Below are 57,671 nucleotides of genomic sequence, written 5' to 3'. Positions count from 1 at the left end.
CGACAGCCAACATACCTGCCATTGCAACGAACCAAAGTACAGGATATAAGGCCGCTAAACCTACCATTAATATTGGTGTTGCAGCATAAGCTGCTAGCTCAAGCGCTTGGGTGAAATTAGGAGTAGCATCAAAAGTCTTTGCCATCCATTGAATTAAATATGCTAACGCAAATACACCCGCGATAATTGCTGCGTACATACCTGCTGCTAATACCATAGCACTGCTTTCAGTAACTTTAACTGGATCACCAGCACCTATGCTCCAACCAATATGAGCGGCAGCGTAATAGCCACAAATAGACGGTATTAAAGCAACTAGCATTATGTGTGATAATCCATACATTATACTTTCGTGGCGATTATCGATATCTGCCCATTCGTCTTTTGGATGTGTATATAGTCCCCAAATATGATTTAGTATCATTTTAACTTCCTCGATTGATCCCCATAAAACAATCTTTCCAAAACTCTATTTTAAATTTAAGTTTTAAAAAAATTGTACATCTTTTAAGCAATAGATTTGTTTTTTATTATTATTTTTATAATTGCTTACATCTAGTTATGTAATATGTTGGTCAATTCGTCAAGAGATGATTGAAATATAATCAAAAAAAGTCTAAAAATTTAGCAGTTTGGCGCGAATCGAAATATTAATGCTTATTACAATGCTAATGATTATCAATAAATGCTTATTTTCAGTTAAGCAATTTCAAAAGAAAAGTGAATACAAAAACCAATAAAGTGGGATATGAAAAAGCCCCGATATCGAGAAGTTAAGGATAAAAGCAGCGCTTAATAGGGGGGATTAACACACTTTCAGTCGAACCACTTTCATTGTCTCAAAATCCATTCCGGCAAGTTGTTTAATGTCTCGGTAATAGGTGATATTAACTCTAGCGCCTTTTAGTGATTGGTAAGGCTTCTTACGCTTATAAATAAATGGTACTTGATGATTATCTATCATCAAAGTATTGATATACCAATCATCATCTTGACGTTGTACGTGAGATGTCACTTTAACCGCATCACTATGAATGAGCTCTTGGTGATTGCTAAGAAGCTTTTTAACGTCTTTATTAGTCATATGATTAGTTTATCAGAGCTGTTCGCTGTTGTTTGAATGCACGCCAATGATAGCAATTATTTTAAACTAGCGAAAATAGAAAAGGTGATCATTGATCACCTTTTTATTTGTACATATTGCTAATAGCCTTAGCGAATCATGCGTAGTAGTTTAAACTTCAAACTAGTATAAGGCGCGAATCTAACCGGCAAGTCTTTTAAAAATGGACGCTTAAGTACCGATTTTAAATGGCTAAAATTATCAAAGCCTATTTTGCCGCTGTATTGACCCATACCACTTGGTCCAACACCACCAAATGGCAATTCTGGTACCGCGTTAAACATGATCACATCGTTAATACATTGGCTACCCGAAGAAATGTTAGCGACCCAATCGTTTTGCTTGGCACTGTCTTTAGTAAAGATGTAAGACGCTAGTGGTTTGTCTCGGGCGACAATAAATTCTTTCGCCGCTTGATAATTATCAATAGTAATAATTGGGAAAATTGCGCCGAATATTTCATCGGTCATTAGTTTAGAATCCAGAGCTGGATCTTTAATGATGGTTGGTGAAAAATATTTTGCTGCAATATCAAACTCACCACCACAAACAATGTCACCGCTATCAAGGTAGGTACTAAGACGTTCTGTGTGACGTTCATTGACGATACGACCATAGCTATCGCTAGTCTTTGGGTTATCGCCGAACATTAAAGTGATTTGTTGTTTTAAAGCGTTGATTAATGGTTCAACCATGTCTTTGGTCGTTAGAATGTAATCAGGGGCAATACATGTTTGTCCTGAATTAATCCATTTTCCCCAAGCCAAACGTTGCGCCGCGATGTTGATGTCGATATTGCTATCAACAAATACAGGGCTCTTACCACCTAACTCAAGTGTTACAGGAGTTAAATGTTTTGCCGCGGCAGTCATTACAATCTTAGCGACCATGCCATTACCGGTATACATAATATGGTCGAAAGGTAGCTCTAATAGAGCAGTAGTTTCGGGTACAGCACCTTCAACAACATTGACAGCATTTTCATCTAAGTATTTAGGCACTAATTCTGCAATAAGTGAAGAAACAGCAGGTGCTAATTCTGATGGTTTTATTACTGCACAGTTACCCGCAGCGATTACTGCCACTAATGGTGCAAACACCAATTGCACAGGGTAATTCCATGCGCTCATGATTAACACTGAACCTTTTGGTTCAGGTTTAATATAAGATGAACCAGGTTGTGCGACGATAGGTGTTGAAACCCTACGTTTTTTGCTCCACTTATTCAGTTTTTTAATGACGTGATCAACATCGCCGGTAATATAAGAAAGCTCAGTTACCCATGACTCTAATGCGGGTTTACCTAAATCTGAATCTAAGGCCTCTAACCAACGAGATTCATTGTCAGCAATCATAGCTTTGATTTGTTTTAATTGCTGTTTCCGCCAAGTTAGATCTCGAGTGATACCTTGGTTAAAGTATTTTTTCTGATTTTCAATTAACGACTGATATTGCATTGTTTGTCCATTTTTACTGACGTTTAAGCCCCATAACCCAACTTAACTGACGTTTAACTAATACTAAAATATCACTTAAGTTAATATCCGTATTATCCATAGATAAGTATTTATATTGGGTCCGAGTCAATGCAATCATAGTTAATTCTGCATCGACCTCTGGGTCTACTTTATTAAAATATCGAGCAAACATTATAAATTGATTTAGCATAATATCGATATGTTTATTTGCTAAATCTTTTAGTTCTGCAGAATATACCATTTCAGTGAAAAATATTTGTTCTACCGCTAAACCAATTGGACGCTGAAGAATGTTTTCATACATGTGATGGGCAGCTAGGTTGCTCAATTGTTCACATAACTGCTCGCGCACAGATACTTTACGTAAACTTGTTGCATCATAACTATCTAAAAGCTCAAATGCTTGGCGCCATTCTTCGCTGGACGTATATAGCATCTGATCTGAGCTTAATAAAATGGCTTCTCTAACTAACTCTTTTATATCTTTAAAATAATACGTGGTTAATGAAAGTTGCGTGTCTGCTTTTTGGGCAACAGCTCTATGAGTGGTTGCTTTTACCCCTTGAGTTGCGATTACTTCGATTGCCGCTTGCAATATTTTAAGACGAGTTTGTTCGCCTTTTGCTCTGCGATTTACTTTTTGTGTAGACATTATTTTTAAATACCAATGTTGGAGTTAACAACTATGCGGTTAACATAATTGCAACACCCCAAATAAGCAAATCTTTTGCACTGTATTTTGGCAAAATAGAGAATTATTTTTCTTATGTGCAGGTGTTATTAAATATACTATTTAGCTATAACTGAAGTGATTATTACGCAACGATTTTAAGGTCTATTTTGAAGGTGTAGTATTATTGTATATAACTAACACTTAAAGTCTATATTTTGATAATTGGCACTCGATATCGGAATATTATTCCGACGAATGTTTTAAATAGGAAATGTTTAATAACCTGTATTCATATCTAGAGTCATTAGCTTTCTCTGTGTTAAAATGGGTAAAGAATAAACATCAAAGCATCTATTAAGTGTGCTAATCGACCACAACGAAATTAACTATGACAGCCAACGAAAACCTTTTAGCACCTATCTATAAGTTCTTAAAATGCACGACCCCTGACGAATGGGTAGAGCAAGCCAAGAAAAAACAAAATCTTACTATGATTTTAATTGATCACCTCGTCTGTGAGCTAAAAGCGGCGCAATCTGCAATGTTTCTAATTCGTAAATATGCGGTTGATGCAGAAAGTGGTCAGGCGTTATTAGAATGGCTTCGTCCATTTGAGCAGTTTGTATATAAAAAAACAGGTGATTGGAAAGAGTTTCCAAATAAAAATAAGCTCTCAAAATCTGTTATACCAAAATCTAACTCTCCATATGGTCAAGACTTGATTGATAAAATGGTATTGCTGATCAAAGAAGAGTTGCATCATTTTTATCAAGTATTAGAAATAATGGATGAATATGGAATAGCGTATAAACATATAACGCCAGGACGATATGCAAAAGGTATGTTGTCGCATGTGAAAACCCATGAACCTGATACGCTAGTGGATAAATTAATTTGTGGTGCTTATATCGAAGCGCGCTCTTGTGAGCGGTTTGCGAAATTGGCGCCACACGTTGATAAGCGGTTAGGGGACTTTTATATTTCTTTATTACGCTCTGAAGCTCGACACTATCAAGATTACCTGACCCTTGCAGAAGAAATTGCCGGTAAAGACATTACTGAACGAGTGAAGTTTTTCGGTGAAAAAGAAGCTGAGTTAATCTCGTCACCCGATAGTGATTTTAAGTTTCATTCAGGCCTGCCAATTTAACAAAAATAAGTAGGGTCAGATCAAACTTTATTTTTTAAAAGTCGAGAAAGTATGATCTGACCCTACTTATGGAAATTTGACTGGCTAGCACAAACTAAAAAATTCGAAGGCTTTTAGTGAATTTAAGTTGTAACAAACTATTTAATTTCAGTCATTTTGTTGTTATTCATCGACACTCTTACTATTATTTGAGCTTCATGTTTTGTCATAGACAAAGAAATACATAAGGAAAATAATAACATGCGTAAGTCTTTAGTCGCGTTAAGTTTGGTTGCAGCACTATCAGCCTGTCAACAATCTGAACCAACTCAATCTGCTTCACAAGTTACCACTGCGATCACAGCTGAACAGCAACAAGCAGAAACAAAACGTTTAAACGAATGGTTTGCTGCTAAGTATGAAGAACAGTTACAAACTAGTCCTATTATGATGACATTTTTAGGGCGTAAAGACCGATACGATGAAGTTGGAGACTTTAGCGAAGAGGAAGAAAAACGTCAGCTGAAATGGCAAGCAGATTCTGTTGCTGATATGAAGTCTAACTTTAACTATGACTTGCTTACTGATGAAGGCAAAATCTCTTACGATATTTGGATTTACCAATACAACCAAACGGCCGAAGGAGAAAAGTTTAACCACAATGGTTATATCTTTACTCAAATGCAGGGGATTCAGTCATTTGCTGCGCAGTTTATGATTAACTTCCACAAAGTTGATGAACTGAGTGACATGCAGGCTTATAACAAGCGTATCATTGGTTTAAGTGAAGGTATTGGTATATTACTCAAACGAGCTCAAGTGAATGCTGAAATGGGCGTTCGTCCACCTCGTTTTGCTTATGAAGGCGTTATTGACCAAGCTTCCAATTTAATTAACGGCGCACCGTTCACTGATAGTGAGAATGATGCTGCGTTATGGCAGGATGCTAAGCGTAAAGTTGCCGCCTTAGTTGATGCGAAAAAAATCGACCAAGCACAGGCAGATGAATTACTTGCACAGAGTAAGAAGGTGCTGATGGAAAACTTCTTGCCTACGTATCAAGATTTAGTTGCATGGTTTAAAGAAGATATCAAAAATACAGATGAAATTGCTCAAGGTGTAGCTAACCAACCAAATGGTAAAGCCTATTACAATTTCCGTTTAAAAGCCTCTACGACTACCAACTTAACTGCCGATGAAATTCATCAAATCGGTTTGTCGGAAGTTGCAAGATTAACGGCTGAGATGGAAGCTATTAAAGAAAAAGTTGGCTTTGAAGGTGACTTACAAGCGTTCTTTAAATTTATTAAAACTGATCCACAGTTCTATTATCCAAATACCGATGAAGGCCGCCAAGGTTATATCGATGACACCGAAGCATTTTACGCCACTATAGATAAAAAGTTACCTGAGTACTTTGGTATCTTACCGAAAGCAGGTCTAGAGGTTAAACGTGTAGAAGCATTCCGTGAACAACCAGGTGCTGCAGCACATTACTTCCCTGGCACGCCAGATGGAAGTCGCAATGGTATTTATTACTTACATTTATCTGACATGAGTGCAATGCCGAAAACTGAATTAGAGGGTGTGGCATATCATGAAGGTAATCCTGGTCACCATATGCAAATCTCAATTGCGCAAGAGTTAGAGTCTGTTCCACAGTTCAGAACTCAAGCAGGCTTTACCGCTTATAGTGAAGGTTGGGGCTTATACTCTGAAATCTTGGCTAAAGAGATGGGCGGTTACCAAGACCCATATTCTGATTTCGGTCGATTGGTGAATGAAATTTGGCGCGCAGTACGCTTAGTAGTTGATACTGGTATTCATTCAAAAGGTTGGGGCGAAGACAAGGCAATCGAATATTTTGCTGCCAATGTACCAACACCGATGACGACAGTGAAATCTGAAGTTCAACGCTATATGGTTTTACCTGGGCAAGCAACAGCATACAAAATTGGTATGTTGAAGATTCAGGAACTTCGAGCGATGGCTGAAAAAGAACTTGGTGATAAGTTCGATATTCGTGGCTTCCATGACACTATCTTAGGCGGCGGTGCTATGCCTCTAGATATTTTGGAGCGTCGAGTGAAAACTTGGATTGAGACGGTTAAGTCTGCTTAGTCGCTAAAGACCGTTGTTAACACGCGGTCTTAATAAAGAAACAATAAAAAAGGGATTCAATTGAATCCCTTTTTTTATTTAAATGATTGGTTTAATAATTCAAAACCATCTTCAGTGACTTTTAAATAGGAGCCTTGATCGTACCAATCGCCTAACACGATACGCTGAGCGTCTTTACCATTTGCCGTTAAGTTATGCACAAATGGTCGGTGTGTGTGGCCGTGGATCATCAATTGCGAATTGTACTGCTCTAATGTCTTAACGACTTCTATTGGCGTTACATCCATAATCTCTTGCGGCTTATGGTTGTCTGGTCGCATTGCAACTTTTTCACGGTAATTGCGGGCCATATTTTTACGAACAGATAGCGGTAAACAGCGAATGATCGTTTGCCACCACCAAGAGCGAGATTTCTTACGAAACTTCATATACTCAAGATCATTAGTACATAATGAGTCACCGTGCATAATCACTGTCTTCTGACCATATAAATCAATTTCTTGAACGTCAAGTAACAATGTCATACCGGCTTTCTTGGCATATCGTTTGCCGATTAAAAAGTCGCGATTACCAACAATAAAGTAAATTTTTGTGCCTTTATCGCTTAACGCTTTTAGCTCTCGAGCAATATCTAGGACGAAAGGATCGTCATCATCATCGCCTACCCAAAACTCAAAAAAGTCGCCAAGAATATAGAGCTTCTCAGCTTTTGGTGCGTCATGATGCAAAAAACTCAGAAAGCAATCGGTTATATCCGTTCGCTCCTGAGTTAAATGTAAATCAGCGATAAAGTAAGTCAGCAAGGTCTTAAGCTACTTCTACAGACTCAACTAAAATATCGTTAGTTGGTACGTCATCATGGAAACCGTAACGACCAGTTTCAGCAAGCGCCATCTTATCAACAACATCCATACCTTCAACGACGTTACCAAATACACAGTAACCCCAGCCTTGAACATTTTCCGCTTTAAAATCAAGGAAAGTGTTATCAACTAAGTTGATAAAGAATTGCGCCGATGCAGAATGAGGATCTTGAGTACGCGCCATCGCTAAACTACCGCGAGTGTTACTTAAGCCGTTGTTTGCTTCGTTTTCAATTGCTGCACGAGTTGTTTTTTCACCCATGCCAGATTCAAAACCACCACCTTGTGCCATAAAGCCTTTAATTATACGGTGAAATATCGTGCCGTTGTAGAAGCCTTCTTCACAGTATTGCTTAAAGTTAGCGGCTGTTTTAGGGGCATTGTCAAAATCTAATTCGATTTTAATGTCACCTAAATTAGTTTTAAATGTGATCATGTTTTTATCCTTTGTTGTTTGCCGTTAGGCACTTATGCTTGAATTGTAACCTAATCAATGTGTCGGTAAAAGGGCTAAACTGTAGTTGCTTGTTATCATCTTTATAAAAATGATCACAAATGCGTAATTTTTTCCATTTTTAAACAACACAGCGCCGTACTCTATAGCATCAGTCAATCGGTTAATGTACAATTGCGAGCAGTTAAATTATCAATTACGAGAGACACAATGCTACAAATATACAATACCCTAACCCGTCAAAAGGAAGAGTTTAAACCAATTACCCCAGGTAAAGTTGGTATGTATGTTTGTGGTATCACCACTTACGATTTATGTCATATTGGTCATGCTCGTACTTACGTCGCGTTTGATGTGATCTCACGATACATTCGTCATTTAGGTTTTGATTTAACCCACGTCCGTAACATTACTGACGTTGATGACAAAATTATTAAACGTGCGGCAGAAAACAACGAATCATTTGAGCAGTTAACTGAGCGTATGATCGCTGAGATGTATGCTGATTTAGATGCATTGAATGTAGCCCGCCCAGATATCGACCCGCGCGTATCTACTCATATGCCGGAAATTATCGAGATGATTGAAAAGATCATCGACAATGGTCATGCCTATGTTGCCAGTAACGGTGACGTAATGTTTGATGTTCCATCATACGAAGATTACGGCAAACTTAGTATGCAAAATCTTGATATGTTGCAAGCTGGCTCACGTGTCGATGTAGATGATGCAAAGCGTAACCCAATGGATTTTGTATTGTGGAAAACGGCTAAACCAGAAGAGCCTTCTTGGTCATCACCATGGGGTGAGGGCAGACCAGGCTGGCACATTGAGTGTTCGGCAATGAACTCGAAACATTTAGGTGAGCATTTCGATATTCATGGTGGCGGCAGTGATTTACAGTTCCCACATCATGAAAATGAAATTGCCCAATCATGTTGTGCTTCGAAAACCCAGTACGTAAATTACTGGATGCACGGCGGCATGGTACAAATTAATAAAGAGAAGATGTCTAAGTCATTAAACAACTTCTTTACCTTGCGCAGTGTGTTAGAAACCTACGATGCAGAATCTGTACGCTACTTTTTAGTATCGAGTCACTACCGTAGTCAGTTAAATTATTCACAAGATAATTTAGACCAAGCTCGTTCATCTATTGAGCGCATTTATACCTCGTTACGTGGTGTAAGCCCAATTGCGGTTGAACTATCAAGCAATGATTACGTTAAACGCTTTGAGCAAGCAATGAATGATGACTTTAATACCGCAGAAGCATTGCCGGTTATTTTTGAATTATCAAAAGAAGTGAATCGCTTAAAAGCTGAAGACCCGCAAAAAGCTGGTGAGTTAGCATTCGTACTTAAATCACTTGGTGCAATTATTGGTATTGCCCAATCTGAGCCGGAAGAGTTTTTCAAAGCCGGTAGCGATGACGATGCGCAATTAATCGAACAGTTAATCGAGCAACGTAATAGCGCTCGTGCAAACAAAGATTGGGCGATGGCTGATGATGCTCGTGACAAGCTAAAAGCAATGAATGTTATTCTTGAAGATAGCGCAGGTAAAACAACCTGGCGCCGCGGCTAATTGCAGCGCTCAGCGGCTAATCGCAATTGGAAATTAAAAAAGGAGCTAATAAGCTCCTTTTTTTGTATCTAAACCTGCTGGCTCTTTATTGAAAATTAACTCTACAAAGAAATAACTTCTGCACCATTTTCAGTACCTAGCACCAATATATCAGCGCCACGGTCGGCAAATAGTCCGTTTGTTACTACACCAACAAGAGCATTGATTTTAGTTTCCATCTCAATAGGATTTAATATTTCCATATTGTGAACATCTAAAATCACGTTTCCGTTATCGGTAATAACACCAGTGCGGTATTCTGGATCGCCACCAAGTTTTACTAATTCGCGAGCCACATAGCTACGTGCCATTGGGATCACTTCAACCGGTAGTGGAAATGAACCAAGTACGCCAACCTGTTTAGAACTATCGGCAATACAGATGAATTTCTTTGCTACTGCGGCAACAATTTTTTCTCGAGTTAACGCGGCGCCACCACCTTTTATCATGTGACCATGTTCGGTAATCTCATCGGCACCATCAACGTAAACAGATAAATCGTCAACAGAGTTTAAATCAAACACTTCAATTCCGTATGACTCTAATCGCTCTGTAGATGCTTCAGAACTAGAAACAGCGCCAACAATTTTATCTTTCATTGTCGCTAGAGCATCAATAAAGTGATTAACTGTTGAACCTGTACCAACACCAACAATAGTGTCTGCTTCTACAAATTCCAGCGCTTTTATTGCTGCTGCTTTTTTCATTTCATCTTGAGTCATGATAAATCCTGAACCTTGTGCTAAATAGCACCTAAATATTAGTATCTAAATCGAATTGCGCATATTGTAACCTGTTTATAGGCACTCAATAAACGGTTTTCTTAAGCGTTGTGTTAAAAATCTGGGGTAAGAATTTCAGGGATTGCAATATCCCATTGTTCAACGGGAATTTTGTCAACTTGTTGGCAGCTATGAGCAACACCAATGGGGAAAGGCTTACTTGCATGTTGTTGGTGCCACTGTGCTAACGTTCGGTCATAGTAACCACCGCCCATACCCATGCGATTACCTGCTGAGTCGAAGGCGACTAATGGCGTTAACAAAACATCGAGCTGAGATACGGGTAATACCTTTGTCACATCGAGTTTTGGCTCGCTAATACCATATTTGTTTTGCTGCATTTTTGTATCTGCTTGGTAATTTAAAAACAATAAATGCCCAGCACTAAATGGATGTAAAACAGGTAAATAAAGCTGTTTATTTTGTTGCCAACACCAATGAATAAATTCGGCCAAATCTAGCTCACCATCATTGGCTAAATACAAAGCGATGGTTTTGGCTTTAATTATTTGTGGGTGTTTACTTAAAACTAACTTAATTGATTGGCTTGCTTGCAGCTGTTCGGCTGGCGACATTTGTTGACGACGACTGCGCACTAGTTTGCGTAATGCATTTCGCTCAGTAGCGTTTTCTATTTTAGATAATTGTTGTTTATTAAGGTTCGACTCTTTGGTCATCGATTTGTGAACTCGATAATTTAACTATTGTTTATAGTTAATCATATAACGCAGATAATGTGTAATGCGGCGTCTAATTAGAATTAGAATTAGAAAAAGAAATGGGTGCCCCCCAAGATGCCGTAATTAACGTCAGCCATAGAACACAGTTGGGTATAAGTGTTCAGGGCGGTCCGCCTTGAAGGTAAATAATCATAAGTTTTGGGGTATAGAAAAAGAAGTGGGTGCCCCCCAAGATGCCGTAATTAACGTCAGCCGTAGAACACAGTTGGGTATTAGTGTTCAGGGCGGTCCGCCTTGAAGGTAAATAGCATTAAGTATTTGGGAAATAGAAAAAATTTTAAAAGATAAAATATATAGGGTGCCCCCCAAGATGCCGTAATTAACGTCAGCCTTAGAACACAGTTGGGTATTAGTGTTCAGGGCGGTCCGCCTTGAAGGTAAATATGGGATATAGAAAAAGAAGTGGGTGCCCCCCAAGATGCCGTAATTAACGTCAGCCCTAGAACACCGTGTGTTCAGGGCGGAAATCGCACAACTGCCGTAGGCTTCTCGATACTAGCCGAGCTTGCTCAAAAGCAACTGATAAATCTCCTTAGGTAAAACTTATCGGCTCAGGGACGTAGTCAACCACAAACACCCCAGGGAACAAAATATCCAATAGAAATAAATTTCAATTGGTTTAAACAGTATACACCTTGCCAGCGATGAAAGGGTAACTTTTGGTTAAATATTTAACATAAAATATTCGGTCAACGAATACTCATTCAATCGCTAGTTTAACCGCTAGCACTCGTTGACAGGCTTGCACTTTAGTAAGAAGCGTTTGATTATTCAAGTGCTTTATTAGCAAATTAATACCGACTGCTGTTAATGCCATCAATTTGCTAGGTTTTTAACCATATTGAACTACAATAGTTACTAGAGAAAAGCGCCGTACAATGGTACATTAGTCGCTATTGAATGAACTCACACAATACTAAGAACTTTAATTTTATGGCACAGAATAATTTGCTTTCTTTCGCACAAGTACAAGCGGCACTTGGTGGCGATAACCTTGCTGCTCACGCATCTGAAATTCACGGCTTATTAACGGGCATTATTAGTGCCGGATTTGCTTTTGAAGATGAATCTTACTTAACCCTACTCAATGATTTTTTCAACAATGGTGAAGGTTTAAGTAAATCACTTAAAGATGTAATTAAGACGGTTTATGGTGAGATTTGGCAAAGTGTTCTTGATGACAGCTTTACCTTTCAAATGTTATTGCCAGATGACGACGAAGCGATTGTTGAGCGTGGCCAAGCTCTGGGATTGTGGGTGCAAGGTTTTAACTTAGGCTTTGGCTTACAACAAAAAAATAAAGATGCGTTTTCCGAAGACGTGAAAGAAATCATTAAAGACTTTGGTGACATCGCCAACCTTTCTAGTGAACTTGAAGAAGATGAAGAAACCGAACATGCCTATTACGAAATTATGGAATATGTACGTATCTCATCTTTATTATGTTTTGCCGAACTAGGTCAAAAACCGAAAGCAGATGATGCTGCGGCCACTATTCATTAATTATAAGTAGAAATTAATCATGTCGATGAAACACACTCGAATAGACATCAGCGAATTTATAGAGCGCCGTGAAAAATTAATGGCACAAATGCCAGAAAACTCAGTGGCGTTAATTCCTGCCAATAAAGAAGTTACTCGCTCTCGAGATACCGAATTCCTTTTTTGCCAAGATAAAGATTTCTATTATTTAACTGGTTTTCATGAGCCTGATGCATTGCTGGTATTAGTGAAAACCTTTGAATGCGAAACGATTTTATTTTGCCGAGACAAAGATCCACTGCAAGAAGTTTGGCATGGCCGCAGAGTAGGCGCAGAAAAAGCGCAGCAAGATTTTAAAGTTGATCATGCCTATACATTAGATGAGCTTGAGCAAGTATTACCTATGTATATTAATGGTCGAGACGCTATTTTGTTTGCCCAAGGTCTGCAAGAAGAATTCGATCGATTAGTGTTTGCTTGTCTTGATGTATTGCGCAACGGCGCTAAACAAGGTTTTAGTGCGCCGACTACGACTATTGATATACGACCAATGATCAGCGAAATGCGGTTAATTAAATCGGACGCTGAAATCGCGGTAATGCGAGAAGCCAATATTATTTCAGGTAATGCCCATTCCCGTGCTATGCGTTTTACCGAACACGGTACCTTTGAGTATCAAGTGGAAGCAGAAATATTGCATGAGTTTGCCTTTAATGGCGCTAGAGCTGCGGCATATGGTTCAATTATTGGTGGTGGTGAAAATGCCACGATATTGCATTATACCGACAATGATGAAGTGTTGATTGACGAGGAATTGTTATTGATTGATGCTGGCGCAGAGCTAAGTGGTTATGCCGCTGATATTACTCGAACCTTTCCTGTTAACGGTAAGTTTAGCGAAGAACAAGCGGCGCTTTATCAAGTGGTATTAGATGCACAAATTGCAGCGATTGAAACCATCAAGCCAGGCAGTAATTTTTCACTCGCTAATATTGCCGCAGAAAAAGTATTAACTGAAGGTCTACTAAAGCTAGGTATTCTATCCGGTGATATCGATACCTTGATTGAACAGCGAGCTTGTAAAAAGTATTTCATTCATGGTTTAGGTCACTGGTTAGGACTGGATGTTCACGATGTTGGTGATTATCAAATGGACGAGAATAAGCAGCAGTTACGCAGTTTTGAACCGGGCATGGTGATGACTATTGAGCCGGGTCTTTATATCGACGGCGAAGCTGACGTTGAGCATAAATGGCAAGGCTTAGGCATTCGTATTGAAGATAATATATTAGTCACCGCAGACGGTTATGAAAACCTTACAGTCAATGCGCCTAAAACCATTAGCGACATTGAAGCTATGATGGCAAATAAGAAAAACTAATTTATCTATAAGTCTAAGTTTAAAAATCTATGTTTGATGTGATCATTTCCGGTGCCGGACTTGCAGGGGCAAGCATGGCACTAGCGTTAGCTAAACTACAAAAAAAAGACGGCACACCGTTGAGTATTGCTGTGGTTGAAGCATTCGCGATTCGTGATGATTTAGCATTAAATTATGATGCCAGAGTTATCGCTTTATCCCATGGCAGTGCCTGTTACTTAAAGCAACTGGGTTGTTGGCAGCAGTTAAAAGACGATGCGATGGCGATAAAAACCATCCATATCTCTGATCGAGGTCATTATGGTAAAGCGCGAATTAACGCTGAAGATTTTGACATTCAGGGCCTTGGTTATGTCGCTGAAATCCAGGCCATTGGCAATGCCTTAATTAGCACACTAAAACAATTCGATAACGTTACTTTTTTTGCGCCTCAAACTATTGACCACATTCAGTGGCATAAGCAGTACGTTGAAGTTACCTTAGAATCAGGCGAAACCTTATCTGCGCCGCTATTACTTGGTTGTGATGGTGGTCAATCTAAGTGTCGTGAACTTGCTAAAATAGAGTGTGATTATAGTGACTATCAACAATGCGCAATAATCGCTAATGTGAGCACAGAACAAGCCCATCAAAATAAAGCGTTTGAACGTTTTAGTGATTCTGGTCCAATTGCTTTATTGCCGATGACCGATAATCGCAGCTCGTTAGTATGGACCGTTAAACCAGAACAGGTTGCTCACCTACTTGCATTGAGTGATGAAGATTTTGCAGCTGAGTTAGAGCAAGAATTTGGCGCTTGGTTAGGTGGCTTTAGTAATATTGGCAAACGTTTTAGTTTTCCGCTGAAATTGATAAAGGCTAATGATCAGGTAGCTCATCGTATGGCATTAATTGGCAATGCAAGTCATACATTGCACCCTATTGCAGGGCAGGGTTTTAACCTTGGTATGCGAGATGTGCAAGTATTTGCTGAACTGTTTGAACAAACTCTGCAAAGTGGCAACGATTTAGGTGATTTTCATAATTTGCAAAACTATGCAAAATTGCGGGCGCAAGATCATCAACAAGTGATTGCGCTAACAGATTCTCTTGTACATTTGTTTTCTAATCAACATATACCGTTAGTCGTTGGACGTAATATCGGTTTGAAAGTGTTGAACTATATTCCGTCATTGAAAGCCGCATTTGCTGGCAAAACAATGGGACATTTTGACTAATGGAATCTTTGACTAATGGAGCACTTTGATTAGCTATGCAAAAGTTTGATATTACAATTGTCGGTGGTGGTATGGTTGGCTTAGCTTCAGCACTGGCCATTCGCAGTACCACAGATTTATCTATTGCTATTATTGAGCCTCAGCCACTTAACGAATTAGCCAATACTCCGCATTTAAGAGTCAGTGCAATAAACGCCGCCAGTCAGCAATTACTTAAAAACCTAGGTGTGTGGAATACGATTATCAAACAACGCGCCCAAGCGTATGAAAACATGCACGTTTGGGATAAAGACGGATATGGTCATTTAGATTTTGGTGTTGAGCATCTGCCTAAAAATGTTAATAAGAATCAAGGCTTAGGTCATATCATTGAAAACGATGTGATTCGAAATGCGCTGTGGCACAAGGCTCAGCAAGACACAAATATTACCATTATAAGTGAGCAACTTACTTCTATTGCACAAGGCGATTCAGAGGTGTTTTTAAGCTTTGCTGAAAATACGCCAATTATCTCTCGATTGGTGATCGCTGCCGATGGGGCAAATTCTTGGGTGCGCAAGCAGCTCAATATGGAAATGACCTTTAGAGATTATGATCACCATGCGGTTGTCGCCACGGTTGACTGTGAGCAAGGCCATCAACAAACGGCGTGGCAAGTATTTTTAGAAACTGGCCCGTTAGCGTTTCTGCCTTTGTATCAACAAGCAGAGCAAGCTGATCATTGTTCAATCGTCTGGTCATTACCACCAGCGAAAGCTGAACAAGTAAAAGCGCTGAACCAAGCAGAGTTTAATAAATCGATTACTGCGGCAAGTGATGGAAAACTAGGACGTATCCAGCTTAAAAGTGAGCGGGTGAGCTTTCCATTAACTATGCGATTAGCACGGGACTTTGTTCGTGGTCGAGTGGTATTAATTGGCGATGCAGCGCATACAATTCATCCATTGGCAGGACAAGGCGTAAACCTTGGATTTGTTGATGCCGCAGCGATAGCAGATACCTTGCGCGACATGGTAAGCACTAACAAATCTCTTAATGATAGTAAGTTACTTGGTCAATTTGCGCGCTATCGAAAATCAGATGCTGTGGATATGATGGCGGCGATGGAGTCTATTAAACAAGGTTTTTCTTTACAGCAAAAATTGCCGAAAATTGTCAGAGGTGTCGGCATGAGTTTGTTAAATAACGCGCCACTGCTTAAGCCTATTTTGAAACCGATGTTAATTAAACAAGCATTAGGTTTACGAGACGATTTACCTTCCTTATTAAAAGCCAAAGATCCTCTCAGTTTATAACGAAACGTATCCTTCTAAACAGCTTCATAAAAGCCAGTGCAAAAATTTGCTCTGGCGTTTTAGTTTTATCTGGGCGATTTATTCATAACTCTAAAATATTCCGAATTTAATTTTGTAATTTTATTAATATTGAGTCTTTATTCGGTATTTGTTTGCTCCTTGGTTAATTGTTTTGATTATGGTGATTTTGAATTGATCCCTGTGCAACTGAGGCGTATAATCGCGTCAAATTTTTGTAATCAAATGGTTACTTTTTAAACTAGTTCAGTTTTATCTTTGGTTAACTAGCCAAATAGACAAACTGATTTATCATCGATTCAGAGTGAAAACACATCATGACTAACAAAACAGTTCTACATGCCAAGCACCTTGAAGCTGGCGCCAAAATGGTAGATTTCTACGGTTGGGAAATGCCAATCAATTATGGTTCACAAATTGAAGAGCATAATGCAGTGCGTAACGACGCTGGTATGTTCGATGTGTCTCACATGACAATCGTTGATGTTCAAGGCGCAGATGCAAAAGCATTTTTACGCAAATTGGTGATCAATGACGTCGCTAAATTAGAAACTGCTGGTAAAGCGTTATACACCGGTATGTGTAACCTTGAAGGTGGCGTAATCGATGACTTAATCGTTTACTTCTTCACAGATACTGACTACCGCTTAGTGGTAAACTCTGCAACTCGCGTAAAAGATTTAGCGTGGATTGGTGAGCAAGCAAATGGCTTTGAAGTAACGATTACGGAACGCCCTGAATTTGCCATGATCGCCGTTCAAGGCCCACAAGCAAAAGCAAAAGTAGCAACCTTATTGGATGCTGAGCAAACTGCAGCCGTTGATGGTATGAAGCCATTCTTTAGCGCACAAGCTGGCGATTTATTTATCGCAACAACAGGTTACACAGGCGAGAACGGTTACGAAATCGCATTACCTGCTGACCAAGCTAGTGACTTATGGCAACAACTACTAGACGCTGGTGTTAAGCCATGTGGTTTAGGTGCTCGCGATACATTACGTTTAGAAGCTGGTATGAACCTATACGGTTTAGATATGGATGAGTCTGTATCACCACTTGCGGCAAACATGGCATGGACAATTGCATGGGATGATGAATCTCGTAATTTCAATGGTCGTGAAGTATTGGCTGCACAACGCGCTGCTGGCGACCAACCAAAACTTGTTGGTTTAGTAATGGAAGCGAAAGGCGTACTTCGTACTGGCCTTAAAGTTGTTACACCGCACGGTGAAGGTGTTATAACATCAGGTACATTCTCGCCAACTCTTGGTTTCTCAATTGCCATGGCTCGAGTGCCGCGTGCAGTGAAATTAGAAGAGACAGTACAAGTTGAAATGCGTAAGAAAATGGTTGACGTAAAAGTGATCAAACCAAGCTTCGTACGTAACGGCGAAAAAGTATTTTAAGATAAGCGCAAAGCGCTTATATGGAAGGTCTTTAGATTAATTTCAAAAAATAGTAAAAAGACCTTCATTTCTGAAATTAATTGACTAAAATGTAGTCAGTTTGTTTGAGTGAAATTAACGTAGCTAACGTAATTAAGATATTAAAGTAATTAGCGTAAGTGACAAAATCATAAAATTTAATAAATATTTAGGAACAATAAAATGAGCAACATTCCTTCTGAGTTAAAATATGCAACGTCTCACGAGTGGGTTCGTAACGAAGGTGACGGTACGGTAACTATCGGTATTACTGAGCACGCGCAAGGTCTTTTAGGCGATATGGTATTTGTTGAATTACCAGATGTTGGTGATGAAGTAGCGACTGGCGATGATATTGCCGTTGCAGAATCTGTTAAAGCAGCTTCAGATATCTATGCTCCAGTTTCGGGTGAAGTTGTTGCAGTAAACGAAGACCTAGAAGATTCACCAGAGTTGGTTAACTCTGATGCTTTCGGCGACGGTTGGATGTTCAAAATTAAATTAGACGACGCAAGTGAACTAGACGCATTATTAGATGCTGAAGGTTATGCAAACGTTGTTGATGAAGACTAATTCATAATAAACAACCACTTATAAGCCCTGGGCAATAGCTCGGGGTTTATTGTTTTTATAAGAAAGATTCACTTAGTATTTTTTGGGAACTGCAGTTTATGTCTACTCAAACTCTAACACAGTTAGAACAAACTCAAGATTTTATCCGTCGTCATATCGGTCCTGATGCCGAGCAAACAGCAGCAATGCTTAGCGAAATTGGTGCTGACTCAGTCGATGCATTAATTGATGAAATCGTACCGGCGAATATTCGTTTAAACGAATTACCAAACATTAATGAAAGTAAAACTGAAGTTAAAGCGTTAAGCGATTTAAAAGCGGTAGCAAGTAAGAACATTGTAAACCAATCAAACATTGGTTTAGGTTACTACCCAACGCACACGCCTAACGTAATTTTACGTAACGTGTTAGAAAATCCAGGTTGGTACACAGCGTATACGCCTTACCAACCAGAAATCGCTCAAGGTCGTTTAGAGTCATTATTAAACTACCAACAAATGTGTTTAGACTTAACGGGTCTAGACCTTGCTTCTGCATCACTTCTTGATGAAGGTACAGCAGCAGCAGAGGCGATGGCGTTAGCAAAACGTGTTTCTAAAAACAAAAAATCTAACTTATTCTTTATCGCGGATAGCGTATACCCACAAACAATTGACGTTGTTAAACAACGTGCAGAAATGTTTGGTTTTGATCTTGTTATGGGTCCTGCAGAAGACGTTGTTAACCACAATGTATTCGGTGCGTTATTACAATACCCAACGGCGACTGGTGAAGTAAGTGACATTACACCACTTATCGAAGCGGTACATGCAAACAAAGGTATTGTTGCTGTAGCTGCTGATATTATGTCATTAGTACTATTAAAAGCACCGGGCGAACTTGGCGCAGACGTAGTTATTGGTTCAAGCCAACGTTTTGGTGTACCAATGGGCTACGGTGGTCCACACGCGGCATTCTTCACGACTTCAGATAAATACAAGCGTTCACTACCAGGTCGTATTATCGGTGTTTCAAAAGATACACGCGGTAAAGATGCATTGCGCATGGCGATGCAAACTCGTGAACAACATATCCGTCGTGAAAAAGCCAACTCAAATATTTGTACTGCACAAGTATTATTAGCCAACATGGCAGCGTTCTACGCGGTTTACCACGGACCGAAAGGTTTAAAAGTTATTGCTGAGCGTATTCACCGTTTCACTGATATTTTATGTTTAGGTACGGCACAAAATGGTTTAGTTGCTATTCATAACAACTACTTTGATACATTAACGTTTAATGTAGAAAACAAAGCTGAAATTGTTGCACGTAGCCTAGCAAACGGCGTTAACTTACGTACCGACGTTGAAGGGCAAATTAGCGTTTCTCTAGATGAGACTACGACACGTGAAAATATTGCAACATTATTTGATATCTTACTAGGTGAAGGTCATAACTTAGACGTAGCTGAGTTAGATGCATCAGTTATTGCTTCAGGTTGTTCATCAATTCCTGCGGCGCTAGTACGTGAATCTGCAATCTTAACGCACAAAGTATTTAACTCGTACCACTCAGAAACTGAGATGTTACGTTACATCAAAAAACTTGAGAATAAAGATTTAGCATTGAACCACTCAATGATTTCTTTAGGCTCATGTACGATGAAACTGAATGCAACGGCACAAATGATCCCTGTATCATGGCCTGAATTTGCTAACATGCACCCATTTGCTCCAATCGATCAAGCGCAAGGTTACAAGCACATGATTGATGAGTTAGGTGACTGGTTAGTTGAATTAACTGGATACGATAACATCTCAATGCAACCAAACTCGGGTGCACAAGGTGAGTATGCTGGTCTTATCGCGATTCATAAATACCATGAAAGCCGCGGCGATTCACACCGTAACATCTGTCTAATTCCTTCTTCGGCGCACGGTACTAACCCAGCGTCTGCGCAAATGGTTGGTATGAAGATTGTTGTTACTGCTTGTGATAAAGACGGTAACGTTGACATGGATGATTTAAAAGCGAAAGCAGAAGAGCATTCTGAAAACCTAGCTTGTATTATGATCACCTACCCATCGACACACGGTATCTACGAAGCGACGATTAAAGAAATTTGCGAAATCATTCACAGCCATGGTGGCCAAGTATACCTTGATGGTGCCAACATGAATGCACAGGTTGGTATTACTTCACCTGGTTTTATTGGTGCTGATGTATCACACTTAAACCTTCATAAAACATTCGCTATCCCACACGGCGGCGGTGGCCCAGGTATGGGACCAATAGGTGTTAAAGCTCATCTTGCTCCGTTCTTACCAGATCACGCATTGGTCACGGTTAACGAAGACACTAAAGGCAATGGCGCTGTTTCTGCTGCACCATTTGGCTCTGCGGGTATTCTTTGTATTTCTTACCTTTACGTTGCGATGTTAGGTAAAAAAGGTGTGACTGATTCAACTAAGTACGCAATCACCAATGCTAACTACTTAGCGCACAAACTAAGCCAACACTACCCAATTTTGTATACCGGTCAAAATGGCCGTGTTGCGCACGAATGTATCGTTGATTTACGTCCACTTAAAGAAGCGTCTGGCATCACTGAAATGGATGTTGCTAAGCGTTTAATGGACTATGGTTTCCATGCCCCAACAATGTCATTCCCAGTAGCGGGTACATTAATGATTGAGCCAACGGAATCTGAAGCGAAAGTAGAACTTGATCGTTTCGTTGAAGCAATGACAAGCATTCGTAGCGAAATTGCTAAAGTAGAAAGCGGTGAGTGGACACTTGAAGATAACCCTCTTCATAATGCGCCACATACACTAGCTGACATTACTGATGCATCTTGGGATCGTGGTTACACAGTTGCAGAAGCTGTATTCCCGGTGCCTGCGGCAGCAGCGAACAAATTCTGGCCAACAGTGAACCGTATCGATGACGTATATGGCGACCGTAACTTAATTTGTTCGTGTCCTGCGGTATCTACTTACGAAGATTAATTTCCGACATTGATCACGACAATTGAAGTTGGAAACTTTTAAAAAAACTAAAATAAAAGGCGAATCAGAGGTGATTCGCCTTTTATTTATACAAATTTCTATTTCTATACTCGATTGTAATGGTCGTTCAATTTCAGTAAAGGCTCACATCTCACCTGAATATAACAATATTATTTTCGTTTTTTCTGTCGTTTACCTTTGCTCGGTACCTGATCACTCAGACCTGTGAAATTGGGACGGTCGAGACCATCGGGTGCTTTTGTGATCTTACGGCGAAATAGTACTATATTATCGAGTTCCAAATCATCGCTCCAGATAAAACTGGCACCCTTGAAATCATAGTCGAAGAACGGAGCTTTTGGCCTGACGTGTTGTTGTGTAAATTCCGTGGCCTGTACCCAACCTCTGTCATCAAAGTTACTCGTAAACCATTTCTCGGGCACTGTCATATGCTTGGTTCGTGGTTTTTTGATGTCTCTGTCGATGGGACCCCAGGAGATTTTTTTAACTTTCCACCTGCTGTTTGTGACAGTACCGTCACCTAGTTTTAGAATAAATCCCCCATCACCGATTGAAGTGTTGCCATATTCCAACCCTGTCACTGGATCTGCATTATCCATAGCCATTACAGCGATAGTCATGGGGTAGGACGGCAGAATATCAACGGATATTACATTGTGGGGCATAAAGGCAATGCTATCTACTGCAATCAAGGTACCATTGATATAAAGTTTGAAGCTATTGTCTGCATAGATATTGGCCTTGATTGTGTCGGTAATACGGGGTTTTCGGATTTGTTCTGCCCCTGCTAGAACACCAAAAGATGCAACAAAAACGAATAACAAAAATTGCAGGATTTTCATGTCATAACACCTCTTTTGAACCGGCGATATAGTAGGAGTGGGCTATGTCACCGGAGGATTTTACATAATCTACTTTTACCTCGTCCTCGGAAACGTTAATTTGTACATGACCTGAACTTCCGAGCAATTTTCCACTCTTGTAGCCATACTCCAAAGCACTCCGTGTATTACCTCGTCCTCCGTGTCCTGGTTGAGGTACTTCCTGATAGATAATGCCATCAAGTTCCTGTTTAACGTATAAATGGTCATGACCATGAAAGACCATGGTGACCTTATTTTCAACCAATAAGTCATGGATAGGCTTTTCCCAGTCTGGACGGTGTTTTTTGAATTCATTATCCCCATTCAGTGAGTCTCCACCCCATTCAAAATATTGCGCTGCCTCGCGCCCACCACGCGCTGACTTGTCTAAGCCACCGACAAGGTGATGGATAAAGATAAATTTATACTTAGCCTGACTTTCACGTAATGTTTTTTTCAGCCAGTCATATTGTTGCTTGCCCAGACTGCGTGACCACATGTCGCGTCGACCTTGATCACTTGTGAACCAAAAAGGATCGAGTGTCACGAATAAGGCGTCGCCCCATTGCCAGGAATAATAATTTTCTAACTGACCCGCATAGGGATGCTCGGTGGTATTACCTGAATAAAAATCATTTGGATACGGGTTGGGAAAATAACGTTTTCGCATTTTCGCCGACCAAACTGCCATGTTGTCGGCAGTGCCATCATCCCATCGGCCAGATTCGCCATCATGGTTGCCAAGTACAAAAAACAGCGGTGATGAATGACTTACTGAACCAAGAAAATAGCGTTGCGCTAAGTATTGGGCTTTCGAGTCTCGGTAATCATCATATTTATCCACCATGAAAGTATCACCTAGGGCCATATGAAAGTCAGGACGTTTGGCTCGAATGTTGGCTAAAGTACTTGCATAGACGTCTGCCTTAGTTCCCGAGTCTAAATGAGAATCTGACTGTACGGTAAAGCTGAAAGCCTTACTTGGTGCCCTAGCAGTATGGAAACTATAGGTTTGTTCAGACAAAGTACCATTGTGTACAAATCGATAATAGTAACGGGTATCAGCCTGTAACTTATTGATGACAATATCAAAAGGATTGCCAGCAATAAAATTAATTGTCTTGGTTCTGACCTGTAAATTGGCTTCTTCCGGGCCAAATATAATATGTCCACTGCCATCACTTTTCGGTAAAATCCGAGCTGTTACATTCTCGTCAGAGGGGCGACCGAGAATAATATCATAGGCTTGTTCAGCAGCCATTGGGCTTGATAGAATTTCTTGCATAGCAGCAGCAGATTGAGTTTGGCTTGATCCTCCACCCTTAGAACCTTTTACTTTCTTATTTTTTTTTGTTTTTTTGTTTTTTTTATCTTTATCCTTGCGTCCCTGACCATTTGATTTCTCAAACATCTTTATTGCCAAGCCAACCAATTCATTACGGGAAATTTTTTGGTCAACATCAATATCTATCTCTTCAAAATGGCCACGAACAAATCCAGCCATCGCTTGGCGAACCCGGGCTGATTTACTTTCTTCAGTTTCTATGTAGCCACTACCATCAAGATCATAACCTGCGAATGTTGCCTCAGCCTCTGAGAGCATTTCTTTTCTTGAAACAACACCATTTTTGTCCTGATCTAATTCTGTCAGGTGGGCGACAACCCAAGGTTTGCGTTGGCCGTCTTGAGGTTCGTTATGTTGAGTTTTCTTATTTTTACCTGGCTTGTTCTTTCGCTGTTTATTTTTTTGTTGGCTGCCACGTAGTCGCCGTTGGTACTTTTCTTCACGCAGAACACCATCGCCATCATCAAATTTGAATGTGAAGGTGCCATCTTCATTATCGGTATATTCGATGTGCCGAATTGTGTCATTGTAACTATAAGTTAATTGGTATTTATTGCCCTGCCTTTTGAAATCCGTTATTTCAGCGCCGCGCAATGGTCTTGTATAGGGCCGAATACTTTGGGCACGCGGTTGTACTTTAACCTCTCCCCCCTCTAAGGCGACTGTGCCTTTGAAACCACCATTTAAATAGGGATAACTTTTAGAACCATGATAATGATATTCCTCGTCACTGGATTTTTCGTGACCGGAGTCGCCATTTTCATGAAAATGCACACGATTGCTAACTAAACCATTTGGGTAAGTATGGCCGTTTAACCAATCAACCTCTTTTGCAGGTTTGCCATCAGGCTCGATGCTGGTGTGAATGGGAAAACCATCAAGGGCGACGGCAACAGGAACACCTTTGCCAACCGTCTTCTCAAGATGCCAAGGTGTGATGTGGTAATGATAATCATCAGCACGACCGGCATGGCCACCAAATTCATCCAGCTCTCCATTGAGAAATGTATCTGTACGGCCATCTTGTTTAATAGGGTTAAAAATAGGTATGCCGTTTGCTGCAACAGCGATAGAACCCTTGAACAGAGTATTCTTTGCAGAAATGGCTGTCTCTGCGATTTTGGGATCCAGAGGAATGCGCCAAGCATTTCCACCTTTATAGGGTTGTGGGATTGGTACTTGACGATTCCATGCAGTAATACCTACCATCATTTGATGATCGGCCATGGAATCGGCCTCAACGTATAGATAGTTTTCATCCCAGGCGATGTTCACCTTGTCTGCAAAAGGTTCAAAAACCTTAGCGAGAGCCGGTTTGGGGCCAAGGTTGATCTTAGGAAAGTCAACTTCTGTTGGTGCGGTTCGACCACCACGGCGATCTGTTTTGCTTTTGTCGTTGCTATTATTACTGTCGGAATTAGAGACACTATAGGCATTGAACGTTAGCAAAGAGAAAGCTAAAACAAGGGATGTATTGATTATTTTATGAGGTAATTTAATCATTGGTTTTTCCCTCCATTGTTATCTTTATTCTTGCGCTTGTTTTTATTTTTGTCTTTTCCTTTGTTCTTACCTTTACCCTTATCGCCTTTTCCTTTTTTACGTCCCTTGGGATCATACTGAGTCACACCATCATAATCAGGATTCATTTCAGGTAGCTGGGCATTAATGCTGGCCAATTGACTTTTTAGTCTGGTTAATAAATTTGCACTTAACTTAGAATTATTTAACGACAAATCTTGAGATTCAGATATATCCTTGTCTAGATCAAACAATTTGGAGCTATCTGTTTCATAAAAATAGATCAGCTTGAAGTTATCCTGATAAATAACACTATGGGGAGTAGTTCCTTGATAATGGGGAAAATGAAATACCAGATCTTCCGAAGGTCTTTTTACAGGTCCTGACTCGCCAGTTAACAGTGATGAAATATCACCTCCTTCAACACCATTGGGCAAAGGTTTATTACCTCCTGCCAAATGATAAAAAGTAGGAAATAAGTCATAACCAACAATAGATTCATCGCTTATTTGACCTGCTTTAATACCAGGTCCACGAATAATTAACGGTACTCTGATACCTCCTTCCCATAAGGATCCTTTGCCACCTTTTAGTAGTTTATTGCCTCCTGAACCGTTATCTGACATATACACAACATAGGTATTATTGCTAATACCCAATGCCTCTAGTTTTGCAAGTAGAATACCCACGCCACGATCGAGATCTTCAGCCAGGGCAGCACGACCACTTTGTTTGGCACTGGTCTTTTTCATTAAACCTTCGTACTTCTTCACCAGTTTGGGATCAGCATTCTCAGGATGATGCAATGCATGATAGGACATCTGAATAAAAAAAGGTTTTCCTTTGCTAATATTACGGTCCATAAAATCTATAGCACGCTCTCCCATGCCAAAAATATCGACAGGGTTGGGAGGCGTGTGTGGAATTGCATCGTTATTGCCGGTATCACCGTCGGATTCATCATAACCATGGTTTTTGGGGCCACCCCCCCCGATATGCCATTTACCGTAGTGTGCTGTAGCGTACCCTCGTTGTCGCAATAACTCGGCAATGGTGATTTCACTTTGGGCAATGTTTTTGTTGATAGAGGGGGGGAATAGTTTCAATCCATCACGTGCTGTCATCACAGGTGCAGCCTTGGTCCAGTGTAACTGTGCTGGACTTTTACCCGTTTGCAAACTTATTCGTGTCGGTGAACATACCGGGGCAGGAGCATAAGCACGGCTAAAGAGCATTCCCTGAGCTGCCAGTTGGGTAATATTGGGTGTTGCAATCACCTTACTTTTGGAGTCTGGGTGATTAGGGTCCATTGTTACAGATAAGCCTGACCAGCTTTGATCGTCTGACAATAGAAACAGAATGTTCGGTTTGTCTATAGGCTGCTTTGCCATGGTCATGCTTGAGAAGATCAAGGCTATTAATCCGCTAGCGGTCTTCATTAAATTTATGCTCATTTATCACCTCAGGAGTATGTCATTACCTAGTATTGTCACCAACATCCAAAAAGGGGACAAAATAGTTAAGAATAATTCTGTTTATTGACTTAACGATCATTTACTTGTCAATATAAGCAGCTGTCATAATTTTTTTCAATAAATGTCCCCTTTTTAGTGATTAACGACAATATTAAATGAAAGCTTAATGAAAAGAGCAGACTAAATGAAATCTGAACAAGTATTCGAAATTCTAATGCGTGAACAAACGGGCATGTTATTAACCTATCTTCGTGCCATTGTTGGTTCTCCTGCTGCCGTTGATGACATTTATCAAGAAACGATGCTTACGGCATGGAAAAAACTAGATAGTTTTGATAAAACTCGTAGTTTTGGACCTTGGTTAAGAGGCATTGCTAAAAATCATGCTTTGGCACATTTTCGTTGTGCTAAACGCGACATGTTAATGTGTAACGACGCTATTCTTGAATACTTAGATCAACAGCTACTTCAAATCGAATTATCTTCTGGAGATAGTTGGCAAGAAAAAACCAAGGTGTTACATCAATGCATTGAACAGTTACCTGAAAAGTATCAACAAGTCGTTCGCTTACGTTATCTTGAGGAGCGCAAAACAGCAGAAGTTCAACAGCATGTTGATATCTCCAGAGAGGCTTTGAAAAAAAGATTACGGCGTGCGAAAAAACAGTTGTTTCAATGTTTACAACAAAAAAACATCTTAATGGCGATGAGTTAGGAATTTCCATGAAAGATATCCATTCAGAAAAGAAGTCAGAGACTAAATCCGAAAATGAGTCAGCAAGTCATAAAGTTTCACCTCTCCAAGACAAAGCTGAGGTTGAGTATTGGCTTTATGGCGAACAAATGTGTAATACAGCAACAGAATTGTCACAGAACAATGAGGGTGTTACAGATGAAAAGGAGAAGTTAGTTGCAACTGAGTTATCCTCAAATGAACTATCTTCAACAGAGCATGCTCAACAGCAGTTAGTACATGCTTTATTGCTTCAGCAAAAAGACAGGGATGCTGAAACAAGTGTTCGCATTGAAAAAGTTATGTCACAACTTTCTAGGCAAGAAGAACTATCCACTACCAACAGCACCAGTAAAAATAATAATGTCATCCCTTTATTTAGGCGCTGGGTTAGTATCGCAGCATCTGTTTTGATACTTATTGGTTTGAGTTTTACTTTGATGCTACCCAGTAATGAAGCCATTGCAGCAATGGATAAAGTTATTGAGACATTCTCTGAAATGGCGGGGCGTGTTTATGACGTTAAAGTAGAAATAGCTAAACAAGGTAAAAAGGGTTCAAAGCATAAGCAGAAAAGTAATGGACCTGAACGTCAAGATGACAACCGTAAAAATAAAAAGTCCAGTTTCTCGGGAGGAAAATTGTATCTAAGTGGCAGGGAACAATTTGTATTGATTGCCAATAACCAACTTAGAAAAGGCAAAATCACTGGCAGTAATGGTGTTGAAAGTTGGTCTATCGGTGGAAAGGGTAAGGTTAAAATCGAGACTCAAGCCAATAGCCAGGCAAAGGTTAACTTGCCCCTCGCTGCGAAAAGTGCAGAGTTAACCTTCATGAATATTTCTGAGATGTTAAATGCATTGAAACAAAGCTACCATTTAACGATTGAGTATGATCAACAAGCGAATAATATTGCTGGTTTATGGTCTAAAATCACCCTAAAAAAAATAGATAATAAAACCAAAGGAGTTAAGGAATTAGTGTTGTTTTTTAATCCTGATACTCACGTTATTCAACAAATGATTTTTGATAAGGTCCATTTGCAAGGAGATCCAAGTCTTAAAAAGGTAACCATGACTTTACTCTCTACAGCGCCTATAGAAAATCATTGGTTTAACTATCAAACCCATTTATAAAGCCCTTTATCTTTTTGCTAGCCAACGACAAGACGATTTTTTTGTTGTTGGCAATTCCATATGAACGCTGAGTAAAATCAATTATTCAAATATTCGTCCCTTTTTCAATCCCCATGAAAGTTTACGCTTAGGGAACCTTGCATCTCAACCAGGAGAATTACAGAATAAAATGTGTGATAGTTGCACTGCGGTAGAGGGGATGCTAAAGCATACTTATAATACAAAACATGAAGCTGAGATCCAAACTGATACTGAAGAATAAGAGTTGTAGCTTGTTTCCAACTAGAATTGTCGTGATCACATTAGTAGGTGAGCAGGTAGGCTATCAAGGTTTACCGTTGATAAATTAAAGAGCGAGTATTACCAAGTAGTACTCGCTTTTTCTTTGATTTTAGGAATCTAAATTTAAGCTAATTTGGTCAACGTTTGAAAATCGTAAATTCAACAGCTGCAGCATTAAATAACAGGGTAAAATAATGCAGAAATGAGGATGAATAATTTAAAATGAACATACCGAGCTTGATTGAAACCCGGTAATATTAAATTAAGATCGATTTAACTTGTTTTTATCGGGATATTTATTCCTTTTATCATTAACCATATTCCTACAGTAAGTTCGAATAATGCGCCGGGAAACATTACAAACATTACTTCCCGAGGCAAATTTGGAATTAACAGTTTTGCGATGGGATATATAATTAAAGAACTATAAGTTATCACTCCCCAAACACCTAAAAACTTAGGTATGTAGCGAGCCTGTGAAAGTAAATAAAATGTAATTATTCCGGCAAAACCCATAAATATCCAACTATATTCATAAGCTGGATTAATAAAGTTACTGACTACAATCAATACTATACGCATTTGTTCTATATCCAATAGCTCGGGAAAATACGATTTATTAGCAATTGCCAACATAGTGATACCAAAAACGACAGCCATACCTCCGACAATTAATTCAACCAACCGTAAACACAAAGCAGTTTGAGAAAGCTGCTTATTTATAGATTTAGTTACAGCGTAAAAAGAAGTGGAAGCAAGAATTACAGCTAAAAATAAAATTATTTCCAAAAAGATGCCAAACCGAAATTGCATCTCATCTTGAAACAAACCATTTGTTTCTAACATATCGATACTTGTTAATTTTAAATTTAAGAACATTTTTGTTAGACCCGCGATTGTAAAAGTAACATATGAAATGCCCGCCAATTTTGCGTAAAAGTTTTGATGTTTAGTCATCGATTTTTCCTATTTATAATTTTTATGAAAATTTGACTTAACATATCTAAAGATATTTTTTTGATCGCCTTAATGGGCCCATTTGCACGAATAATGAATAAAATATTTGGCAAAATCTTTATTATCCAAAATCTTCAATAAACGCATGCATAAATGGCAGGGCTGATTGTTAAGGCGGATTTAGAGTTCAGCTTAAAAGTAAATAAGAAAATTTTGAAAAGATAGAATCTAGATTGACTGTGATAGCAAAATTATAGCTTTTGTTTAAAAATCTAAAAATAAATGCAATAAAACGTTCGAATATGCCCATTTGAACGACAACACCTCTAAATTAGGGCACTTTTCATATCAAAACCAAGTTCTATCACTAAAAACAAAACTAAAGCTAATAAACTTTATACAGGAATGAATATGAAAATTTTTAACTTCGACGGTAATCGAGAGCAACTTTTATCTGTACTGTGGATTTTTCTAACGGTGAACTATATCTATTGCGATGTATTTACTATGCACCTCGCTCCCTATCTAAAAGCGTTTTTGTCAGGCGACGTTGGTGGTATGAAGATCACCGAAGAATTTTTGTTAATGTTTGCTTTTATCATGCAAGTGCCATTAATTATGATCGTCTTGTCTAGGTATTTAACATTCAAACTAAATAAGTATCTTAATATCATCACAGGTATTTTTACCACCTCAGTGCAAGCGTTTACGTTAACCATGGGCGGCAGTACACTGCATTATAAATTTTTTAGTACAATTGAGATTTTTACAGGTCTATTTATTATTTATTTGGCATTCACGTGGAAGAAAGTTGTAGCGGAAACTACATAATAATCATCGCTATTTAATAGCTATAGAATAGCTTATTTAAGGTATTGAACTCTCAATTAGTCAGATTGTAGATTCAGCGTCGATTTAACTTTATAATCTTTTAACGCATTAAGAATCATTATATTTGGCCAAAGCATGGTTAACCTTTTACCGACAATTTTATATTCCTGCATGATGGGAATGACTGTATTTGCATTATTCGAGGCTTTCAATAGGCCAAATGTAAGGCAAAATATGTTCTTTAAAGGTTTGTTATTATTATTGTTGTTCCATTTGGCTGGCGAATTATTTATATATTCTGGTGCTTATGTTTATGCACCAGTTTTAGCAGGTACACAACTCCCATTTAGAGTGTTATTAGGGCCAGCGTTTTATTTTTATGCTCATGCAACAATGTCGCCTGACAAAGCGATCAGTAAATCGTTATTAGCACTTACTTTCTCAGGGCCTATTCTCGTTGTATTAGCAATGATGCCATTTATGTTGTTGATCAGTCCGGCTGAAAAGTTAGCCTTAGCAGATCCTACAACAAGAGATCCTGAACTTTGGAAAATTGCAGTGTATACCTGCCTGTTCGCGACCATTTTATTCATTTCGTTTACCGTGATATTTTTAGTGTTAGCATTAAAACTTCATAATCGACACTTACAACAATTAATGGAACGTTTTTCCGATATAGAGCAATGCGCTTTAGATTGGTTTAAACCAGTATTAATTATTTGGGGAGCAATATGGCTAATGTATGCCGCCGAGTTTGCTTTAGGGGCATTGGGTTGGCATTGGTTTGGCTCTGGAAAATTATTACCAATTTTTGAAGTGATTGCATTGGCCATATTTATTCAAAAAGCATTAGCTCAAAAAGTACTAAAGGAATCGGATAAAAGCGAACCTCAGACTAATGCGTTTAAACAAAGTCGAACGGCGATACTTAGCGATGAAAAGATGCAAGAAATAGCATTAAAACTCGAGACAGCGATGCAAACAGAGCAATTATTTTTACAAGATAGTTTATCTCTTAATAAACTATCTGAATCAATCTCGGAAACTGAAAATCATATTTCAGAAACACTGTCGCAGTTCTTACACACCAACTTTTTCCAATTTGTGAATGGTTTTCGTATTGAAGCGGCGAAACAAGCTTTACAAGAAACAAATGAGTTGGTTACCAATATTGCCCTAGATGTTGGCTTTAATTCGAAATCAACATTCAATACTGCGTTTAAAAAGATCGTTGGTCATAGTCCTTCCGTTTACCGTAATTTGCAGAATGAAAATAAGTAAAGACCCGCGTCTTAACATTAACTGATACGATTCTTTAAAATTAATTAAGTTAAACTTTGCACAATTTGATTTTATGGTGATACTTAAATTTATCTAAAAAATTTAACTACTTAGATAAACATTAAATGCAATTTACTTTGACAACAATTATTCTTAACACAATAGTTTTTTTTAAATAAAAATTACAAGGCAGAGCCTGATGTCACGAATCTTCACATTTATTCTTTTATTGGTTGGCAATACCGTTGTTTACGCGGAAAATAACGCTGTTGTTGATGTAGTTTATCCACAATTTAGTCAATCCAATAAAGTTCTTTCGCTATCAGGGACGGTCGAAGCGAAACAAAATTCGCGTTTAGCACCTTTGCAATCGGGGGTAGTCGCAAGTTTATTGGTAGATGCTGGGGATGTTGTTAACAAGGGACAAAAGCTTATTGTACTTGATGATAAGTTAGCTCGTATTAATGTTGACCAAGCTCGCGCGGCTGTGCAAGCGACTCAAGCCACAATGAAAGAAGCACAACGTTTACTAGATGAAGTCGTCGAACTATCGGACAAAAACGTTATTGAAAAAACCTTAGTCGGTGAGCGTCAATCAGTTCTTGCTATCGCTAAAGCTCGCTTTGCCGGAGCAAAAGCAGAATTAGCTCATCGTCAAGAAGAGTTAGCAAGGCATAGTTTGTTCGCGCCGTTTAGTGGTGTCATTTCAAATCGAAATATTGACTTAGGTGAATGGGTTACACAGCAAACAACGGTGTTGACACTCGTTGGCGATCAGCAGTTACGAGTGAATGTGTCAGTGCCGCAAGAGTACTATGGAGCTATTTCCGCAGCTAAATCAAAATCGAAAGATATTGATGTGTTAGTAATACCTGATTTTAGCCATATCAAACCAATTAAAGCCAAGGTTAGCCGTGTTGTTGCTGTTGCCGACAATACCAGCCGGGCATTGACCGCTTGGGTAGATATTGAAGCAAATGCAGGCTTAGTTGTTGGCATGTCAACGAAAGTGCAACTTACCTTACCATCGAGTTCAACTGACGTAGTTTGGTTACCTAAGTCAGCCATTAAATATCACCCTGATGGTGGTCGCAGTATTTTTATTGTTGATAATGGGGTTGCTAAAAATGTTGTTATTTCTGTGGTAGAACTACAGGGCGATAACGTAGCAGTTACTGGGATTTCGACAGAATTTCCGGTGATAGTGAGCGGTGTCCCTGTACTAACAGTGGGCAGTAAAGTGACGATAAACCAAGGTAAAAATTCATGATAGCGCAAGCTGTTCATAAAGGCATATTAGTTGCTGTTGTCGTTTTAATTAGTACTATTTTAGGCTTGGTCGCCGCTTTATCAATTCCTGTACAAATGATCCCTGATCTCGAAGTACGCACAATACGTGTTCAAACCGGCTGGCCGGGAGCAACCCCGCAAGATGTTGAAAAAGAAATTCTCATTGAACAAGAACGTTATTTACGCGGCCTGTCGCAATTAAAGCGGATGACCTCTTATGCAGGAATGGGATCGGCACGTATCGAGTTAGAATTTCCCTTTGGCGTTGATGAGAACGATGCTTTAATTCGTGTCAATAATGCCTTAAGTCAAGTGCCTTCATACCCAGAAAATGTAGACCAGCCGAGACTATATGCTAGTTCATTTTCTGGTAATGCGTTTATGCATTTTTCATTAAAGCCACAGGCCGGTAATCCACTAAATATCGATGTTGATATGCTGCGTGATTTTGCAGAGGACTTTATCCGTCCTAGGATGGAAAGCGTTGAAGGGGTCTCTGAAGTAAGCGTTCATGGCGGTGCACAGCGTCAAATACAAATCAAAGTAGATGCGAACAAATTAGCGCAACGCGATATTAGCTTGGTAGAGCTAAGAAATGCCATTCGATTGCGTAATAAAGATACCTCTGCTGGTGATATCGAAAGTGGAAAAAGTCGTTATTTGTTGCGAGTTATTGGACGTTTCGAAGAGCTATCTGAATTACAACAGTTGATCATTAGCCGTAAAAATGGCGCTAATATCCACTTAAAAGATGTCGCAGATATAGAGCTTGATCATTTTGAGATTCGCAGCATGTCGTTTAAAGATGGCGAACGAACGCTAAGATTGTCGGTTCGTCGTGAAAGTGGCTCGAATGTTTTAGCAATTAAAACCGCAATGTTACCGATTATTGACGACATCAATCGCGACCTATTACAACAAAACGGCTTAGAACTTATTCTAACTAGTGATGATGTTAAATACGTAAAAAGTTCATTAGAAAACGTTTGGACCAACCTTGCTATTGGCGCCTTACTTGCCACCTTAGTAATGTTTTATTTCCTGCGTTCAGGTAAAGCGACACTTGTCGGAGTTTTAGGGATTCCTTTATGTACCATTGCGGCATTTTTAGCGCTAATGGCATTTGGCCGTACGATTAATGTTATCTCCTTAGCAGGCGTTGCTTTTGCTATCGGTATGACCGTTGATAACACTATCGTTGTATTAGAGTCGATAGTGCAGGCTAAGCGGCAAGGTGTAAGTAAAATTCAAGCAGCCATTAATGGCGTTACCGAAGTTTGGCCAGCGGTACTAGCTTCAACCGCAACAACTGTATTAGTTTTTGCCCCTATTTTGTTTGTACAACAAGAAGCCGGTCAGCTCTATTCTGATATTGCCATTGCGATTTCAGGAGCGATTATTGCGTCTATGCTCGTTGCTATTTTTGTGGTGCCAGTAGCATTGTCGCATCTAAGTAAAAAAGCCGATTTAAAACAGGGCAAACAATATGAGTTGTCACAAAAATGGTTAAGCCTTGCCAAGTATTTCACTCAAAGTGTCGTTAAGGCAAGGCTTTGCGCATTGAGTTTTATTGTTGTGATCTTAGGCGCTGCATATATGCTTATGCCAGCGGCTGAATACCTACCAGAAGGTGAAGAGCCAAAAGCCTTTTCTATGATGATTGCGCCACCAAATTATAACTTGTCGGAAATGGCTGTCATCGGTGAAGAACTAAGAGAATACTTTGATCAATACGTAATGGCGAGTGACGAAGCGTTTATTGCTGGTGAGACTGATATGCCGCCACTCGAGTATTATTCGATGTCGGTATCGGTAGGGCGCATTTGGTTTTTAAGTGCGCCTGTTGATCCTACTTATATTAATCAGATGATGGATGCTATCACCAAAAAGTTTAGAAGTTTTGAGAATATGAGGGCTTTTTCATCACGAGGTTCAATTATCTCAAGTAATAATGGGGGGACTAGAGCGGTTGCGGTCGATATAGCAGGCAACAATATCACTGAATTATATCAAGCAGCAGAAGCGGTTTATCAACAAGCGAGCGTTGTATTCGACCAGCCTCAAATTAATTCAGAGCCAAGATCATTAACGCTTGATCAACCATTAATTGAAATTAAGCCTCGCTGGCAACGTCTTGCTGAACTTGGCTTTAGCAATAATGATTTTGGTTATGCGGTTGCGGCAATGAGTGACGGTGCTTATGTCGATGAGTTCATTTTAAACGATGATAAAGTCGATATTTTTTTGTTCAGTGGCGCCGGCAACGAGCAGAACCTAACCCAGCTGGCAGATACGCCATTGGTGACGCCGCAAGGTAATGTGCTGCCACTTAATGCGTTAGCAGACCTAGTAGAAAGCCAAAATAGCAATTCAGTGCGACGTATAGACGGTAATCGTACAGTTACCGTTTATATTATTCCGCCAAGAAATGTCGCGTTAGAAATTGCAGAGGAAAAAATCAGAGAAGAGCTTCTTCCAACACTTTGGCAACAGGGTAAAATTGCTCAAGGCATAAAAGTGAGTATTAGTGGCGCTGCCGATCAACTTGAAGAAACTAAGGCGTCATTGTCGAGCAACTTTGTCATCGCTTTGGTTTTATGTTTCTTATTACTGGTCGCGATATTCAGTCATTGGCGTTACCCTCTATTTATCTTAGCCACTGTACCATTAGGAATGGCAGGGGGCTTACTTGGATTAGTAACCGTTAATGCGATTAACGCAGTACTAAACAGTATTGGCATTGCTGCTTTTCATTTGCCTTTTGACATGATCACTATGCTTGGATTTTTGATTTTACTTGGCACGGTGGTAAACAACCCGATCTTAATTGTTGATCAAACTAGACGCGGTATTATTGAGCAAGGCATGCAGGTTAAAGCTGCGGTAATGCAAGCATTAAATAAACGACTTAAGCCTATTTTAATGTCGACGGCGACTACCATTTTTGGTTTGGCACCATTAGTGCTTATTCCAGGAGAAGGTACAGAGTTATACCGAGGTGTTGGTATTATTGTACTCAGTGGTATTTTGGTTTCTACCTTATTAACGCTTACGTTTTTACCTGCATTGTTAGTTGCCACTTTAAAAGATAAGCAGTAGTAGCTTGATTTAATAAATGAGGTAAAAAATTCGTTATTTTTGCCTCTTTTGATTGTTGAGAAGTAAAAAAATCATTAATATACGGTGCATATGTTAATTAGAGGTTTCTATGCTTAGGGCTATTTCAAAAGTATTTGTATTGACCATAATGTTTGTTGCCTTTATTGGCCAAGCAATGGCTTTTAATACGGCTATTCCTTGTGATTCCGGTGATGAGCATTCAATCCTGTCTAAGGCTGAAATAAAAGCTGAAGTTAACACCGACTCTAATCTCGACGAACATGATGATTGCTGTGGTATAGAATGTTGCAGTTTAGATTGCAGCTGTATCGCAAATGCTTGTAATTCAGTTGTTTATTTTAGCGCTAGCATCACTATTCTTCATTCAGAAGTCACCTCTGAAACTTTAAACATCCATCAATTAATACAGCCTTGCTCTGTCTCTAATTCACTTTATCGGCCGCCAATTATTACTTAAAAACAATGGCGTTAATTCGCTGTCAATTATTCGTATCTTTTAGAACATTATTTAGCTTTACGGCTAAGTAGTGAACAGTAATTTGTAGACCCAAAGTATTTTAGGCAAAAAATGATTAAACAAAGTATTAAACTCACCCTTGCATCACTGCTAATCCCTGGTTCCTTATATGCAAGTGAAAATGAACACCTTCATACAGGCGAAGTTCAACAGCATCTTGAACAGCATAATGAACAAGAGCATGGCCATGAAGAAAGGGATGAAGAGGCTCATGAAGAAGGGCATGAAGACGAGCACGGCCATCATGATCATCATGACGAAGGTGGTATTGAAAGAATTCAAGTAAGAGCATCGCGATTAGGCCGCATAGTTACCGAATCAGCTACTCGTACTGAAATCATCAACGGTGAAGAAATCCAAGAAAAAGCAATAATGCGCCCTGGTAATATTTCAATGTTAGTGGCGGAAACCGGCGGTGTTAGAGTGCAAACAACATCACCGAGTTTAGGTAGCGCTAATATTAGATTACAGAGCCTCTATGGCCGATACACTCAACTCTTGAGCGATGGATTACCTTTATACGGCGGTCAAACCGCATCTATTGGTCTTTTACAAATTCCGCCGACAGATCTTGCCAATGTTGAAATCATTAAAGGTTCGGCATCATCACTGTATGGCGGCTCTGCGCTGGGTGGGGTAATTAATTTGATTTCTCGCACGCCAAGGGATGAATTCGAGGGAGAAGTATTGGTTAATGTGACTTCTAAAGATGGCCAAGACTTAACATCATATTTTGCAACGCCACTTAGCGATACTTTGAGTGCATCAATAACGGCTGGTCTTCATCATCAAAAAGAAGAAGACTTAGACGATGATGGTTGGATTGATATGGCTGGTTATGAGCGCGGTAGTGTTCGTCCTCGTTTTTATTGGCAAAATGACGACGGCGCCAATCTATACCTTACCCTTGGCATAATGTCGGAACAAAGAAATGGTGGTACCAAAGGTAACGCTACACTACCCGATGGCAGCCAATTTGTGCAAGCCCAAGACACATTGAGAACGGATATTGGCTTTATCTATGACCAAGCGCTTGGCGATGTACTGAATATCAATGTTCGAGGCTCAGCGATGAATCAAGAACACGAACATCAATACGGCGCTATTTTCGAAGACGATAACCATGAAAGTTATTTAATCGAATCAAGCTTGTCGGGTTATTCTGAGCAAACTGCGTGGTTGATTGGTGTCGCTCTGCAATCAGATCAGTTTTATTCAGATACTTATCCTGAGTTTGATTACGATTATCAAGTCCCTGGTATATTTTCTCAAATAGATTACGAAGTAAATGAAGACGTGTCACTGTCATTTAGTGCCAGAGCAGATGACCATAGCGAGTATGGCACGCAAGTAAGTCCACGCATATCAATGTTGTACAGCCCAAGCAGCTGGATTTTCCGTGGAGCATACGGGCAAGGCTACTATGCGCCAACGCCATTTATTGAAGACATAGATGAAGTGGGTTTATCTCGCCTTGCACCGCTTGATAACTTAGAGGAAGAGCGTGCATCGACCGCCTCGATAGATATTAGCTATATGTGGGATAGTGTCGAGAGCAGCGTAACGTTTTTCAATTCAGAAATTGACAATGTTACAGAGCTTGTGGAAATAGGTGGCGTGGTTGATCCAACGCAACAGCAAGTTCAAATAGTCAATGCCGATGGTACAAGTAAAATTAAAGGTGCCGAGTTATTACTTCGTTATCGCTGGCAAGATATTAAGTTTACAGGAAGTTATTTATATACAGATGCAACTAAAGAAAATAATAGTGGTTTTGGCCTAGAACCATTAACTCTAACACCAGAGCACTCCGCAGGGCTTGTGGTGATGAAAGAAGAGCACGGCAGTTATGTAATAGGTTTTGAGGCATATTACACTGGTACACAGCACCTTGAGAATAATCCATATCGGGATCGTAGTGAACCTTATTGGCATTTGGGCTTATTAGGGCAAATTACTGTCGGCAAAGTTAGTTACTTCGTCAATGCTGAAAATTTGCTAAATATCAGACAAACTAAAGAAGATTCTCTGCTATTACCTGAGCAAGCCGCGAGTGGACGCTGGACCACAGATATTTGGTCACGAAATGATGGTTTTACTGTTAATGCCGGTGTGCGTTTTCAGTTAGGTGATTAGCATTAATAGACATAGGATCTTAATCGTTGATGGATAATAGTATTAATCAATTAAGCCTTAACCAATTAAGCCTTAACCAATTAAGCCTTAACCAATTAAGCCTTAACCAATTAAGTCTTAGTCAATTAAACCTTAGCTATGCTCAACAAGGTTATTTTGTGTTTCGTAATTTTTTTAGCGCTGCAGAAATAGCAGCGCTAAAAATCGTTGTATTAAAATTCCACCATTTATGGAAACAAGATAATCTCGAGTTTTATCAACAAGAGGCGTTCAACTCATCGTTGATTACTGGCAGTCAGTATTTAGACAACGATGAACGGGTGACGCTTTTTAACTTTATCAGTTCAGAAAAGATGATGAAGACTATTGAATCACTGATACCCGATAAACCCGCTTTCATGAATACCCAATTATTTTTTAATCCGGTAAACCCAATGCAAAAAAATTTTTGGCATCGAGATTGCCAATATGATTTTGATGTCGAAGATCAAAAACAAGTGATCACCAACTCACAAGTTTTGCATCTGAGGGTGCCGCTATTTGACGAACTAGGCATTGAACTTATTCCTGGTACCCATAAACGATGGGATAATGAGGAAGAGTTTGCGGTGCGCCAAGAAGTCAATGGAAAATTGAGTTCAGATGAGATTAGTGGTGGTGAAAAAATTAAACTTGCGGCAGGGGATTTATTGTTGTTTTCTGCGGATATGATCCATCGGGGGTTATACGGTTTGGACCGATTAGCCTTAGATATTTTGGTATTCGACTCGTCGGCAAATTATGTCGATTACGTCGATGATGACTGTCTTCCGGATGACGTGATGTTAAAAAATATTGTTAACCCAAAACTGTATTTGAATAGTCTCTCCCTTAAAAGCAGTCGCTAAAGCAGGCACTAAAAACAAGTGTTAAACAATGGTGACGAAAATAAAAAGGCGAACTACTGAATATACTCCAATAGTTCGCCTTTTGCTTTGTACTTTTAACTTAACTTTTAACTTAACTTTTAACTTAACTTTTAACTTAACTTTTAACTTAACTTTTAACTTAACTTTTAACTTAACTTTTAACTTAACTATTTACTTTGTTTTTGCTTTAGCAGTTAGGTTGAACCACTACTTTTTAATGCTCTTTAATTCTAACTTCGAAAAGCTAACTTGGGTGTAGTCACCATTCTTTTTATCCGTTTCCCAGTCACCTGTGCCAGGACAAGCGGTGTACCAGTAATGTTCTGAATTTTTAGTACTACATTGGTTATATGCACCGGCTTTAAAATAGAACCAATCTTGACTATAACCTTGAGGGTGATCTAATTCATCGACGTTTCCATTTGGATCTACATTGTTCGATAAATCGACTTTGTACATAACACTGTCACGACCATTTGCGACGAATTTTACATACATCATGTTTTCGTGAACTAATATCGCATAACTAAAGTATTCACCTAAAGCGATACCAGCTTCACCTGGATCTTCTAGGTTGTCCCATGTGTTACCCCATACAGGGAAGGCAATATCTGTGCGGTTTGGATCATCCTTTGGCAAATTACGCTCATAAGTCCAAAACACTGAGCCTTTGTCATGGTTAGGAAGTTTTTTGTAGTAAATTTTAATTGGCTCGTTACCCCAACCAAATCCCTTACCATTATTTACGATACCTTGGTCTTTACCGGCATGAATCTGACCTACAACGACTGAAAATGCTGGTTTTTTATCTGGATGGCCGGCATTTACCGCTACATGGTCAACTTTCAATACTGCAGTTAATTGTCCACCAATTGAAGCAAATTTTTTAGCACGCTTATTGGCTTTGATAGCAAAGTTATTGTCTCGGCTGTGCGTACCGACACTGGTATTGGTGCCACGTAGCATTTGCCTTAACTCACTACGTGTATTCGATGAACCTGATGTGGTTTGTGCTTTGTTTGGAGCGACAAACACTATATTGTCATTACTTTCGTCTAAATAAAAATAGTCATCATGTTGAAAGGTCTGGATTTTTGAAACATCTACCTCATCAATTTTGCCATCATTATTTGCGTCCATTGGCAAAGTTATTTTCCAGTTTTTAAAATCGAACTTATCTGCAGGTACTGCTGCCAAAGCTGTTGAAGATATAATTATGCTCAACGTGGAAATTGCTATAGAGCTACCTAGGGAAAACTTATGTCGCATATTTACCTCTGTTTTTATCTTTTATTTCTTGTTTTTATCTTTCTAAAAAAAGTCTTGTGGTGACTTTCAGTGTTCGTTAAAACTGTACCCTGAGTGACTATTTTTTAACTCATAGAATGTTGCTTGAGTCATTTCGTCCGGTTGTGCGCTATTGTTACCATTATAGACACCAGCTTTAAAGTACATGTATTGACCACCTTGATCATAACCACTGTCTTTCATATCAACGGTTCTAGTGATGTCTGGCTTATTATCTCGTTTAAGTACAACCGTTAATAGATTGCCGTCAGTTTCTATTTGGTAACTGAACTTTTCGTCTAAAGCGATACCATCGGCAGGATCGCTTGCATCGTTATCGCGACTGCCCACTAACTCATAATAGTCGTCACTCTCGCCAATTGGTTCGTGAGCGAAATAAACTGAACCTTTGGTGTTTCCAGGCAATTTACGATAGTACAAACGAATAGGTTCATCATCATTTGCATGGATTTGACCGATAACAACTCGACCTATCTGATAGGCTTCGCCAGTAGTGGTAACACTATTTACGGCTAAGGTTGCCGTCATTTTACCATCAATGCCACCGGCACTATTTAAATCGCTACTTGGTGCGCTCGAGAATACCCAGTTGTTTAAGTTAACACCTTGAGTTTTGATTGACTTGTCGCCACGTCTTAACATCTCTCTTAATTCAACACGAACATACTTAGTGTTGTTTGATGTTTTGTAACCGGTAGGTGGGCATCTAAATACTAAACCATTATCATCAGACACAAAGAAAAACTCATCGCTATAGCCATTGCTTAACTCTGTTTCAGCAATTGAATCTGAACGGCCATTACCATCGGTATCAGTCGGCACGCTTAAATACCAATCGTTTAATTCAATGCCTAATTCATTGGTTTTTAATTTCGGAGTGGGTTCAGGCTCTGGCTCTGGTTCCACAGTTAAATCTTCAGCGGCAAAGATCTCAACAGTCAATGTGTGTTTAGTTTCATCAATTGATGAAATGACAAAAACGTCAGTTAATTTGTCTGGATAAGTTAAGTTGGCAAGTTCGCTAACAGCGTTTATTTGATATGACCAAACACCGCCTTCACTGATGTTAAATACGCCATATAACCCTTGTTTATTGGCTTGCGGGATTATAGCGTTTTCGTTGCTATCGGCATCTGAAACAGAGATTGAATACTGTACTGCTGCAGTGGTATTTTTTTCGATCACAAGAAAATCTATGTTGTCACCCGAAGTAAAAGTTGCAGCATCATTCTCGCCAGCAATGTTAATCGTGACAGAAGCTGACGTATCTTCGACTGATGTGACGGTAATTTTTTCTACTAATTCTTCATTTAACTGTAGGCTTTGAACGGTAGCGTTCTGTGGGTTAAGTAGATATGACCATTCGCCACTTTTACTCAAGCTAAAAGAACCGTACTTTGTTGATACATCTTGTTGTTCTTCAAAGCCTGACTCGTGTCTTTTATCATTGAGCAACAACTGACCGGTGACAATTTCCGTTGTATCTTCAGTGATTGATTTAACTAACTCGCCTGATATTCCCTTTAATGAACCATCATCACTTGAGCTGCTAGAAGAGCCTGAGCCACAGCCTACCAATGCGCTAACAATAAAAACGATGCTTAATACTTTTTTCATTAACTTGCCCAAAAAATAAGACTGATATTTTTGTGATAAATAGACCGTAACTGGTCATTTATCAAAACAGAAATTCATGTCGAAATATAATAATTTAGTTCCCCAAAATCTTACCTTAATTTATAGCAATTACACCCTATTGGTCAACACTTTAATTATTTATTGGTAATAACTTTTGGTAGGATTGTAAGGCTAAGTATAAATTAAATGTATTTTGCTAACTAAAGGTGACAAAAATTCAATATATATGATTGAAAATACTGATAAAAAATAGGAATGGTTAATATTGTTTAGGGCCATGTAATGAATGCTAAAGGGCAATTGATTTGTCTTACAACGTTATTCAATTAAATGATTCAGAGAGTATAAGTCCCGTGTTTTTGAGGTTTTTCGTTTTAAATCTTCAAGAGCTTTCTTTTCATTAGCCTCAAATAAAGAGTTAATTAAACGATTGAAATGTTCGTGCATATATTTTCGAGCCGCATTACTGTCACCCGCTTTCAATGCTTTGTAAATAACCGTATGTTCGTCTAATCGCTGTTTGTCACTTTGACTACAAACATTTTTGTATGCTGATCTTATGTTGTCATGGGTCTCTCTCATTCGCCATAAATCTTCTATGGTTTTTTTTAGAGCGTTATTACGAGTAGCGGTAGATATTATAGTGTGGAATTCTTTGTCGGCAACCTCAGGGTTTGGGCCCTCGCTCATCTTTACCAGGGTATCTTTAAGTTGCTCTAGTTCGTCTTCAGTAATAGTTGCTGCTGCTAACGCTGCTGCTTCTCCTTCAATCAGAGCTCGAGTTTGAGTTAACTCGAAAGGACTGATTTTCAAAGTGCTATCGTCATCATTAATTTTCGCTAGAACATAAACGCCAGAACTGGTTTTTACTTCAACTTTTTCACGAACTTCTAAAGCTATGATTGCTTCTCTAATGGTAGGTCTACTTACATTAAATGTTTCTGCTAGAACTCTTTCTGGAGGTAAACGACCGCCGACAGGGTAAGCTCCTGAATCAATTAGCGTTTCAATTTTTTCAACTATTTGCCAAAATAAACGACGATTTTTCATTCGAAATATCCTTAAAGAAATCAAATACTTTAATATTTTTGTTAGTTTTGGTGTCAGCCAATTTACTAAAAATAACTCATCAATCATTCTATAGTAATTATTCAGCTCCTGTCAAATTGGTAAGTGCATTTTTATTGGGTAAGTAAGTTTTTGGTAATACATGAAGATTATTATTGGTTATAAATGTGTGTATTATCCCGAAATGGGGCTATAGAACTCGATATAGTCGGGTGTTAACAAGCTCCATAGCATTGCTATGTTTGGTTCAGGACATAAAAAAGCCTATTTAAAATAGGCTTTAGTTTTGGATTGGTTTCTGTTTTAGTTTCAGCTTTAGTTTTAAAGTGTTTTTAGAACATAGTTTAACAGCTTTACTGTGCAACTTCTGAAAACGCTATGCCTGCATTTTTATAGAGTACATATCACGTTTTTGGCTGCTTTCTTTTTTGATCATTTCCAATGCTCTTGCTTCTTCCGCATCGAATAGCGTGTTAATTAGACGATGATAATGTTCATGCATTGCTGTTCTTGAAAGACTCGCATTGCGAGATTTTAGTGCATTATAAATGGCTCTATGTTCTGCTAATGTTTTAGCATTATCTGAACTACAAACGCTGTGGTAATCTTGAATTACTTGAGTTGACGAAGTTCTTAAGTCCCACAAGTTAGTCATTATATGTTTGAGTGCTTCATTGTGAGTAGAGTTTGCAATTATTCTATGGAACGCTTGATCGGCAGCTTCCATATCTTTGCCATCTTCCATATCAATGAGAGTTTGATGTAATTCTTCTAGTTCTTCTTCGGTAATTGATGTTGCAGATAAAGCGGCAATTTCACCTTCAATTAATGCGCGTGCTTGAGTCACTTCAAATGCATTTATTTTTTCATCTGTATTTAAAGAATCTTTGGTAGGAAGAACATAAATCCCAGAACTTGTTTTAACATCCACTCGACCTCTAACTTCTAAAGCGATTACTGCTTCACGGATAGTAGGGCGACTTACATTGAATCGTTCCGCTAATTCTCGTTCTGGAGGTAATCTGCTACCGACAGGAAAATCTCCAGAATTAATCGAAGCTTCAATTAATTCAACAATGCTCCAAAATAATCTTCTACCTGCCATTTTTACCTCGCCAACTGTTCCATTTTTTTACGAATTTATAATATAAATTATTATCAAGGGAAATGATTGCATATCACCTTTTAATATTCAAGAAATTATCATACCAAAATGAAAATAAGCACGCCTTTTTGGTCTGTTATTAGTTAACTATAGACTAAATGTTAACGACAATGATGGAACTTGATAATTCTTTTTTAATAGGCTTTACAGCGAATAAAATAATCCAAATAGTTTTTAAAAAAAGAGTTTATATCCGGACGTTTTTGGTAATACCAAATAAATAGGGTTAGAGTGAAAATAATAAAAGCGCTAAACAAATTCAATAAATTTAATTTTAAGAATCTGTTTAGCGCTTATTTTGTGCATCTATATTAGTTGTTGTTAATTCCTAATCTAAAGCAATAGACTCTTCCGGAGAAAGCGGGTGAGAAACTAAACGAATACTATCAAATAGTGCTTCAGTACCTTCAGCTGGGGCGCCTTGGTAGCTTAATTCAATGTCATCTACACGGATCTCTGTGCCGTTTGTTGTTTTAAACTGGGCTATCGAAAAGTCAACTTTATTATCATTACTGTCTTCTGAACCACATGCTCCAAGAGCAAAGATTAACGCGACAGCGACTAAATGTTTGGTCATCGTAGTGTTCCTTTGTTTTGGTTTCTTGCTTTAACTTTTTTTTATTTGTTCTTTTTTAAGTTGTTTTATTTTTTTGATTCTAATTCTTGAGTAAAAAAAACGCTATCAATTAATCAATAGCGTTTTTTATTCTTAGAGGTAACTGAGTGCTTACTCTTTAGCTACAACAGTAGCATCATAAGTTCTACTGCCAAATGGGTCTTGACCAACAAGCGATGTATCAACATCGAAGTCTTCAAAATCTTCTTCCATTACTGGCATTGTACCTGCTTCATCTGAATAAACGTTATAGTTATCGACATAGATAGCATCGGTAGACAGTTTGCCATCTGATGCAAGTCTAACTGTCGTAGAAACAACTGGAATGTTTGGTGTTAAGTTTTCCGACTTGAACGGTCCATAAACAACATCATCGATAATGACACTGTATGTACCTGGCTCGGTTGTACTTGTTGTATTCCAAGTAAGCTTTACGTCAATCCATGTACCAGGAGTGAAGTTAGGAGCACCAATAGGGTCATTTCCTCCATCATTATCGCGTAAGCTAAATTTACCTTCGTCTAATTTTAATTCACCGACTAAACAACATGTCGACCCGCCTTCTGTATAAAGTGAAATGTAAGCAGATTCTGTTTCTGTATCGCTATAAAGGATTGATACAGATACCTGACCTTCATTCATGTCAGTCGGGAAGTCGTAATAGAGTTCACCAGTTTCACCTTTACCGTCTTTTACACCACTTGTTGTATCTGTCGAATCAACTATTCTAGCAATTCTTAAATTTGGTTCTTCAGTCCCGCCAATATTTATCACGGTAGCATCATAAGTTCTGCTGCCAAATGGGTCTTGACCAACAAGCGATGTATCAACATCGAAGTCTTCAAAATCTTCTTCCATTACTGGCATTGTACCTGCTTCATCTGAATAAACGTTATAGTTATCGACATAGATAGCATCGGTAGACAGTTTGCCATCTGATGCAAGTCTAACTGTCGTAGAAACAACTGGAATGTTTGGTGTTAAGTTTTCCGACTTGAACGGTCCATAAACAACATCATCGATAATGACACTGTATGTACCTGGCTCGGTTGTACTTGTTGTATTCCAAGTAAGCTTCACGTCAATCCATGTACCAGGAGTGAAGTTAGGAGCACCAATAGGGTCATTTCCTCCATCATTATCGCGTAAGCTAAATTTACCTTCGTCTAATTTTAATTCACCGACTAAACAACATGTCGACCCGCCTTCTGTATAAAGTGAAATGTAAGCAGATTCTGTTTCTGTATCGCTATAAAGGATTGATACAGATACCTGACCTTCATTCATGTCAGTCGGGAAGTCGTAATAGAGTTCACCAGTTTCACCTTTACCGTCTTTTACACCACTTGTTGTATCTGTCGAATCAACTATTTTAGCGACATTGTTAGGTGCTTCATTACTAGTACCGGTGATGGTTATCACAAGTTTTTCTGTCGTGCCATCGGTTGACTCTATAGTGACTTCATCCATAACTGAATCTGATGAACCTGATAATGATGAAATAGTGCTATCAGCAGTGTCTAACTCATATGTCCAGTCGCCATCAGCAGTAATAGAGAAAGTACCATACGTAGTAACAGTGTCAGTTTGCACTGTCGCGAAGCTTTCGCCCGCATCTGCATCGGTAATTGTGACTTTACCGGTTAATTCAGCTGTGATGTCATTTGTTGTCGTTATTGCTAAACCACTAAACGTCGCAGGTGTATTAACGGCTGCACCTTTACCGGTAATAGTAACAGTGAACGTTGCTTCAGTAGCATCAACAGAGGTAATAGTAATTTCATCAGTCAATGTATCTGATACGCTAACGAGTGCTGCAACAGCTGAATTAGCAGTATCCAATTTGTAAACCCAATCGCCATTAGCAGCGATAGAGAATGTACCATAGCTAGTTACAGTGTCTGTTTGCACTGTGGCAAGGCTTTGACCTTCGTCAGCATCAGTTACAGTAATTGTGCCTGTTAAATCCGAAGAATTGTCATTGGCAGTTGTTGCAGTTAAACCGTCAAACGTCGCTTTTTTGTTTACTGGTACGTTAGGGTCTACTGCTTCAATTTCATAAACAACCGCTTCAAACGTATTCGGGTGATATTCAAGAAGAGGATCGTTGTTTATATCTGGATCTAAGTTGTAACCAACATCTTTCTTTTCAAAATCATCAGCGAAGACAAGTTCAGTTCCTGCTAAATCAGAATAGATTTTAATGTCATCGATATAATACGCTGCATCGGCAATAGAACTGCCGTCATCACCAAATTTAAAAGCGACAAAATCAACGCCGTCAATTACATTACCAAGTGATCTTGATGGCGAAGAAAACTCCCCGCTCAACACACTTTCACCATTGATAGTTACAGTAACTAACGGTGCAACATCGTTTGTGGCATTAGTTGCATCCCAAGTCATTTCAACGTCGGTCCAAACACCAGGTTCGAACGGAATAGTAATTTCATCATCTATGTTACGGATGGCAAATTGACCTGATTGGATGCGCAAATCAACAATGGAGTTGTTTACACTACCCGATGTGCCAAATAAAGTGATATAAGCATCTTTATCACCACTTTTTTCCGGGTTAGGATCAATACCGTAGGCATTGTCTTCTTTCATGAAAGAAACGGTCAGTTTACCTTTTTTAAGGTCTTCAGCTAATTTGTAGCGAAGTTCGCCGGCATCACCTTTACCGCTATTATCACTACTATTGCTATCACTTGAATCGGTAATTCTTGCTACTTTACGCGCTTCAACAGCATCAAGACCTGCAATGGTAATAACAAAATTAGCCATCGTACCATCTGCTGACTGAATAGAAATCGTATCGTTTATTGTATCGCTTGCATCAACTAATGCTAATACAGCAGCAGCAGCGGTATTTAGAGAGTATGTCCAATTACCTGATGTATCGATAGAGAATGTACCGTACATAGTCGAGGTATTTGTTTGTGCCATAATTGAAGATTCACCAACATCGCCATCATCAACTCCGATCGTGCCGGTAATCTGATCGCTAACATCTTTAGATGTTGTTACAGCTAAATTCAAAAACGTTGCTGGAACATTTTCGCCAGCAACATCAACTGCGGCAGTAGCAGCTGAAACGATTGCTTCGCTAAAGTTTTCGCCATCGGTATAAGTTGCGGTAACAGTGATTACTTTACCAATTAATTCATCAGTAAGTGCTAAAGTCGCTTCATTAGCACCTTCAATAACAACATCGTCTGCAAACCAGGCAAAAACGATCCCGTCAGCACCAATATCGTTTTCGTCAGTTACATTTGCTGTCAACAGCTTACCAGATGCCAAAATACCTGAAATAGTGACAACACCTTTGATGTTCATTAATACCGAACTAGTTTCGTTAGAAGTTAGAACCTCTGAAAAGTTGTCGTCATCTGTGTATGCTGCAGTTACAGAAATTGCCGCACCAGCTTCAGCGGAAGTAATAACGTAAGAGCTTGAAGTTGCACCTTCAATAGCTAGGCCATCAGCCATCCAGCTATAGGTTATTGCTGACGCATCAACACCATTACCATCGGTAACAGTTACTGACATCGTTTCACCTACTACTGGGCTACCTTCCAATGCTATTTGACCGAAATGGTTACCATTCTTATCTGGTAATGTATCTGTATCATCACAACCAACTATAGCCAAAGCCATAGCAGTCATCACGAATGTTTTATTCATTAACTTTTTCATTATTATAATCCTGTTGTGTTTTTGGTAAAACAATGTCGTGGCAAATTGGTTTACATTGTAATCATAATTTGTACAACAATTTTGTCAACCGCTATGTTTAAAATATTTTAAAGCGACTCTTTTGTCAAATCCTTCCTTTAAAGATGAAATGGCTTGCCAAGCCATTGATTACTAGCCATCGGGGAAAATTTTGTTCGACATGATGAGAACCGCAAATAATTTTGGTAGTCAAAATTATTTGACCTATTCATTGGCGGAGTGGGTGTTAGAAGGGATCATCTGAATATTTATGTATATCATGCTGTAACTTTTGGTTTGATTTAATGTTTTAAATTTGTGAACGTCAAGTAAACCGCATGTTGCATAGGTGTTAATGGGTGAGGTTGGTGTTTTTAATTATTTATTTTTTTGCTACGAAAATATATGTTTGTAACCTGCTAATTATAACGAAATTCAGATAATAATTCCTAATGATTTGGCCCTGGTCAGTAGTGATGGCGGTAGCTTGCAGACCAAAACTGATGATTTTATTTTTCTCACTTTATGTTTTTTTGGTTATCTTGTTGGTTTTTAATTGGTAAAGCCTTTTGGTTGGGTTTATAGTGTTTTTGTATTACCAAAGGGTTGACAATGTGGCTTTATGTAGCTTTAATAAAGCTCTATTGAATATAAAAACTATAACTAAACGGAAAATATCAATGGCTACTATGAATAAGTTAAATAAAATAAGCTACGTTTTACGTCATCAGGGCGGCTATAGTAAACGATTGCTATGTACATCAACATTACTTACTGCACTTGCTTTTCCAACATTAGCTGCGGAAGAAGAAGAAAGTGTAGAAGTAGAACAAGTAAGTACATCAGCAGATACAGTTGTACAAGAAGGCGAAATAGAAATCATTGAAGTTAGTGGTGGCATTCGTCGCACAATGACCCGCTCATTGAATGAAAAGAAAAATAATACAGCTATAGTAGATGCAGTTGCTGCTGCAGACTTTGGTGATTTACCTGGTTTATCATTATCCGATGTTATAGAAAATATTCCTGGTGCGTCTGGTCATCGACTAAAAGGTAGTCAAAACGAAATATCAATTCGTGGATTAGGTTCATATTGGGGCTATTCTACATTTAATGGCCGCACCATTACCAACGCTGGCCCAGGTCGTGCTGTTAATTTTAAAAAATTCCCATCAGAGCTTGTCGATAAGGTTGTTATTTATAAATCACAACAGGCCGATTTAGTTGAAGGTGGTACGTCAGGTACCATTGATGTTAACTCATTGCGCGCGGTTGATTATGGTGAAAGTGAAACAACGTTTCAAGTAGCTGGCATTTATAATTCTTATTATGATGATGTTGACGGTGATGTAGATCCGTGGGGAAGTAAATTTGTTGTTTCTACTGTACAACAATTTGAAACCGACTTCGGTGACATGGGCTTTACAATTGGTTTTAACCATTCTGACTCAGCTAACCCAGAAGAAAACTACGGCGGTAGTTCGCAAATGGGGGTGTGTGCACTTCGCGCTGCAGATGGAACAGCCTTAAATGGTGGTGATAACTGTGCAACGGGCTCTCAAGGTGTCAGTGCCGGTCGAGTTGGTCGCTCTCCTGAGATTGATGGCGGTGGCCCAGACGATACAGTTTTAGCTGATTTTGATGAAAGCAGTATGTTTTATGTTCCTTATGATGCGTATTGGCGTACAGGTGAAGATGAAGATATTCGCACAGGTGCTGTGCTTACCTTCCAATGGGTGCCAAATGATCAATGGAATATTAACTTAGATTACGAACATTCAGATTTAGAATATACAGAAAAACGAATGGAGCTTGCGCTAAGCACAAGAACTCGTTATCTAGAAGATCATGTTGTTGCTGATGACCGTACGTTACTTTATGCAACGGGCGAAGCTCGACCAACGCTACAAGGTGAACATCGTACACAAGACGACGAATATCGTGGTGGTGGTATTGAACTCGAATTCACACCTAATGATGATTTAACACTAGGCTTAGATCTTTCTTATTCTGAATCATATCGTTACCGTTTACGCCACCGTACAAAATTCCGTACCCCTAATACTGATGATGGTTATTACAACTATGCGTTAGACTTTAGAGGGCGTAACGTACCAACACTTACATGGTTAGATGATGAGCGTCGAGCGCCAGGTCAAACAGGTTTTAATGCGTCGCAAGCATTTGATGCAAGTTACATGGGTAACTTTGTTCAAGATGGTCATGCCTATGTAGAATATCGCCGTGCACACGAGCATCGTAAAGATGATATTACTGCAATTAATTTTGACGGTGAATATCAACTAGATAACGAATATTTATCGAGTATTAAAGCAGGTGTTCGCTACTCGGTTGAGAATTTAGTCGATTACAAAGCCAATGATGTATCACTATCGCTGTCAGATGGTTCGCAAGTTTATGGTGCGAGTGATAATGAAGATAATGACTGGGAGGTAAATAACCCAGATGCAAATTCAGAATTAATCAATGGCATTATTGACAACTGTCCTAACAATCACTCGAACAACATTCAATTTACTGAAGAGCCAGGTGATGGTGGTGATGCAACGCGTTACGCGACGTATGATCACAAATGTTTTATTGGTCAAGTTTTAGGTCAAATTCCTGGTTCACCGGGTACTGAATTCCAAGACATCGGCGAACGTGCAGACGGTCGTGACGGTAGTGACGTTGATGTCGAAGAAACGATTACTGCAGTCTATGCAATGGCTAATATCGACACTCAAATTGGGGACATTCCAGTATTTGGTAACGTTGGTGTTCGTGTAGTTAAAACTGAAACTCATTCAGAAGGCTGGGGTGATAAAGTTTATATAACAGCAACGACCATTGACGATAATACGACATGGGAAGCCGCTACTAATATAACGGGTGATATAGAGCGCGTAACACTTGATTCTGATTACACCGAAGTTTTACCAAGCTTAAACTTAACGTTCATGTTAACTGATGCGTTTTACGTTCGTACCGCAGCTTATCGCTCGATGTCGCGTTTCCAAATGAACGCGATGTCTGCCGGCGTAAGTTATCAAACTTGTGAAGATGAAGATGATACCGTGTGTGATCCGGATGAAAATACAGATTATTCACAAGTTATTCGTGGTGGTAACGCCAATGGTAACCACTTAGATCCTTACACAGCGACTAACTTAGATTTATCATTTGAATATTATCCTTCGGAAGACGCTGCATTCAGTGTTGCTCTTTATCATAAGTCGTTTACCGGTGGTTACGAAAGTATCGTAGAGCAACGTGATATCGTTATCGGTTTAGATGAAGGAGCTGGCGAATTCGAAGACTCTATATACCCTGATGTGAGCCATCAAGTTCAGCAAACGTCAGATGACGAATCAGTGATTAAGGGCGTTGAATTCTCAGGTCAAATGCACTTTGTTGACTTACCATACCCGTTCAATGGTTTAGGTACTAAGTTTGCTTGGAACCATGCGGATTCAGACTTTGTTACCAAAGAAGTAGGTAGCCCTGGCGTTGTAGCTGACGCTAACTTATACGGTTTCTCAGAAGATGTTGCATCAGCGTCAATCTACTGGGAAGGACATGACACGCAAGTACGTTTAATGTGGAAGTACAGATCTGAATATTTCCAACCAAACAACTTGCCGTTCCCAGACCGTTCACATCGCTACGTGCAAGATGCGACATACATGAACATGTCTGCTAAATACAAAATTAATTCTAACGTGAGCTTATTTGTTAAAGGTCTTAACTTAACCAATGAACCTCAAGTTTATACACGTGGTAACGGTACAACAATCGCCGATTACTCTCGTTCAGGTACTAAGTGGGAGTTTGGTGTTAAAGCTAAATTCTAATCGCACAAAATAGATATAAAAATATTGGTGGGTAGCAATAATGCTGTCCACTTACAAACAAGATGAAATTCTGAACAATACAACAATTTAGAATTTCAGATTTACATTCAAAATATAGTGCTGCAAATAATAACAGGTGTCTAAATAACACTTAATTAAGCACTAACTTAATTTTTTAGGAGTTAATTATGTCGAAGCCAACTATTGGTTTTATTGGTCTTGGCCTTATGGGCGGAAACATGGTTGAAAACCTGCAAACACGCGGTTTTCAAGTAAATGTTATGGACCTTAACAAGGATGCTGTTGCTAAAGTTATTGCTCGAGGTAATGCTACAGAAGTTTCTACAGGTAAAGAATTAGCTGAAAAAAGTGATATCGTAATGTTAGCGCTTACTACCTCTAAAGTAGTTGAATTAGTTGTATATGCTGAAGACGGTATCTTAGCGGGTATGAGTGAAGGCAAAACACTTATTGATTTTGGTACTTCGATTCCAGATTCAACTCGTAAGATTGGTGCTGCGCTAGCTGAAAAAGGCTGTGGCATGATTGATGCGCCTCTAGGTCGTACTCCTGCTCATGCAAAAGATGGCTTATTAAACATCATGGCAGCAGGTGATATTGATACCTTTAACAAAGTTAAGCCGATCCTTGAACAACAAGGTGAAAACGTTTTCCATCTTGGTGCTCTTGGTGCGGGTCATACAACTAAATTGATCAATAACTTTATTGGTATGACTACGGTTACTGCGATGTCACAAGCCTTTGCTGTTGCAAAAGCAGCAGGTGTTGATGGTCAACAATTATTCGACATTATGTCTGCTGGCCCATCAAACTCACCATTTATGCAGTTCACTAAGTTCTACGCAGTAGATGGCGAGGAAAAATTAGGTTTCTCGGTTGCTAATGCAAACAAAGATCTAGGTTACTTTAACCAAATGGTAGCTGATTTAGGCACTGAATCACTTATTGCTCAAGGTACATCTGCTAACCTACAGGCGGCTGTAGATGCTGGTCTTGGTCAAAATGATGTGCCAGTAATTTTTGACTATTTCGTTGGTCAAAACAAATAGTTTTAGCTGACGCCTTATCAAAACTCTCTCCCTGATTTTGATAAGGCGTTAAGCTGCTATAAGCATATAAAGTAACTTAAGGCTTTCTATTACAAGCAGTAGAGAAAGCCTTAATTTTTCACAAAGTTTAAAGAGTACTGATATGGTTAACCGTAAGCGTCTCCTGCAAAAATCCTTTAGTATTATCGCTATCAGTTTAATTAGCTTCGCAAGTAATGCCGCCGAATTTTTAGTTAAAACGCCAGATGCATTTAAATCTACCGTCAATAATTTAAAGCCAGGCGATACCATAAAATTAGCCAATGGCACTTGGACTGATTTTGAAATTCTTTTCACCGGTAAAGGTACAAAAGAACAACCCATTACGTTAACCGCAGAAACTAAAGGTAAAGTGATTTTATCTGGTTTATCAAACTTACGAATGGCTGGAAAATATTTGGTTGTTTCAGGTTTAGTGTTTAAAAATGGTTATACGCCAAGTAGCGAAGTGATTGCGTTTCGCAAAAACAAAACAGAATATGCCTATCATTCTCGTGTGACTGAAACGGTCATCGAAGATTATTCAAATCCAGACAAACAAGAGTCTGATTATTGGGTTGGTATTTACGGTCAATATAACCGCTTCGACCAAAACTACTTAGCAGGTAAACGCAACAAAGGCGTTACCGTCGCGGTACGTTTGAATAGCAAAGATAGCCAAGAAAATCATCATAAAATTGATCATAATTATTTCGGTCCACGTCCTATTTTTGGTTCTAATGGCGGTGAAACACTGCGTATTGGCACAAGTCATCATTCACTGACAGATTCATTTACTTTAGTTGAGAATAACTACTTCGATCGTTGTAATGGTGAAGTAGAGATTATTTCTGTTAAATCAGGCAAGAACCATTTACGCAACAACGTGTTTTTCGAATCTCGAGGCACATTAACGATGCGCCACGGTAACGGCAATATCATTGAAGGTAATGTGTTTTTCGGTAATGGAATCGATCACACTGGCGGTATTCGAGTGATCAACAAAGATCAAATTATTCGCAACAATTACATGGAAGGTTTGACAGGTTACCGTTTTGGTAGTGGCTTTACCGTGATGAATGGTGTTCCGAATTCACCAATCAATCGTTATCATCAAGTTGAAAATGCATTGATTGAAAATAACTCAATTATCAATGTTGAACATATCCAACTTGCAGCCGGCAGCGACGCTGAGCGCTCTGCTGTTCCGATTGATAGTAAATTTCAACATAATTTAGTGTTTAATGAAAACCAAAAGCAACCGTTTACATTGTTTGATGATGTATCAGGTATCGCGTTTTCTGGAAATATCAGCAATACAAAAGTACTTGCTGAGATTGATGCTGGCTTTAAGGTAGAGTCAATCAAGCTAGAGCGCGCGGAAAATGGATTACTATATCCAGTTGGTAAATCAATTGGCGTTGATAAATCATTAACACCGATTAAAAAATCTCAGACAGGTCCTTCTTGGTATGACAAGGTAGTTGGAGAAACTGAGTTCGCTAGTGGTGAGGTAGTCAATGTAAGTCCCGGTGGCGATGCGCTATTTAATGCAGTTAATTCAGCAAATGATGGTGACGTTATTGTGTTAGCCGATGGTGACTACGATGAACGTAAAGTTATCGTTATTGATAAAACGCTTTCTATTAAGTCTGAAAATACTCATAAAGCTAGACTGTCTGTTGAACGTGGCACCATGTTTGAAATTGCAGATGGCGGTAGTTTAACACTTGATGGCGTAGTTATTAATGGCAAGAATAGCCCCGATTCTTCGGGTAACTCAGTCGTTAGAACTAAGAAATGGGGCATGACGGCTAATTATCGCTTAGTAGTGAAAAACTCTGTGATCGAAGATTTAGACATAAATCACTCTTTCCACTTTTTCGTCTCTGGAAATGGTGCCTTTGCTGACGATATATCATTACACAATAACAAGTTCACTAACGTGACTGGTGATATTTTACGTCTTGATAGAGAACTCGAAGATCTAGGCATTTATAACGCTGAATACGTAACGTTGACGGATAATTCTTTTGATGGCGTCGAAGGTGCTTTAGTTAAATTGTACCGCGGTGGTAGCGATGAAAGTACATTTGGCCCTCATCTTAATATGACAAATAACACGGTAAATGAAACTGGCAATGGCAAGCGAAACAAGTCTAAATCGAGCCTTTACCTTCATGGTGTTCAAGTAACCCATGTACATAAAAACGAGTTATCAAACTCAGCGCCAATTATTGTTGAACACACCGTTGGTGAACCAATTAGCAAGATTACTAACAATACGCTTTCGCAAGAAATCAGTGTTGTCGAGTTACGTGTGAGTGGGCCTCATACGGCAGATTTATCAGGCAACAAGATTAGTAAAAACTAATTTTGTTAAAAATAAAGTTAATAAAAAATAGAATAAATGATGTGGTTTTAGAGGCATAACAACTCGCCCAATAAAGCCAATATATAACATTTACGAACTAACATCACAGCAGCAAGAGAGGAATTATTATGAGTCAAAGTGCTCACTTTTTGAAAGGTAATGAGACAGAAATTGAAGACTTAGGCGGTGGTTTAAAACGCCAAATGCTGGGATACAACCATGAACTCATGGCAGTAAAAATTTGGTTTGAGAAAGGTGCAATTGGTTATAACCATGCACACCGTCATTCACAAGTAACATACGTTGTAGAAGGTGAATTTCATTTTAATATTGATGGCGTGACAACTATTATGAAGGCTGGAGACAGCTGTCTGATGCCTCCATATGCAGATCACGGGGCAACGAGCCCGACAGGTGGAATTTTGATTGATACCTTTAGCCCTCCAAGAGAAGACTTTGTAGCTCCAGGCACATTTGAAAATCTTGATTTAGATAAACTTAACAGCAAGCCAGAGGAGAAGTAACAATGCAGGTTAAAGGATTACGTTGGTGGGTAATCGCATTAATTGCGATAGCTACTGTTATTAATTATATCGACCGTTCTGCACTAAGTGTACTTTGGCCTGATATTGTAGAAGAGCTTTTTCCAGATGAATCGGCATTAGAGCGTAAACAAATATACGCCAATATTTCGATCGTATTTATTTTATCTTACGCCTTTGGTCAGGCGATATTTGGTAAAATATTCGATTGGATTGGTACTCGCTTAGGATTCGTTTTATCGATTGGTGTATGGTCTATCGCAACTGCACTTCACGCATTTGCTCAAGGTGCATTAAGTTTTAGTATCTTCCGTGCCATTCTAGGTGTTTCAGAAGCAGGTAACTGGCCTGGTGCAGCTAAAAGTAATGCTGATTGGTTCCCAACTAAAGAACGTGCATTAGCACAGGGTATCTTCAACTCTGGTGCCGCTATTGGTGGTATTATTGCGATTCCATTAATCGCCGCATTAACGGTTTACTTTAGTTGGCAGATGGTCTTTATCGTCATTGGTTTAGTCG

42 protein-coding genes and 1 other RNA gene (2 of these 43 only partly in view) are annotated in these 57,671 nt (G+C 39.1%); 24 read left to right on the top strand and 19 right to left on the bottom strand.

What is annotated here, in order from left to right; all coding sequences use genetic code 11:
* From LT090_RS12390 to LT090_RS12375, 4 genes are all read right to left on the bottom strand, one after another.
* Nucleotides 1-424 carry the 5' portion of a Yip1 family protein gene (locus LT090_RS12390; RefSeq protein ID WP_068545663.1) on the bottom strand. Its footprint begins 176 nt before the window's first position, so only the first 424 of its 600 coding nucleotides appear in the window; it begins with the start codon at nucleotides 422-424; the stop codon falls past the left edge of the window.
* A 381-nt stretch (nucleotides 425-805) separates the two neighbouring features.
* On the bottom strand, nucleotides 806-1,084 hold the full coding sequence (locus LT090_RS12385; RefSeq protein WP_068545664.1) for a hypothetical protein: 279 nt from the start codon (nucleotides 1,082-1,084) through the stop codon (nucleotides 806-808).
* A gap of 128 nt (nucleotides 1,085-1,212) precedes the next feature.
* Nucleotides 1,213-2,580, bottom strand: a complete 1,368-nt coding sequence (locus tag LT090_RS12380; RefSeq protein ID WP_068545665.1) for an aldehyde dehydrogenase family protein — start codon at nucleotides 2,578-2,580, stop codon at nucleotides 1,213-1,215.
* A 13-nt stretch (nucleotides 2,581-2,593) separates the two neighbouring features.
* Complete coding sequence (locus tag LT090_RS12375) at nucleotides 2,594-3,253, bottom strand: TetR/AcrR family transcriptional regulator (protein WP_068545666.1); 660 nt, start codon at nucleotides 3,251-3,253, stop codon at nucleotides 2,594-2,596.
* Between the two features lie 409 nt (nucleotides 3,254-3,662).
* Here LT090_RS12375 and miaE point away from each other — a divergent pair, with 409 nt between their 5' ends.
* Together miaE and LT090_RS12365 are read left to right on the top strand one after the other, a co-directional pair.
* Complete coding sequence (miaE, locus tag LT090_RS12370) at nucleotides 3,663-4,424, top strand: tRNA isopentenyl-2-thiomethyl-A-37 hydroxylase MiaE (protein ID WP_068545667.1); 762 nt, start codon at nucleotides 3,663-3,665, stop codon at nucleotides 4,422-4,424.
* A gap of 240 nt (nucleotides 4,425-4,664) precedes the next feature.
* Nucleotides 4,665-6,524 (top strand): DUF885 domain-containing protein, encoded by a 1,860-nt coding sequence (locus tag LT090_RS12365; RefSeq protein WP_068545668.1) that lies wholly within the window; start codon nucleotides 4,665-4,667, stop codon nucleotides 6,522-6,524.
* 74 nt (nucleotides 6,525-6,598) lie between these two features.
* Here the strand turns inward: LT090_RS12365 and lpxH are convergent, their stop codons facing one another.
* Both lpxH and LT090_RS12355 read right to left on the bottom strand, forming a co-directional pair.
* Complete coding sequence (gene lpxH, locus LT090_RS12360; protein WP_068545669.1) at nucleotides 6,599-7,327, bottom strand: UDP-2,3-diacylglucosamine diphosphatase; 729 nt, start codon at nucleotides 7,325-7,327, stop codon at nucleotides 6,599-6,601.
* 4 nt (nucleotides 7,328-7,331) lie between these two features.
* Entirely contained in the window at nucleotides 7,332-7,823 is a 492-nt protein-coding gene (locus LT090_RS12355; protein ID WP_068545670.1) for a peptidylprolyl isomerase, read from the bottom strand.
* Between the two features lie 228 nt (nucleotides 7,824-8,051).
* On the opposite strand from LT090_RS12355, the gene cysS reads away from it, so the two are divergent.
* Nucleotides 8,052-9,428 (top strand): cysteine--tRNA ligase, encoded by a 1,377-nt coding sequence (gene cysS / locus LT090_RS12350; protein ID WP_068545671.1) that lies wholly within the window; start codon nucleotides 8,052-8,054, stop codon nucleotides 9,426-9,428.
* A gap of 101 nt (nucleotides 9,429-9,529) precedes the next feature.
* On the opposite strand, the gene rpiA is transcribed toward cysS, so the two are convergent.
* The 3 genes from rpiA to ssrS all read right to left on the bottom strand — a co-directional run bounded on the left by rpiA (nucleotide 9,530) and on the right by ssrS (nucleotide 11,577).
* Complete coding sequence (gene rpiA, locus LT090_RS12345; RefSeq protein WP_068545672.1) at nucleotides 9,530-10,189, bottom strand: ribose-5-phosphate isomerase RpiA; 660 nt, start codon at nucleotides 10,187-10,189, stop codon at nucleotides 9,530-9,532.
* A 113-nt stretch (nucleotides 10,190-10,302) separates the two neighbouring features.
* Nucleotides 10,303-10,926 (bottom strand): 5-formyltetrahydrofolate cyclo-ligase, encoded by a 624-nt coding sequence (locus LT090_RS12340; RefSeq protein WP_068545673.1) that lies wholly within the window; start codon nucleotides 10,924-10,926, stop codon nucleotides 10,303-10,305.
* A gap of 469 nt (nucleotides 10,927-11,395) precedes the next feature.
* Nucleotides 11,396-11,577: non-coding RNA, 6S RNA (gene ssrS, locus LT090_RS12335), on the bottom strand.
* 345 nt (nucleotides 11,578-11,922) lie between these two features.
* Here ssrS and LT090_RS12330 point away from each other — a divergent pair.
* From LT090_RS12330 to gcvP, 7 genes are all read left to right on the top strand, one after another.
* A complete protein-coding gene (locus tag LT090_RS12330) occupies nucleotides 11,923-12,492 on the top strand; it encodes a UPF0149 family protein (protein WP_068545674.1) in 570 nt (189 codons plus the stop codon).
* 25 nt (nucleotides 12,493-12,517) lie between these two features.
* On the top strand, nucleotides 12,518-13,852 hold the full coding sequence (gene pepP, locus LT090_RS12325) for a Xaa-Pro aminopeptidase (protein WP_068545801.1): 1,335 nt from the start codon (nucleotides 12,518-12,520) through the stop codon (nucleotides 13,850-13,852).
* A 29-nt stretch (nucleotides 13,853-13,881) separates the two neighbouring features.
* Complete coding sequence (gene ubiH, locus LT090_RS12320; protein WP_068545675.1) at nucleotides 13,882-15,069, top strand: 2-octaprenyl-6-methoxyphenyl hydroxylase; 1,188 nt, start codon at nucleotides 13,882-13,884, stop codon at nucleotides 15,067-15,069.
* A 35-nt stretch (nucleotides 15,070-15,104) separates the two neighbouring features.
* Nucleotides 15,105-16,364 (top strand): FAD-dependent monooxygenase, encoded by a 1,260-nt coding sequence (locus LT090_RS12315; RefSeq protein ID WP_068545676.1) that lies wholly within the window; start codon nucleotides 15,105-15,107, stop codon nucleotides 16,362-16,364.
* A 335-nt stretch (nucleotides 16,365-16,699) separates the two neighbouring features.
* Nucleotides 16,700-17,788, top strand: a complete 1,089-nt coding sequence (gene gcvT, locus LT090_RS12310) for a glycine cleavage system aminomethyltransferase GcvT (RefSeq protein ID WP_068545677.1) — start codon at nucleotides 16,700-16,702, stop codon at nucleotides 17,786-17,788.
* Nucleotides 17,789-17,989: 201 nt separating this feature from the next.
* On the top strand, nucleotides 17,990-18,379 hold the full coding sequence (gcvH, locus tag LT090_RS12305) for a glycine cleavage system protein GcvH (RefSeq protein WP_068545678.1): 390 nt from the start codon (nucleotides 17,990-17,992) through the stop codon (nucleotides 18,377-18,379).
* A 98-nt stretch (nucleotides 18,380-18,477) separates the two neighbouring features.
* Nucleotides 18,478-21,366 (top strand): aminomethyl-transferring glycine dehydrogenase, encoded by a 2,889-nt coding sequence (gene gcvP / locus LT090_RS12300; RefSeq protein ID WP_068545679.1) that lies wholly within the window; start codon nucleotides 18,478-18,480, stop codon nucleotides 21,364-21,366.
* Between the two features lie 170 nt (nucleotides 21,367-21,536).
* On the opposite strand, the gene LT090_RS12295 is transcribed toward gcvP, so the two are convergent.
* The 3 genes from LT090_RS12295 to LT090_RS12285 are packed head-to-tail and all read right to left on the bottom strand — an operon-like array spanning nucleotide 21,537 to nucleotide 26,570.
* Entirely contained in the window at nucleotides 21,537-22,229 is a 693-nt protein-coding gene (locus LT090_RS12295) for a hypothetical protein (protein WP_068545680.1), read from the bottom strand.
* Nucleotide 22,230: 1 nt separating this feature from the next.
* Nucleotides 22,231-25,098 carry a metallophosphoesterase gene (locus tag LT090_RS12290; RefSeq protein WP_068545681.1) on the bottom strand — a complete coding sequence of 956 codons (2,868 nt, stop codon included), beginning with the start codon at nucleotides 25,096-25,098 and terminating at the stop codon, nucleotides 22,231-22,233.
* Entirely contained in the window at nucleotides 25,095-26,570 is a 1,476-nt protein-coding gene (locus LT090_RS12285) for a sulfatase (protein WP_198360669.1), read from the bottom strand. The genes LT090_RS12290 and LT090_RS12285 overlap by 4 nt, the downstream gene beginning before the upstream one ends.
* A 205-nt stretch (nucleotides 26,571-26,775) precedes the next feature.
* Here LT090_RS12285 and LT090_RS12280 point away from each other — a divergent pair, with 205 nt between their 5' ends.
* The gene (locus LT090_RS12280) at nucleotides 26,776-27,306 is read left to right on the top strand and encodes an RNA polymerase sigma factor (RefSeq protein WP_068545683.1); all 531 of its coding nucleotides are present in this window, start codon (nucleotides 26,776-26,778) and stop codon (nucleotides 27,304-27,306) included.
* On the top strand, nucleotides 27,267-28,460 hold the full coding sequence (locus tag LT090_RS12275; RefSeq protein WP_157726604.1) for a hypothetical protein: 1,194 nt from the start codon (nucleotides 27,267-27,269) through the stop codon (nucleotides 28,458-28,460). Before LT090_RS12280 ends, LT090_RS12275 begins: the two co-directional genes overlap by 40 nt.
* A 555-nt stretch (nucleotides 28,461-29,015) precedes the next feature.
* Here the strand turns inward: LT090_RS12275 and LT090_RS12270 are convergent.
* Entirely contained in the window at nucleotides 29,016-29,699 is a 684-nt protein-coding gene (locus LT090_RS12270) for a DUF4386 domain-containing protein (RefSeq protein WP_068545685.1), read from the bottom strand.
* 411 nt (nucleotides 29,700-30,110) lie between these two features.
* Here LT090_RS12270 and LT090_RS12265 point away from each other — a divergent pair, with 411 nt between their 5' ends.
* From LT090_RS12265 to LT090_RS12235, 7 genes are all read left to right on the top strand, one after another.
* Nucleotides 30,111-30,530: a DUF6326 family protein gene (locus LT090_RS12265; protein ID WP_198360670.1), complete on the top strand. Its 420-nt coding sequence runs from the start codon at nucleotides 30,111-30,113 to the stop codon at nucleotides 30,528-30,530.
* Between the two features lie 234 nt (nucleotides 30,531-30,764).
* A complete protein-coding gene (locus LT090_RS12260; RefSeq protein ID WP_226996479.1) occupies nucleotides 30,765-31,811 on the top strand; it encodes a helix-turn-helix domain-containing protein in 1,047 nt (348 codons plus the stop codon).
* Nucleotides 31,812-32,010: 199 nt separating this feature from the next.
* Nucleotides 32,011-33,081, top strand: a complete 1,071-nt coding sequence (locus LT090_RS12255; protein ID WP_068545687.1) for an efflux RND transporter periplasmic adaptor subunit — start codon at nucleotides 32,011-32,013, stop codon at nucleotides 33,079-33,081.
* Entirely contained in the window at nucleotides 33,078-36,200 is a 3,123-nt protein-coding gene (locus LT090_RS12250; RefSeq protein WP_068545688.1) for an efflux RND transporter permease subunit, read from the top strand. The genes LT090_RS12255 and LT090_RS12250 overlap by 4 nt, the downstream gene beginning before the upstream one ends.
* 109 nt (nucleotides 36,201-36,309) lie before the next feature.
* Entirely contained in the window at nucleotides 36,310-36,678 is a 369-nt protein-coding gene (locus tag LT090_RS12245; RefSeq protein ID WP_068545689.1) for a hypothetical protein, read from the top strand.
* 111 nt (nucleotides 36,679-36,789) lie between these two features.
* Entirely contained in the window at nucleotides 36,790-38,874 is a 2,085-nt protein-coding gene (locus LT090_RS12240) for a TonB-dependent receptor plug domain-containing protein (protein WP_068545690.1), read from the top strand.
* A gap of 29 nt (nucleotides 38,875-38,903) precedes the next feature.
* Nucleotides 38,904-39,761 (top strand): phytanoyl-CoA dioxygenase family protein, encoded by an 858-nt coding sequence (locus tag LT090_RS12235; protein ID WP_082897098.1) that lies wholly within the window; start codon nucleotides 38,904-38,906, stop codon nucleotides 39,759-39,761.
* A 228-nt stretch (nucleotides 39,762-39,989) separates the two neighbouring features.
* Here LT090_RS12235 and LT090_RS12230 read toward each other — a convergent pair whose 3' ends face one another.
* The 6 genes from LT090_RS12230 to LT090_RS12205 all read right to left on the bottom strand — a co-directional run bounded on the left by LT090_RS12230 (nucleotide 39,990) and on the right by LT090_RS12205 (nucleotide 49,276).
* Nucleotides 39,990-41,006: a polysaccharide lyase family 7 protein gene (locus LT090_RS12230; protein ID WP_226996478.1), complete on the bottom strand. Its 1,017-nt coding sequence runs from the start codon at nucleotides 41,004-41,006 to the stop codon at nucleotides 39,990-39,992.
* A gap of 111 nt (nucleotides 41,007-41,117) precedes the next feature.
* A complete protein-coding gene (locus tag LT090_RS12225; protein ID WP_068545692.1) occupies nucleotides 41,118-42,707 on the bottom strand; it encodes a polysaccharide lyase family 7 protein in 1,590 nt (529 codons plus the stop codon).
* Between the two features lie 339 nt (nucleotides 42,708-43,046).
* The gene (locus LT090_RS12220) at nucleotides 43,047-43,778 is read right to left on the bottom strand and encodes a FadR/GntR family transcriptional regulator (protein ID WP_068545693.1); all 732 of its coding nucleotides are present in this window, start codon (nucleotides 43,776-43,778) and stop codon (nucleotides 43,047-43,049) included.
* A 394-nt stretch (nucleotides 43,779-44,172) separates the two neighbouring features.
* Nucleotides 44,173-44,901, bottom strand: coding sequence for a FadR/GntR family transcriptional regulator (locus tag LT090_RS12215; protein WP_068545694.1), 729 nt, complete (start codon nucleotides 44,899-44,901; stop codon nucleotides 44,173-44,175).
* A 388-nt stretch (nucleotides 44,902-45,289) separates the two neighbouring features.
* The gene (locus tag LT090_RS12210; protein WP_068545695.1) at nucleotides 45,290-45,538 is read right to left on the bottom strand and encodes a hypothetical protein; all 249 of its coding nucleotides are present in this window, start codon (nucleotides 45,536-45,538) and stop codon (nucleotides 45,290-45,292) included.
* Between the two features lie 150 nt (nucleotides 45,539-45,688).
* The gene (locus LT090_RS12205; protein ID WP_070795977.1) at nucleotides 45,689-49,276 is read right to left on the bottom strand and encodes a VCBS domain-containing protein; all 3,588 of its coding nucleotides are present in this window, start codon (nucleotides 49,274-49,276) and stop codon (nucleotides 45,689-45,691) included.
* 698 nt (nucleotides 49,277-49,974) lie between these two features.
* On the opposite strand from LT090_RS12205, the gene LT090_RS12200 reads away from it, so the two are divergent.
* The 5 genes from LT090_RS12200 to LT090_RS12180 form a co-directional block, all read left to right on the top strand.
* A complete protein-coding gene (locus tag LT090_RS12200) occupies nucleotides 49,975-53,148 on the top strand; it encodes a TonB-dependent receptor (RefSeq protein ID WP_068545697.1) in 3,174 nt (1,057 codons plus the stop codon).
* A 188-nt stretch (nucleotides 53,149-53,336) separates the two neighbouring features.
* Nucleotides 53,337-54,218, top strand: coding sequence for an NAD(P)-dependent oxidoreductase (locus LT090_RS12195; RefSeq protein ID WP_068545698.1), 882 nt, complete (start codon nucleotides 53,337-53,339; stop codon nucleotides 54,216-54,218).
* A 142-nt stretch (nucleotides 54,219-54,360) separates the two neighbouring features.
* Nucleotides 54,361-56,610, top strand: coding sequence for a chondroitinase-B domain-containing protein (locus LT090_RS12190; RefSeq protein ID WP_068545699.1), 2,250 nt, complete (start codon nucleotides 54,361-54,363; stop codon nucleotides 56,608-56,610).
* Nucleotides 56,611-56,735: 125 nt separating this feature from the next.
* Nucleotides 56,736-57,134, top strand: coding sequence for a cupin domain-containing protein (locus LT090_RS12185; protein WP_226996581.1), 399 nt, complete (start codon nucleotides 56,736-56,738; stop codon nucleotides 57,132-57,134).
* Between the two features lie 2 nt (nucleotides 57,135-57,136).
* A protein-coding gene (locus LT090_RS12180) for an MFS transporter (RefSeq protein ID WP_068545700.1) crosses the window boundary here: on the top strand, nucleotides 57,137-57,671 show its start. It continues 767 nt past the right edge of the window; only the first 535 of its 1,302 coding nucleotides appear in the window; its start codon is at nucleotides 57,137-57,139; its stop codon lies beyond the right edge, outside the window.

This window comes from Thalassotalea crassostreae (assembly GCF_001831495.1).
Lineage (GTDB): Bacteria > Pseudomonadota > Gammaproteobacteria > Enterobacterales > Alteromonadaceae > Thalassotalea_A > Thalassotalea_A crassostreae.
Note: the sequence above shows the minus strand (reverse complement) of the source record. Positions and strands in the feature narration are given on the sequence as shown.

Bases quoted from the DNA above. Each gene is read 5' to 3' on its own strand.
- gcvH (WP_068545678.1), top strand. From the start codon at position 17,990: ATGAGCAACATTCCTTCTGAGTTAAAATATGCAACGTCTCACGAGTGG.
- LT090_RS12285 (WP_198360669.1), bottom strand. From the start codon at position 26,570: ATGAGCATAAATTTAATGAAGACCGCTAGCGGATTAATAGCCTTGATC.
- cysS (WP_068545671.1), top strand. From the start codon at position 8,052: ATGCTACAAATATACAATACCCTAACCCGTCAAAAGGAAGAGTTTAAA.
- gcvT (WP_068545677.1), top strand. From the start codon at position 16,700: ATGACTAACAAAACAGTTCTACATGCCAAGCACCTTGAAGCTGGCGCC.
- LT090_RS12295 (WP_068545680.1), bottom strand. From the start codon at position 22,229: ATGAAAATCCTGCAATTTTTGTTATTCGTTTTTGTTGCATCTTTTGGT.
- pepP (WP_068545801.1), top strand. From the start codon at position 12,518: ATGAAACACACTCGAATAGACATCAGCGAATTTATAGAGCGCCGTGAA.
- LT090_RS12245 (WP_068545689.1), top strand. From the start codon at position 36,310: ATGCTTAGGGCTATTTCAAAAGTATTTGTATTGACCATAATGTTTGTT.
- LT090_RS12220 (WP_068545693.1), bottom strand. From the start codon at position 43,778: ATGAAAAATCGTCGTTTATTTTGGCAAATAGTTGAAAAAATTGAAACG.
- LT090_RS12265 (WP_198360670.1), top strand. From the start codon at position 30,111: ATGAAAATTTTTAACTTCGACGGTAATCGAGAGCAACTTTTATCTGTA.
- LT090_RS12210 (WP_068545695.1), bottom strand. From the start codon at position 45,538: ATGACCAAACATTTAGTCGCTGTCGCGTTAATCTTTGCTCTTGGAGCA.
- LT090_RS12365 (WP_068545668.1), top strand. From the start codon at position 4,665: ATGCGTAAGTCTTTAGTCGCGTTAAGTTTGGTTGCAGCACTATCAGCC.
- LT090_RS12250 (WP_068545688.1), top strand. From the start codon at position 33,078: ATGATAGCGCAAGCTGTTCATAAAGGCATATTAGTTGCTGTTGTCGTT.
- LT090_RS12290 (WP_068545681.1), bottom strand. From the start codon at position 25,098: ATGATTAAATTACCTCATAAAATAATCAATACATCCCTTGTTTTAGCT.
- LT090_RS12200 (WP_068545697.1), top strand. From the start codon at position 49,975: ATGGCTACTATGAATAAGTTAAATAAAATAAGCTACGTTTTACGTCAT.
- LT090_RS12275 (WP_157726604.1), top strand. From the start codon at position 27,267: ATGTTTACAACAAAAAAACATCTTAATGGCGATGAGTTAGGAATTTCC.
- LT090_RS12260 (WP_226996479.1), top strand. From the start codon at position 30,765: ATGTTCTTTAAAGGTTTGTTATTATTATTGTTGTTCCATTTGGCTGGC.
- LT090_RS12195 (WP_068545698.1), top strand. From the start codon at position 53,337: ATGTCGAAGCCAACTATTGGTTTTATTGGTCTTGGCCTTATGGGCGGA.
- LT090_RS12330 (WP_068545674.1), top strand. From the start codon at position 11,923: ATGGCACAGAATAATTTGCTTTCTTTCGCACAAGTACAAGCGGCACTT.
- LT090_RS12340 (WP_068545673.1), bottom strand. From the start codon at position 10,926: ATGACCAAAGAGTCGAACCTTAATAAACAACAATTATCTAAAATAGAA.
- LT090_RS12385 (WP_068545664.1), bottom strand. From the start codon at position 1,084: ATGACTAATAAAGACGTTAAAAAGCTTCTTAGCAATCACCAAGAGCTC.
- LT090_RS12235 (WP_082897098.1), top strand. From the start codon at position 38,904: ATGGATAATAGTATTAATCAATTAAGCCTTAACCAATTAAGCCTTAAC.
- LT090_RS12190 (WP_068545699.1), top strand. From the start codon at position 54,361: ATGGTTAACCGTAAGCGTCTCCTGCAAAAATCCTTTAGTATTATCGCT.
- miaE (WP_068545667.1), top strand. From the start codon at position 3,663: ATGACAGCCAACGAAAACCTTTTAGCACCTATCTATAAGTTCTTAAAA.
- rpiA (WP_068545672.1), bottom strand. From the start codon at position 10,189: ATGACTCAAGATGAAATGAAAAAAGCAGCAGCAATAAAAGCGCTGGAA.
- LT090_RS12355 (WP_068545670.1), bottom strand. From the start codon at position 7,823: ATGATCACATTTAAAACTAATTTAGGTGACATTAAAATCGAATTAGAT.
- gcvP (WP_068545679.1), top strand. From the start codon at position 18,478: ATGTCTACTCAAACTCTAACACAGTTAGAACAAACTCAAGATTTTATC.
- LT090_RS12315 (WP_068545676.1), top strand. From the start codon at position 15,105: ATGCAAAAGTTTGATATTACAATTGTCGGTGGTGGTATGGTTGGCTTA.
- LT090_RS12215 (WP_068545694.1), bottom strand. From the start codon at position 44,901: ATGGCAGGTAGAAGATTATTTTGGAGCATTGTTGAATTAATTGAAGCT.
- LT090_RS12380 (WP_068545665.1), bottom strand. From the start codon at position 2,580: ATGCAATATCAGTCGTTAATTGAAAATCAGAAAAAATACTTTAACCAA.
- LT090_RS12375 (WP_068545666.1), bottom strand. From the start codon at position 3,253: ATGTCTACACAAAAAGTAAATCGCAGAGCAAAAGGCGAACAAACTCGT.
- LT090_RS12280 (WP_068545683.1), top strand. From the start codon at position 26,776: ATGAAATCTGAACAAGTATTCGAAATTCTAATGCGTGAACAAACGGGC.
- LT090_RS12270 (WP_068545685.1), bottom strand. From the start codon at position 29,699: ATGACTAAACATCAAAACTTTTACGCAAAATTGGCGGGCATTTCATAT.
- LT090_RS12255 (WP_068545687.1), top strand. From the start codon at position 32,011: ATGTCACGAATCTTCACATTTATTCTTTTATTGGTTGGCAATACCGTT.
- LT090_RS12240 (WP_068545690.1), top strand. From the start codon at position 36,790: ATGATTAAACAAAGTATTAAACTCACCCTTGCATCACTGCTAATCCCT.
- LT090_RS12225 (WP_068545692.1), bottom strand. From the start codon at position 42,707: ATGAAAAAAGTATTAAGCATCGTTTTTATTGTTAGCGCATTGGTAGGC.
- ubiH (WP_068545675.1), top strand. From the start codon at position 13,882: ATGTTTGATGTGATCATTTCCGGTGCCGGACTTGCAGGGGCAAGCATG.
- LT090_RS12205 (WP_070795977.1), bottom strand. From the start codon at position 49,276: ATGAAAAAGTTAATGAATAAAACATTCGTGATGACTGCTATGGCTTTG.